Raw genomic sequence first — 57,671 nt, forward strand, 5'->3', positions numbered from 1 at the left:
CAGAAGCGAGTGCAAAGGTAAGAACTTTTTATTTTAACTTCCAAATCTTTTTTCAAAAATTTTTGAAGTTTTTTTTCGTTGATTTTCTCAGCTCTCAACACTCTATATTTACCACTTCAAAAAAGAAGTTTTAAAAGCCTTTCGTTAAAGGCGAGTGCAAAGGTAAGAAGAGAAATTTAATTTGCAATGCTTATTTTGTTTTATTTAGAAACTTAATTTGCATCGCTGATTTTCAACTGAATCAAATACCTTTTCATTATATCAAACACCCGAGTCGGGTTGTCACGCAGGACAACCCCTACGTTTATTTTTTCCTCAGCCGTTTGCTGAAGGGAGTGCAAAGGTAATAGGATGTTTTTTAAATGCAATAGGTTTATTCATTTTTTGATTTAAATAAAAATTAATATGAATTCAAACAACTAAATTTCAACACTTTAGAAAGTAAAAAAAAACTCTCATTAGATTGATTTTTCTAACAAGAGTTTAATATTTCATATTTTGAGAACCTTTTTCCAACTAAGAAAGATAAGGTTTTCGATTCAAATCACCTTTCTAAAGCTGTTTTTCCATTCTAACAAAAAGAATCCCTTTTCTAACAAAAGAGGTGTCTGTTTGATGAAGCCCTTCTCTTTCGTATAATATAGTAGCGGTTGCTCTTGCATTACACCATAAAAGGTTTCCTCCATTTTCTTTGACCACTTTCATCACATGTTTTAATAACATGCTTCCAAATCCTTTTCCTTGTTGTTCTTTTAATGTGGCAAATTTTCTAAACTGCACATTTTTGTCTGGATCCATAAATAAGGAAATCACAGACGTCAATTCATTATCTACAAACAACCCCAAATGTTGTCCTTTTTCATCATCTGGAATTTTTACATAGGATAGGGGCTCATTTGGCCACATTACCTTATGTCTTAACGCCCAAGTCTGCGGGGCGGTTATTTCTCTAATTTCAATTTCCATACTGCTAAAAAAAGCGACCCAAGAGCCGCTTATTCTCTTCTATTTTCTTTTGCTTAAAAAGCGAATTCAATTCTTATCACCCAAGGAGAATTAGAGTAAGAAGTTTTTTCATCATAAGAAAAGTCATAAAGTGCAATGAAATTCACACCGCCTTTACGGCCTATACCTTGCGACACGCCAGCTCCTAATAAAAACTGATCTCTCCAAATACTATCTTTTATTGTTTCTCCATTGGCTATTTTATATTCCCTGTTATTACTAAAACCGTAATATTCTGCTTGAGGGAATACTCTTAGTCCATCTTTTAATGGAATCATATATCTCATAAATGGACGGATACCATAGTTGTTCTCCTTATATGAAACATCTTTTCTCTCGAAATACTCATACACGAACCCCATACCCACTTGAAAGTTTGGCGTGACCATGTACCCTACCATTGGCAATATTGCTACTTGTGTATGCACATTCGAAAAACCAAATCCTAATCCACCTCCAAAGAAAATCTTATCTTTTAAAGGAAGATCACTATGCTTTTTATCCTTAAATGCATCAACATCTGAATCTGTTGGTTTTTTATATTCAGAAGATGGTTCCTTAGTCTTTGTTGTATCTTCTACATAATTATATACTTGAGCGGTTGCTGAAGTATAAACGAATATAGAGAGTAAAAGTGCAAGGGTAGTTATTATGTTTTTCATATCAAGTATTTCTATTTTTACTCAAATTAATTAAAATTTTATCCAATTTCATGAACTGATCGACCAATTTTGTTAGATTACTTAGATAAAATAAACGATCTCCATGATGAAGACAAATACAACTCCACAATATACTCAAGATCCTTCTTTTAAAACGTTAAAAAAAATCAGCACTGTGATGGATGAAGCGATTACAGTTCCAGGAACCAAATTTAAGATAGGACTTGATCCTTTTATTGGGATTATTCCAGGTGTTGGAGATACAATATCAATCATTATTTCAGGGATTTCTTTATACACAGTAGCTAGAAATGGTGTTCCTCCAAGACTGATTATGGCGATGACCTTTAACTTAATTGTGGACTATTTGATTGGTTTGATTCCTGGCGTTGGAGACTTCATTGATATCTTCTATAAAGCCAATAGAAATAATACTCAGATGTTGGTCAACTATTATGAGAAAAACCCTGATGCTATCAATCAGGTGCAGAAAGGATCTTCTGGGCTGATTATTTTTGCGGGGTTAATGTTCTTTCTCATTCTCGGTGTAGTGGGGTTATGTTTTTATTTTATACGATTGGTTATTTTCCAATCTATGGGTTGGGAATAAATATTACATTTCTAAGAGGTACTCTACTAATTGGTATACATTAGTGTAAGGTTCTCTTTCGTAAAACTTATAATGCATATTGACTCCGTGAACATACGTTTCCTCTAATTTCTTGGCCCGTTGAATGGCTACTGAGGTGAATTCCTTCAAGTTTTGATAATTCTTACCATTTTTATGATAGCGGGTCACGTGATTTTGTTGGATATGCTTGATCAACATGCCACATTTTGCAAAGTGCTGATTGGCATCTAGATCTTCAAAGTGAAGCAGGAACCATAATTCAAAACAGATATTTGAGATAATGATTTCAATATCATGTTCATTGGCTAACTTTATTACGTCTTCTATATGTTTATGAAAATCTCTGTCAAAAACCAGCCAAATGGTTTCGTAAGGATTTCCTTTTACTAAAGCTCTTTTTTTCTTGATAATTGCTTCTCTCACCAAACCCAATGGGCTGTGGCTTTTGGGCTGATATACTTCTACATCCACAGCGGTTAAAGCTCTTCTTTTTTGAGCATCGTGTTTTAGTCCATTAAAGTAATTAGGTTCTGTTTTGGCTCCCTCACATAATATGAGGACTCTTTTTCGAAGTGATCTTGTTTTATCTTTTCTCCTATTCCTCATCTTCTGTTGGTTTAAAGTCAAAATCCAGGGCCATTTGATTGATAGAAGGTGTACCACCAAACTTTCCTGTGAGATACCACTCTTCTAATGGCAACTCTCTTTTCAAATTAGGAATATCGGATACAGAGGAAATTTCTGTAATGCCTTCTTCTGACCTTTCGGAAATAAAAATCTGATCAAAACGGAAAAGTTGATCGTTTAAAAGTGACGCATCATGCGTTGAGAAAATGAGCTGTGCCCTATGTGGGTTTGTTTTAGGATTATGAAATAACTTGATTAATGCTCTTGTAAGATGAGGGTGCATACTCTGATCCAATTCATCAATTGCCAAAGTATCCCCTGCCTCTAGTACTCTTAATATTAACCCACCAAGAGCTACTAATTTTCGAGTGCCTATAGATTCTTCTTTTAGGTCAAAAGAAATAGGCGGATCGTCTGAATAGGGTAATTTATGTATGGTTTTTATTTGATACCTTCTCCTTCCTTCAAAAAGTCCCATCAATTCACTGTCTTCTTGAAAGACTTCAATGCCACTCACTCCAGTATCTGCGTGACTTACTAACTGACAGAGGTTTTTTAAAAACCTTTGAGAATCATCATTGACAATATGCTTAGCAATACCTTGTAATAAAGCATCGTCATACACTGAACGGTATAAAATATAAGCCCTCAAGTGATTTTTGAAGAATTGCCAAGGTGCTACTAATTGTTCTAATCCTAATTGTGCTCCTTTGGATAAAAATAACTGATAAGGTAAAACATGCCTTGCAATGGTTTGCTTATCTCCTTTTAATTTCTTTCCGAAACTTGTCAGCTGTCCTTCATTTCTTTCAAAAAACTTTACCCTTCTTGAGTTGGGGTAAGCGTATAATGCTTCATGCGTGACTTGATCCACATCTCTCGACATTTCATACTCGTATTGAATACCGTCATTGGCAATAAAACGAATATAAAAATCAGTAGGCAATTCTCTTGAAAGGCGATCCAATCGAAAAGGGACATAGGCTTTTGCTCCTTCTCCAATAGCACTGTCATGTCCTTCTTGTACCATCACTGTCAACGCTTCCAATGCTCTTAATAAATTACTTTTTCCCGAAGCATTGGCACCAAAAACTACTGCCGTGGCTAATGTTTCCGTCTGTTTGTAATTGGAATGAATCAGCAAACGATCTTCAGTCCCTGCCTTGCGCACTCTTCCCGAAGGCAATAAGGATAACACCTGTTCTTCTTTGATGGACCTGAAATTGGAAACAGAGAATTCTATAAGCATTGTTTTTGAATGAATAATTAAGGATTAAAAATGAACAATTAGGTTTTGTTCCCCCGTTAATTTACAAAAAAATAAGGTATAACGCCTCGAAACTGAAGCATTACACCTTATTTTTTGTGGTTCTGATTGTGGTTCGGTGGGCAGACACATAGGTCTGCCCCTACGTCGGGCTAATCTATGATTTCACCTAATAATGTACCACCTGTACAATCGTGAATTTTCACTGTTGCATACTCACCAAGTTTCGCGTTTCCTTTCGGGAATACTACTACTTTATTGTGTGAGTTTCTTCCTTGGAAATGTTCTTTTGAACGTTTTGAATAACCATCAATTAGCACTTTTTGTACTTCACCCACATTCAATGCGTTTCTTTCTGCTGAATGTTGTCTTTGTAAAGTAACAATTTCCTGAAGTCTACGTTTTTTCACATCCAATGGAATATCATCTTCGAATTTTTTCTCTGCTAAAGTTCCTGGTCTTTCAGAGTAGAAGAACATGTAACTGTAATCAAACTTCACATACTCCATCAATGATAGTGTATCTTGATGCTCTTCTTCTGTTTCAGTACAGAAACCAGCAATCATATCTGAAGAAATACCACAATCATTACCAAATACCTCACGGATTTTATCGATTCTATTGATATACCACTCACGGTCATATGTACGGTTCATGATATCCAATACTCTTGAGTTACCTGATTGTACTGGTAAGTGAATGAAGTTACAAATGTTTTCGTGCTTCTTCATTGTGTAAAGCACATCATCCGTAATATCTTTTGGATGTGATGTAGAGAAACGAATTCTTAACTCAGGAGAAACTCCCGCTACCATTTCTAATAGCTGTGCGAAGCTGACAATTTCAACGTCTTCTTCTTTCAGTTCTTTTTTCTCTAAACGAGCTTTATTGTTTTCCTCATCAGACCATTTGTATGAATCTACATTCTGACCTAATAAAGTCACTTCTTTGTATCCTTGATCGAATAATTCTTGTGCCTCTTTTACAATAGAGTGCGGATCTCTCGAACGCTCACGACCTCTAGTGAAAGGTACTACACAGAAAGAACACATGTTATCACAACCTCTCATAATTGAGATCATGGCTGAGATACCATTAGAATTCAATCTTACAGGAGCAATATCTGCGTACGTCTCATCTCTGGATAAGAATACGTTTACTCCTTTATCACCTTCATCAACATCACCTACTAATTTTGGAAGATCACGGTAAGAATCTGGACCAGCCACGATATCTACCATTTTTTCTTCCTCAAGAAGTTGGGTTTTCAAACGCTCTGCCATACAGCCAAGCACACCGATAATCATACCGGGCTTGCTCTTTTTGACTCTGTTGAAAACTCTCAAACGTTGACGAACTGTTTGCTCTGCTTTTTCACGGATTGAACAAGTATTTAAAAATACAAGGTCAGCTTCTTCTACGTTAGAAGTCGTTCCGAAATTGTTTTTCTGCATTACAGAAGCTACAATCTCAGAATCCGAGAAATTCATTTGACAACCATAGCTCTCAATGTACAGCTTACGTTGTCCTTCATTTGCCGTATTTTCTGTGACTTTTACCTCACACGACACTGATTTTTCATCAACCTGTTCACCGACAAGGTTGATATCTTTAATCAAATCGCTCATTCTTTAGGAATTTAAGACAGAAGGTTGAGGATTTTCAGTCCTCCTATATTCTGAGCTTAATCTAATTGTTATTAAAATGAATAGAAGAGATTGATTAACAAAACCTTAAAGGGCTCAAAAACCGACCTCTTTTTTCTTAATTTCTTTAGCTTTAAATAAAGCTGAATGCAAAATTACTATTTGAAATGAGAAGTATCAATTATGTTTACAAATGATTGACTTTCAGGGTTATTTAGAATTACTCTAAAGAAGAGTTAATTAGTAATATTCTAATACGTTTTACATATTGTTGTGAGATTGGTAATAAAACTTAATTATTTAAGAATCCTTAAAAAAGAAAAAGGTTATTAGTTAATATTATATAATTAGATTGTTTTAGGGTGTTAAATTTGCCAATTTTAAGGCATTAATAAATAATGAACTACTAGAGCACTAATACTAACGTGAAGACCTTTTTCAACCAACTTATCATTACCCTCTTTTTATGTATTTTCTATTCGACTTCATTACAAGCACAGCACTCTTTACATCGAATGAATATACACGCGTGGGCGGCAAGTGAATCACCAAAAATCGACGGCGTTTTGGACGACGAGATTTGGTCTGATCCTCTGCATATGAGCAACTTGACGGCTAGCTCAAATAATACTTTGTATAACGGAGATCCTGCAAAGTATATTTCTGAAGGTTATTTCACGCAAAATAGCCCACATAATAATCAAGCATCAGCATTTAAAACAAGAGTACAGATTGCATACGATGATTATGCAATTTATGTAGCTGCACAGTTATACGACCCGGCACCAGACTCTATCCGTACGAATATGGGAGCGAGAGATTCTGGAGGAAATGGAGCCGATGTTTTTGTTGCTTCTTTTGATACTTACAATACAAAGCAAGATGCGTTTGAATTTGTGGTGAGTGCTTCAGGGGTTCAAAGTGACCGAAAGCGAGGAACATCAGGTTGGGATGGAAACTGGAATGAGGTTTGGTCAAGTGCTGTAAAAATAAATGATGAAGGTTGGGCTGTAGAAATGGCTATTCCTTACAGAGCATTAAGAATGCCTAATTCAAAAGAACAAATCTGGGGGTTGAACTTCGCAAGAGGAATTTCTCGTAAAGGTGAAACTTCTTATTGGAACCCTGTAGATGCCAATAAATCAGGATATGTAAATCAGTTTGGTACGCTTAGAGGAATTTATGATGTAAAGCCTCCGCTTCGTTTAACGCTTTCACCTTATATCAGTAATGTGATGATCGGGAAACAAGGAAGCAGTAAAGTAGCTAATACTTTTTCTGGTGGTGCTGATTTGAAATTAGGTTTAGGGCAGAGTTTTACATTAGATGTTAGTTTGGTTCCTGATTTCTCACAGGTACAAGCCGACAATGATGTACTTAACTTATCTGCCTTTGAAGTACGATTTGGTGAGTTTAGAAATTTCTTTACTCAAGGGACAAATATTTTTAATAAATACGGGCAATTTTATTCTAGGAGGATCGGTCAAAGTCACCACTCTGTTAGTGATGATCACTTGGAAGAGCATGAAGAATTTGCTTATAAACCCACTGAAGCTCCATTGGTCAACTCTATTAAACTGACAGGTATTACTGAAAAAGGCTTGGGAGTTGGAGTTCTGAATTCAATTACGAATGAAAGTTTTGCGATTATTGAAGATACTCTTTCTGGCGATACTAGAGAAGTAAAAGTTGACCCTGTCACGAACTTCAATATGATTTCAATAGAACAAAGTTTACCAAACAACTCAAGAATCGGTATCATGAATACCAATGTGATGAGGGGTGCTGGTTATAAAAACTCTAATGTGACTTCAGGTGAGTTCAACTTATTTGACAGAACAAATACATTTAGAATCAGAGGTTTTGGTGGTCTGTCACAAGAGTACCACCCTTATGAGGATAATGGTTCTGCTGAGGATCAAAAATTGACAACGTTAGGTCATAGAATTGATGCAGGTGGTGGTAAAGTTAGTGGTAAATGGAGATTCTGGACTTCTACCAATATTGAAACTGATACTTACAACCCCAATGATTTAGGGTTTAATGGCTCAAATAACGCCATCAATACGCATGCTGATGTTTCTTATAATATCTTTGAACCAAATGCCTTTTACCAACGCTTCTGGCTGAAAGTGGGCATGAAAGAAAACTGGCTCTACAATCCGCGAACTTTTATTTCAAGAAGAATGTGGACGGATGGCTGGATGCAATTCAATAATTTATGGAGTGTTTATTATGATTTCTCTGTACAGCCTGGATTGTCATATGATTATTTCGGGCCAAGAGAAGATGGATATCGTTTTAAGCAATACTCTTCGAATTGGGGTGGCTTGACGATTAACACTGATGGTAGACAGAAATACTCTGTAAGTTTTAGAACAAGCTACTGGCAACGTCAAAAGTTCAATCAATTTGATACTTATTATAGGTATGGTCAGACCTTCAGAGCATCTGACAAATGGGATATCAATCATTCTATATCATGGAACAACAAGCAAAATGAAAAAGGATATGCCACTACTGTAAAAGATGAAAATGACGAAGTAGAAAATGTTATTTATGGCGATAGAAACGTTACTACGCTAGAGAATAACTTCTGGACTCAATATACTTTCTCTCCTAAAATGTTTGTAAAATTCCGTTTGAGACATTACTGGAGACAGGTCGCTTATTCTGATTTCTTCAATTTGACGAAAGAAGGAGATTTGACCGATTCTAATTATTCTGACATCAACGAGGATGGTGAAAAAGAACACGACGCCAATTTCAATACTTTCAATATGGAATTATCCTATAGTTGGGAATTCCTGCCGGGAAGTTTCTTTACGGCAATGTGGAGAAATCAGTTAGGGTCTTCTTCTCATAATTCGCATTATGGTTTCAATGAAAACATTAATGAAATGTGGAAAGAAGCACAAGTAAATACTGTTTCTGTGAGGTTGATGTACTTCCTGGATTATCAGCAAGTGAAAAAAGGATTTAGTAGAAATTAGCATTCGATTCCCCAATCATAGAAGAGTAAGCACTTTGTTCGTATGGACTTAGTGCTTTTTTCATTTTAAATATTACTGTCCTGAAACCAATTTTGAGATCCGATAAGGAACGGCTACACCTTCATCTTCAAATCGAAAGCTCTCAAACATTTCATTCAGTTGTTGTACAGAAACTGATTTTTTCATTTCATGAGGATAATAATATACTTCTCCTCCTGTTTTGATGATTAGATTACTTTGAAGCTCATCACTGTAATAGTTAATGAATGAATCTGTTTGCTCTTTTAAAATAAACTCTCCTTTATACCTTTCTAAATTATCCATACAACCATCTTCCTCCAGCTCCACACTAATTTGAGGAGGAAATAGTATTGTCTTTTGGTGTGGAATAGAAAATCTAACCATTGTTGTATAACAATCTGGAGCACCACAATCCATCTCATGCAAATCAAAAGGCAACTCAAAACTAATTTTATCATTTTGAATTGTGACAAATCCCACCTCTATCAGTTTAGATATGATATCTTCTGAGGTGAATTTTTCACGCTTCAGCGTATGAAATGCGGTATAATTAGTAAGACAAGCTTCATTAAAGGTAAAATGATGACTTGATGAGAGAGAAATACCTATGATGGTAAAAAGGATAATAATCGTATTCATAACATTGATTTGGAGTTCGCTTTTCCTAGTAACACATTCGTTTAACTTTTGAAGTATGATTATTTTAATTTTGCTCTAAAAGAAACTACTGTGATTTTCTAGTTTGCAGAATTTATATTTTAAGCTATATTTTTTTTATTCAAAGCACTTTCTATAACAATTTTTAATTAAACAACATTTAAAAAGTAGCTTTTATCATATTCTAGTACCCTTGCAATTTCTAAATTTCTCACCATAAACAGTACAAGTCCCCTTGTTTATAGAAAAAAAACTATAAATTGAGAGGCCTTTTAACGCACGCATAAAAAAAGCATGTCGTTTTTATCAGAATCGATTATACATTATCTCATAGAATAACAAATGGACGAACTCTCGAAAGTAGCTTTTGATGTAAGAAAGCGCTCTAAGAAATTACTATCCTTATTGGGAGAAGATCTTCATGAAAAAGAAGATGTTCTGTCACTCGCTTTGTTGAGTGCGATTGCCGGCGAAAGTATTTTTATGCTAGGCCCTCCCGGTGTTGGTAAAAGTATGATTGCTCGTCGTTTGAAATATGCTTTCAAAGGAGGTGATTCCTTTGAGTATCTGATGAATAGGTTCAGTACACCTGACGAAATCTTTGGTCCTATTTCCATTTCAAAATTAAGTAAAGAAGATAAGTACGAACGTCTGACAGACAACTATCTTCCGGGCTCTTCAGTCGTTTTCTTAGATGAAATTTGGAAAGCGGGTCCGTCCATTCAAAATGCGTTATTAACTGTTTTGAATGAGAAAGTATTTAGAAATGGTGAGCAGGAAATTGAGGTAAAAGTACACGCATTACTTTCTGCATCAAATGAGTTGCCTGCCAAGGGCGAAGGTCTGGAAGCGATATGGGACCGTTTTCTGGTTCGTGTATACGTGGATAGAATCATTGATGAGCAGAAATTCTTTGATATGATCACTTCTTCGAAACTAACGAATCCGGTAGTAAGAGAAGAATTGAAATTTGATGAAACAGAGGTCGACGGCTGGAGTCCGCTGATTGATTCTATCAAAGTTCCTTTAGAAGTGTTGAGCGTGATTTCTATTGTTAGAAAATACATCGAGAGATTTAATCAATCGACGGGTACTGAAGTAGAGAAAAACATCTATGTTTCTGACCGTAGATGGCACAAAATTGTTCGTCTGATCCGTACTTCTGCCTTTATGAATGGTAGAGAAAGAGTAGATCTTTCGGATTGTTTCCTAATAGCCAATTGTATCTGGCACTCTCCTGATCAAATCGACATGGTGAGACAATGGGTCACAAGAGCCGTACAGAAATATGGTTGGAGTGCAAAATACAGCATGGAGACAGTTCGCTCTCAATTAGAAACTTTTACAAGCGATGTAGAAGATCAAACGAAAGAAGAAAAAGAACTATACATGGAAGCCCCTACTGTTGTAGATGGGGAATACCATATTATTGAAGGGTTCTCAAGCATGAACAATAGAATCCTTGCCGATGATTTTGCTATGATGGGCAGAGGTTCTTCAGAAGTTAATTTATACACGAATACAGGTAGAAGTGAAAGTTTTACCATCGGAAAATTCTCTGATACTGAGATTGAAGTACGTTTAGGTCACGACTATCATAAGTATAAATTGAAGTCTTCAAAAGAACATAGAATTGGTAAAGTTTCTAAGTCGATTACAGAAGACGTAAGAATTCAATTGAATAAAGAAGCGGATCTATTATTAAAATACCTTGATAAGATTTCACACGAAATTGAAGAGGTAAGACATAGTAGAGAAGAAGGTGTAGGCAAGAATATTTTCCTTTCAGAAAACTGGAGATCATTGATTGACGAAAGTTTGAATGACTTATGGAAATTAGTCTTGAACTACAAACTACAAACCGAAAAATTAAAACGAAGCTATGGAGGCTAGAACATCCTTTGAAGAAATAGAAAAATTTAAAATGTTTTCTTCCCTGGGTGAATCTGAAGATCGTGAGATTTTAGCTACATACCTTTCAGAAATTGCCAAGGGTCATACGCCTGAGATTTTGAATTCCAATTTCTCAGATATGGCCCTTGGTTATAAAGATGTTATTGATGATATCCTTGACACTCCCGGTCTCAGGGATTCTATCCAAAGACATACTTCATTGCGTGAGCATGTGATCAAAGAGATTGTCACGCATATAGAAGAAATTGCAGAAAGTTCTTCAGAAGTTCCTCAGATCGAAAGACAGAAAAAGCGTTTGAGTTTACCTTTTGGTATGCGTTCTGGTAATGCAAAAGGAGACAAAGGGCATAATTCCAAAGGTGTCATGAACAAACTGATGGAAACGATGCGTAAAATCTTGAGTGGTAAAACACAAAAAAGACAAGATCAACTCCGTCAGAAGTTAAGTGAAAACGCCAATAAGTTTGATAAATCACAACACTTGGTAAGTCAGTTGATGGATCACCTTGGACTTGGTTTTGAAAAAGCCAAAGGACAATGGCAACATACCGGTTTTGAAGTTTTATCTCGTTATGACCGATTATTAGAGGACGAGGAAATGCTCAAAGAATTGGTAGATTTGTTGGGACGATACGCAAGTGCGGAATTGGAGGAAGAAAGAGAACAATTACAGGAAATCACTATCAAACCTTTCAGAAGAACCTTTACACATGGTAAAGAATCATTGATTGGCGTGCATGAAAGTGACGACCTTTCTCAAATTCTTCCTGCTGAAGCCGCTTTGCTGGGTAATGAAGACACTGAACTGCTTTTCTATAAAAAGTTTGTGGAACATAAACTGCAGACTTTTGAACTGAAAGCGGAAGATCGTCCACCTCAAAAAGACGAGAGCAAAGAAACGCAGAAGGCAAGCACAAAAGAAGACGTCATGGGACCTATGATTTTGTGTATTGATACCAGTGCTTCTATGCTTGGTAAACCTGAACAGATTGCTAAAACGCTGTGTTTTGCGGTAATGAAAATGGCCCTTGAGAACAAAAGGAAGTGTTTGCTTTTCTCTTTTGGTGCCACTGAAGATGAAATCAAAACCATCGACTTAAGCAACCTTCACAATGGTCTGGAACCGCTGATCGAATTCCTATCCATGTCATTTAGTGCAGGTACAAATGCTGGCCCTGCCCTGCAATCTGCCATTGAGTATATGCAATCAGATGATTATAGAAAGGCCGATTTAATGCTGATCACTGATGGTAAAATTCCACCTTTGGAAACACCAGTATTGCATAAATTAAGAAAAGCACAATCGAAAGACAGCCGATTCTTTGCGGTTACTTTTGGACCTGAAAACGCTCCAGAACTAAAACCTTTTGATGTGGTATGGAAATACAGAGCCAGTAGAAAGGATAGTTTGCTGGAATTTGCCAAGAAAATTAAAAAATTCAGACGTAAAAAATAAGGAGCTTTACATCAATCATTTAACACAAAGCACAAGTGATTGAAAAGGCAACTTAGAAATAATATTAAAAATTGTAATACTTTTGTAGTCTAGTGATTCCCCCTTATCACTAGACTTTTTTATTAACATTTTAAGTGAAGCATGTGAACTATGAATCACCTGCTTATATTACTGCACCACAATTTTATGACGGCATCTAAGAAGATGCTTTTGATATTAGCTTTATGTTCGATTGTAATTACTTCATACTCTAAAAATATAAAACTAAATCAACAGCAATATTTATTAAACGAACAACCTAACAAACTGTATACTTACCAAGAGTATGTAGTCTCTTACGGGTACTTAGCGGTTCAAACGATGAAAGAATTTAAGATCCCTGCCAGTGTTATCTTAGCACAGGCCATGCTTGAAACTTCTTTCGGTAACAGCTCACTTTCACAAAAATCAAATAATCACTTCGGCATCAAATGCGGTGACGATTGGCAAGGTCAACGCGTACAACACAGTGATGATGAACATCAGGAGTGTTTCCGTGCTTATCCTTCTGTAAAAGATTCATTTTGGGACTATGGCCAATTCATTACTTCAAGACCTTGGTATCTTCATTTGTTTAAAATCAACACAAATAATTATAGAAGATGGGCCGTTGGTTTACATGAAGCAGGCTACGCTACTGACCCACAATACAGCCAAAAAATCATCGATTTAATAGAAAGATATCAGCTATATCAATTAGACGAAATGTAAATCTGAAGTTGTTAAAGAGTGATAATATTAGTTTAATATGAAACTTATTTAAAATTTAACCGTTTGGTTAATTATCTCATTTAAATCAAAATAGTGACACGGATTAGGAAAGGTTACATTTCTAATATTCAGTCATTAAACTTAAAATTTAACCATTTGGTTAAAAGTAAATATTAAACAATCATTTATTGTCATACACTACGATCATGAAAAATAAATTCTTGCTACAACTAGTCATCTTAAGCATTAGCTTTATCCCATTTATCAATGCACAAGACGACCAAGGTCCAAATCAATATAAAGGTGATTACAAAGGAACCGGAACTAAAGCCGCTGGCTATGTTAACAATAAAGAAACCGTGGCTACCGAAGATATCAATGAATTCAAAAATCAAAATGATATTTTCCAAACAGATACCACACAATTAAAAGCTACTTTAACTTCAGGTGTACCTTTGGGAAGATGGAATGAAGGTTTAATGTTTGAAGGTATCGCTCCAATGAGTCATATGGTATCGGCCGCCAACTGGTACCCGAATACAGAAGATTTATTAGAAGATGAAATTAGGATCATCTTTATGGGATCTTCCCCACTTATCCGACCTGGACAAGCCAATACGTCAATTTTAATGCAATTCGGAAACGGGAAAAATCTTGTTTTCGATATTGGAGAAGGGTCTGTAGCCAACTTTATAGGAGCCGGATTAGCACTGAACGAAATCAATGATATTTTCTTAACCCACCTTCATGTAGATCATTACGGAGCATTGCCTTATGTGTATATGTTTGGTGCTTGGAACGGCCGTTGGAATGAACCATTAAGAGTCACTGGACCTTCAGGATCTGAACCGACCTATGGTACGGCACATATGGTAGAAGGCATGAAAATGATGACGGAATGGCACAGAGACGCCTTTGATGTCTTCCCTATTGGTAGAGGCTGGGAAATTGAAGTCAATGAGTTTGATTTCACAGATGACGGAGGTGTTGTATATGACCAAGACGGCATTAAAGTCATTCACTGGCAACAAGCACACTGTAAAGATGGTGCTTCAGCTTACAGAGTGGAATTCAAAGGAATGTCGGTTGTATTCTCAGGTGATGGCAGACCCAACAAATTAACGGCAAAATACGGTAAAGATGCGGATGTATTGATCACTGAAATGCAAGTTGAAGTTGCTTCTATCTCATCTCAAGTTTACGGTGTTCCTGCAGTATTGACAAGATATACCATCGATACTCACCACAACCCTGCTTATGCCGCTGGTAAACTATACAGTGATGCCAATCCTAGATTAGCCATGGCTACTCACACTTTTGATGATTTGTATGCCAACAACGAAATGGTAGCAGAAGTAAGAGAGCACTATAATGGACCTTTCCACTTTGGTTTTGATGGTGTGGTAGTCAATGTCACAAAAGATAAAATATGGGTAAGAGACGGTCAATTGCCTGACTATCCTAACGCCACTCCTCCTCAAGCTGGATCAGCGGTTGCCGAAAATGGCGGTTTGATTGTTCCTGTTCCTAGAAAGAAAAGAGAAGATATGCAGAATCAATATATCAGAGATATGCAGTACCAACCTGAAGAGTATTATCCAGAAGGATATCAACCTGAATTAACCTACATATGGCCTTCTGATAAACCCATATTTGTTCCTACAGAAAAAATTCCAGCATCAATGAAAAGAAGAAGAACTGATTTTGATGCAAACGGTAATTTTATCAAAAAGAGAGATTACAAACTCGACAATGTAGAATAAAAATTCTTGAATCAATTTATTAATCCATCAGGTCAGTCTGCAAAGGCTGGCCACTCCATACAATACCATGAAAAAAATCGTTTTTACTTTCGCCTTCTTCCTTTTCAATACCCTTTTATTCGCTCAAACAAAAGAACAAGCTATCATGGCTTTGAGAACTGAAGAACACACAAAGGTTTCCATAGAAGAAAATACAGTCATCTTCAATGATCACTTTGGAGCTTTAGAAAATATAGAAAGTTATGAATACCTCGCACTAGAACTGGCTGAAGGTTTATATCATCAAATGTCAGATCAAATGTTTACTCCTTATTTCAATGTTCTTTTTAGTGAAGGATATGTTTACCAAAATATTATTGACTGCAAAAACGGCATTACTCTCAATCTTAATGCAAGTCCTGAAGGAATTGGTGTAAAGATCACAAAGTATCCTGAAGGAGTAGTTGCGGATGAATATTATGAGTTTTGATAATTAGATATTAGGTAGTAGAAAATTAGTTTTTTAGCTGATGTATTATAAAAGACTTGGAAGATTTCCGAGTCTTTTTTTATGCTTCACTATCTGTGTACTGTTCTTTTAATCGATAAAGGACTGCTTTCATTTTTCTTTCAATAAAAGCATACGGTTCCTTTTTCCTAGAAACATACACAAAGGCAATACTCTCCACTCTCGCATTAGGGTTTTCGGCCATAAGAATGCTTTTATTCAAGCGGTAGCTCTCTCTTAGCTGTCTTTTGATCCTGTTGCGGTCAGTGGCATTTTTAAAGCCTCTCTTAGAGACTGAAAATAAAACTTGAGGGGGAACTGAAGCCTGCTCTACATCTTCTGATAAAGTATAGTACACCTTGCAAGGAAACACAAATACAGATTTCCCTTTCGCAAATATTTTGTCGATGCTGCTTTTACTTTTTAGATGTTCACACTTGGGGAAAGTGGCATTATCAAAAGTTGGTGTTGATGACGGCTTCATAAAATTTTGGATAAAAAAAAAGTGAAGGTTCGATGCAGTTGCTGCCGCCGAACCTTCAGCTTTTATTTCTTTGTGCGGGCTTCCGCGGGGTACTATCTGAGCACCCCGCAGAGACGCTTAGATAAAAGCTGCAAGACTTTGTTGTCAATTATGCGTTAGCGGCAGCTTTTTGTTTTTTAGCAACAAGGCGCTCAGCTTTTTGAACTTGGCCTTTGTTGTAACTCAATTTGTCTTGATTTTTCAAGATCTTTTTTGCGATACGAGTTTTCATCACATTAATTTTTTAGTGTTCTGAAACACACCCTACTTTAGGGTGCTATCTACGCCTTGTGTTTTCTAGAGTCAGAAACTGTAAGGCTTTTTCTTCCTTTTTTTCTTCTTGCTGCAAGAACGTTACGTCCGTTTGCTGTTAGCATACGTTGACGGAAACCATGCTTGTTTCTTCTCTTGCGGTTCGAAGGTTGAAATGTTCTTTTCATCGTACTATGTAAGATTAGAATTTTTCGGCTTGCAAAAGTAAGCATACTTCTGCTAAACTACAAGCCGAATTTAGCTGACTATCACTATATTTCCATGAATTACATCGAAATTTCAAAAGTATTAACAGCATTAACACTTAAATAGTGCCTCGGAAGGCGTTGAAAATCAAATTTTCAGACTATAAAAATGCGATGACTATCAATGATATACCTTTAAAAATCAACCCTATAACTAGTATAGTATTCTTTGTAAAAATGGATACATCAGTAAAATTCGCATGCAAAGATACGGTTTTTATTAATCTTTCCCTCTTTATTCTCTATTAATTCACAGAAAGAAGAAATTATTCACAATTAATCTACCTCATTTACAGGATTCTACCACTTATCAACATATGAAATAGTTTTTTCATTAAGATTTTAAACTCAATACCTATTTTACACATCTTATTCACATCAAAAGTCAGAAAATGAAAAAATTTATTCAGAATTACCTCAACAGGATCAGTTATTCACAAGAAACCACCCCAAATGTTGATACTTTAAAGAAATTACAAGAAAATCATCTTTTTCACGTTCCTTTTGAAAACTTAGATATTCACAACCACAAAAAATTAAGTCTGAATAAAGAAAACTTATACACAAAAATTATAGAACAACGCAGAGGTGGCTTCTGCTATGAGCTAAACGGATTATTTTTTCTGCTCCTAAAAGAGCTCGGATTCGACGCCAAAATGATTTCAGCTCGCGTTTACAATAGTACTAAAAAAGAATACGGCCCTGAGTTCGATCACTTGGCCATCCTTGTCAATCTTCCACAAGGAGAATATTTGGTGGATGTAGGATTTGGTGACTTTACTTTACATCCTCTAAAAATTACACTTGAGGAAAAGGTAAATGATCCGTTAGGAGATTTCATTTTTGAGGAAAACCATCAAGGAAGTTTTACTTTATACAAGATAGAAGGCACCACAAAAACACCACAGTACTCTTTTACAAAAATAGCTCGTCAATTGGAAGAGTTTGAAGGAATGTGTCACTACCATCAGACGAGTCCTGATTCACATTTTACACAAAAGCGATTAATTTCTATTCCTGTGAAAAATGGTAGAATAACGATTTCTGGTGATGTATTGATAAAAACGGAAAATGGGATAGTAAGCAAGAGCACATTGGAAAACGAGGAAGCCTTTCAAGATGTATTAATGCAATATTTTAAATAACGTAGTCCCATGAACCATATATTATTTCTTAGAAAATGCCACCTTCAATCCCATCAAAATAAAAACAACACCGGCACCTTTATTCATCCATTTTTTGACAGTGCTATTTCCTTGAATTTTTGATGAAAAGGTAGAGGCCAGAAAAGTCAATAATAAAAACCACAAAATGGCAATTCCGGCATATACAACTCCCAAAAGCAAGAAAGGCATTTTGTCTTCTACTGCTGAAGGAGCGATAAACTGAGGGAAAAATGAGAGAAAGAACAGGGCAACCTTAGGGTTGAATAATGTCGTCATGATACCGCTTGTAAAATGTTTTCTTCTCTTCATTTCAACATTCGACAATGCTACGTTATCATCCTCTGATCCTTTGGCTAGAATACTTTTAATGCCCAAATAAATAAGATATGCTGCTCCCAAGTACTTTACAATCATAAAAGCCATAGCAGACTGCGCCAAGACCCATGAAAGCCCTACAGCAGCAAAGAAGGTATGAATAAAAACGCCTACGTTAATTCCGAATGTAGAGAACACCCCTGCAATTTTACCTTGCGTGAGTGACTTATTGATAATAAACATGGTGTCTATACCTGGAGATGCTATAAAAAGAAATGCGGTAATGATAAATGCCTCAAAGTGCACGATTCCTGTATTCATCATTTTGGTTATTAGTCAAGTACCAGAACAAAAGAAAATGCACATTTTATATTATATTTTTTATCCTACTCTTCGTTAGATTTTTATCACGTAGCTATGGCTATGCTCTGCAAATCTGCCTTGATTAGAATAAAAAATAACAATCTAAAATTGTGGATTTCCTTTTGCCCTAGCACTTCGTTGAAAGTTTGATTGATTAACTAAATATAAATAAAAACTGGTTCAAGTCTTAAGCTGTAAGCGAGACTTAGACCTATTTTCTGTAAAAAGCCTGAAGACTTATAGATCTACCTTATCGTTTTTTTGTAACGAGAATAAAAAAAGGCCTTGATTTTATAATTAAAACCAAAGCCTTCTTCAAAAATATTTTCTAGATCTACTTTTCTACGCTCAACATATTGTCAATCTTATCCACAATGCTGTAGAAATCTGCATTCTCTTCTACAAAATCGTGTTCTGACATTTTGATTCTTAAAAGCGGTCCTTCATAAGCATCAATCCATTCGTTATAAAGCTTATTGAGGTTACTCAAATACTCTTCCGGAATAGTTTGTTCATAGCTTCTACCTCTTTTCTGAATCTGAGTTTTCAAGCGATCCAAGTCAGTATCTAAATAGATTAATAGATCAGGCTTTGGCAACTGGGAGGATAGGGAGGAAAATAATTTCCAATACGATTCAAAATCCCTGTCGTCCATTTGTCCTGACACATGCAAATTTTTAGCAAAGATATGAGCGTTTTCATCAAAAGAACGATCTTGAATAATAGGCTTACCTGAAGCATTAATATCCAACATCTGCTGAAAACTGTTATCTAAAAATCTCACCTGAGCATGAAAAGCCCAACGCTTCATGTCCTGATAAAAATCTTCTAGATAAGGATTATCTGCAGTACTCTCAAACTCCGCTTTCCATCCAAAATGTTCAGAAAGCATTTTTGTTAGAGTAGTTTTCCCTGACCCAATATTCCCTGCTATCGCTACGTATTGCATATTTTTTTGATACTAAATGGGGTAGTTTAATAGAATTGATTGATTTTTGGACAAACAAAAAGTGTCTGTTACTGAAATAACAAACACTTCTTATTTATTATCTCTTTAGATTAAACGCGCGCTTTTGCCGCTTGTAACTCCGCATCGATGTTGGCCACAATCTGATCAAAGTGCGCCTCATTTTCCACAAAGTCTAAATCTTCCATTTCAATGACAAGTAATTTGCCTTTGTCATAGTTTGAAATCCACTCTTCATAGAATTCATTCAAACCTGTCAAATAAGCTCTTGAAATACTTTGTTCGTACTCTCTACCACGCTTTCTGATATGATCCAGCAATTGCGGTACACTTGTTCTCAAGTAAATCAAAAGATCTGGAGCTGGAGCATGGTCCGCTACAGATGAAAATACATTTTGGAAGACTTCGTTATCACGGTCGGAAAGTTGTCCATCTTGATTTAATTGACGAGCGAAGATATGAGCATCCTCATAGATCGATCTGTCTTGAATGATAGGAGTATGTGTTTTAGATACTTCCATCACCTGACGAAAACGGCTGTTCAAGAAATAGATTTGTAAAGGGAACGCCCATCTAGACATATCACCATAAAAATCTTCTAAGTAAGGATTGTCGTCCGCACTTTCATATCTTGGTTCCCAACCAAAGTGTTCAGCAAGTTTACCTGTTAAAGTTGTTTTGCCACTACCGATGTTTCCGGCTATCGCTATATACATACGATAAAAATATTTTCAGATTAAGATTAATAACAAAAGAGGATTAGACTGTAGCGCCTACATTTTTACGGATACGCATAGCTGATTCAATAGCTGATGCGATTCTCTCGAAATCATTAGGGTTATTGACAATATCTACATCATTGACATCTACCACTAACAAACCGCCTTTCTCATAATTGGAAATCCACTCCTCGTACAACTCGTTCAAGTTTAACAAGTACTCGTCAGGAATAGTTTTTTCATAATCTCTACCTCTCTTCTCAATGTTTGATTTTAATTTTTCAAGATCGGCTCTTAAATAAATCAACAAATGTGGAGGTGTAGCTTTTGCTTCATATAGTTTCGATAAAGCAGAATAGTTTTCAAAATCGCGTTGATGCATCATTCCAGAACGGCGCAGGTTTTCTGTAAACACATACGTTCCTTCATATAAACTACGATCCTGAATTACCGGATTATCAACAGTAGCGTCTTGAACTTGCTCAAATCTATGGTTCAGGAAGTAGGTTTGTAAGTGAAATGCCCACTTCTCCATGTCCTCATAAAAATCCTCTAAGTAAGGATTGTTGCTTGTACTTTCAAACAAAGCTCTCCATCCAAAACGCTCTGATAGTAAACGTGTTAAAGTGGTTTTACCACATCCGATATTTCCGGCTATTGCAATATACATGAAAATTGATTTCTGAAGTAATTGAAGTTTAACTTGCCAATTGACATTAGCGAAGTCCTGCAAATATATAGTTTTTATAATCGCTTCTTTACTTAAAAGTAGAGAAAGACTGTTAATAAGCTTTTGAACAAATATTAACGGCTGATTATCAATATAATATTAAGTAATAATATAAATATTATCTAGTATTTTGAGTTTGAATCCACTGATTCCCTTTTAGTTATCATTATTTAAAAAGAGCGTACAACAGCACGAATATTCCCACCATCACTGCAGCTCTGATAATGATTGGTTTTCTTTCAGTAGATCGGCTTCTTTCTCTTGAAAACGAGATACTCCTTCTGACACCTTCGGCACTTTCTTCGCTTTTCTCCTCTGATTGACCGTATTTTTCATACAGCGCCTTTATTCTGGCATCTCTTTCTTCTTTTTCTGCATCATAGTAACGTGGTGTAAAATCAAACGTTCTGTGTTGCAACAACTTAAAAAATGCTCCTCTTTTCATTCTTATCTTTATTTATGGATAATTTACCACATTTTCGGCACCTTGACAAAAAAATCAGACAGCACCTATAAACAAAAATACATAATCTTATTCTTATTTAATTGATTGATTTTATTTTGTTTAGATAGAAATGTGCTCTGTTTTATTTTTTTATGAGGATGATACATGACTAAAATTTTATCATTCGCTCATTTTATAGAACTATTGATGACATTTTGACAATAATCCCTGCTATTCCCTCTTGATTTTTAATAGAAACACAATAAAATTCCATCAATTATTCACCTGATTATACTTTAATATAAAAAGTGTTCCCCTTATACGTTTTTATTTTATCCATGAACTTTTATTTTTGTGTGGGAATTTTTACGAAATTGCCGCTCAAACAGAAAACGAAAAATTATATTATAACATTTTAATTATGTCAGCAACAAAATTTGACCTGATCGTCATCGGTAGTGGACCCGGTGGATATGTGGCAGCAATCCGCGCTTCTCAACTAGGTAAGAAAGTAGCCGTAGTAGAGAAAGCAGAAGTAGGCGGTATCTGCTTGAACTGGGGATGTATCCCTACAAAAGCCCTTTTGAAAAGTGGTCAGGTATTCCAATACATTAACCATGCAAAAGACTATGGTATTAATGTAGCAGGTGAAGCTGAAGCTGATTTCTCAGCAATGGTACAAAGAAGCCGTGGCGTAGCCGCTGGTATGAGTAAAGGTGTTGAGTTCTTGATCAAGAAAAACAAAATTGAAAAACTTTTAGGTTTCGGTAAATTAGTGGGACCTAAACAAGTTGAAGTAACTGACGCTGATGGTAACGCTACAGTTTATGACGCTGAGAGCATCATCCTTGCTACTGGTGGTAGAGCGAAAGAACTTCCTCATATCAAAATTGATGGCGAAAAAGTAATCGGATACCGTCAAGCAATGACTTTACCTGAGCAACCTAAGAAAATGGTTGTAATGGGTTCTGGTGCTATCGGTGTTGAGTTTGCTTATTTCTATAACTCAATCGGTACTGAAGTAACTGTAGTTGAATACTTACCTCGTATCGTACCTAACGAAGATGCTGACGTTTCTAAAGAATTAGAGCGTAACTTCAAAAAGCAAGGCATCAACGTAATGACTAACGCTGCTGTTCAAACTGTGGACACTTCTGGCGATGGCTGTGTAGTTAAAATCACTGACAACAAAAAAGGTAAAGAAACTACTATCGAGTGTGACGTAGTTCTTTCAGCTGTCGGTGTAGAGACTAACCTTGAAGGTATCGGTTTAGAAGAAGTTGGTGTTGCTCATGACAAGGGTAAAGTTTTAGTAAACGATTACTACCAAACTAACATCCCTTCTGTATATGCAATTGGTGACATCGTGAAAGGACCTGCTTTAGCGCACGTTGCTTCTCACGAAGGTATTATCTGTGTTGAGAAAATCGCAGGTTTAACTCCAGAGCCAATGAACTACGGTAACATCCCAGGTTGTACTTACACTGTTCCTGAAGTAGCATCAGTTGGTATGACTGAAGAGCAAGCAAAAGAAGCTGGTTATGAAATCAAAGTGGGTAAATTCCCATTCTCTGCGTCAGGTAAAGCATCTGCAGCAGGTCATAAAGAAGGTTTCGTTAAAGTAATCTTTGATGCGAAATATGGTGAGTGGTTAGGTTGCCATATGATCGGTTCAAACGTAACTGAAATGATCGCTGAAGCGGTTGTTGCTCGTAAATTAGAAGTAACTGGTCACGAAATCATCACTGCGGTTCACCCTCACCCAACATTATCGGAAGCGGTAATGGAGGCTGCTGCCTTAGCGTATGATGAGTGTATCCACTTATAAGATATATTCTTGACCTCTGACGGTCAACCTTTTAAAGCCATCAGGAACGAAAGTTTTTGGTGGCTTTTCTTGTGTTTATAGAAAAAAACTTTCAACTTAGATGGAGCTGATGTTTTTTTATAGAAAATGATTATGGCTATAAATTTACCCTATAACCACCCAAAACCACATTTCAGATCACATTTGCTAGAAATAAAACCTTTAAGTTAAAACAGAATCTCACGGTATTTCTTACATAAAGCACGCTTAACCCCAATGAACTATTTGAGCTTTGAAACTCTTTATGAAGCATACCATTAATAATTGAACCGTATCATGAAAACACTATCACTATCTATTATCTTCATCACGTTTTTTTCAATCTTTAGTGCACAAGCACAAAATCACATTGCACAAGAGGCGTTTGATGTTTACTGGAACTCTCTAGCTGAAGATAACAACATTTACTCTCAAGAAAGAATTGAGAAGGAAAAACTGGAAGTTCAAAAAGTCAGAAAACTGATTCAGGAAAGTATTAAAAAGGAACTGCAAGAAGTAAAAGAATTAAGCGGAGACCTTGTGACTAATTTTGCTGTCATAGAAGATCATCTTCATCAGGAATTTGAAAAACTGGGACTTTCTTACACGCATTTTGAAAAAAGTGGGCATAAAAGTGCTATTGCCATGGAAAACTGGGTTGACAACCATACAACCGTGATCCTGAAGCATAAATTATCGCATGCAGAGCAGGAAATCAACACTTTTTATGATAGAAATCATTAGAATAAAAGCATAGATAGGGATTCTTCACCTTTTTTATCATTCTGCTGTGGAATATCTTTGCACGAATGTTTATGAACTCTATCTTAAAATGAAAAGAATTTTATCCACGCTATTGTTAACTTTTGTCTCATTATCAATATTTGCACAATCTGAACAAGAGGAAACTACAGCTCCAGCCGTTGAAAAAACGTCTTATGAAAAATCCGTTGATGTTTTCAAAAGAGGGCTGCGACTGGATCTTAACAAAGAAAAAACCTCTTATTTCAAAACAATAATTGGTATTCAGGCATGGTGGAGAGCTGGGGAAACAAACCCTGGTACTACAAATGCGTTGACTGGAGATGCAATCTCCAACTATAGTGACTTTTCAATGCGTCGTATCAGAACAATGTTCTATGCTAATATTGAAAATAAATATTTACTATTTGCCCACATTGGTGCAACTAGTAATGCTACCAATTCAAGCATTACAAACAATGTTTATGTACACGATTTCCAAGGTCAGCTGAAAATTGCTGAGAAAAATTATATTGGTGCTGGTATTCACTTCTGGCAAGGTTTAGCCCGTCTTTCACGTGTGGGATCTAACAACTATCTTACTGTAGATCACCCTTACTTCAACTATCCTGAAGTAAACCGTACAGATGCTATTGTAAGACAAATGGGTGTTTTTGCTAGAGGTAATGTTTTAGAAAAACTTGGTTATCAAGTATCCATCAACCAAGCTATTATGGGCACTGCTCCTGTTTCTGCTCCAACTGTAGGTGGACACCCTATGTCAAAAAGTGAGCTGGAAGCCGCTTACAATAACGGTGAAGCAGGTGCTACTATCGGCAGCACTTACTTATTAAAGCAAAATAATTACAATTATAACGGTTATTTATACTGGCAATTCTGGGATGTTGAAGCACAATCTGTTTCTGGTGCAAGCCAAATGAACTACTTTGGTCAGAAAAGAGTATTCAACATTGGCGCTGGTTTTCAATACCAGCCAGGTGGTACAGGTACTTACAAAGAAGATGTAAATGGCAACATGTACATTCAAGAAAATGATATCACTAAATTAGCTGTTGACGTTTTCTTAAGCACTCCTCTTGGACACAGCGGTGGTGGATTCACTGGTTATGCAGTGTATTATAACTACCAATATGGAAGCAACTATTTAAGAACTCTACATGTAATGGGTGGTTTTGCTGGAACGGATCCTAATGTTCCTTCATCACCTCAAGGTCCTGGTTTCTCTCAATACTCTCATGGTACAGGTCATATGTTCCATACAGAATTAGGTTATACATTACCAAAGACCATTTATAATTCAGAGAAAAAAATTCAGCCTTATGTTGCTGTTTCATACAAAAATCTTGAAGGTTTAGATGAAGCTTCGTTCCAAAGTGATTGTGGTGTAAACTGGGCTATTATTGGTCAAAACGTAAAAATGACAGCCGCTTACCAATTGCGTCCTGTTTATATGATCAATGATCTAGGAAAAAATGTTGTTGACCATCATGCTGGATTGTTCGTAGCACAACTACAACTTCGTATCTGATACGTTAGGGAAAAGAAATATTTTAGTACTAGGACAAAAGAAAACGGACATTTTATCTTACCTTTTCTTCTGTCCTAGTATTTAATTAGGAGTGAAGATGAATAACACTATTACATCTTCACTCCTTTTTTTGAGTCTATTTTTTTCTCGGCTTTTTATAAATCGGCACTGTACTGCATGGCTCACCAAACATAATTGTTTTGGCAATAGGGCGAAGCTTCTCCGTGATATCAACATAAGCTGTAACCGGCACCTCTTCTTTACTACATCCTTTCACCACTACAGGTTTATCTACAAATTGCTCTGTGTCTAATGCAGCAATCGCCTTTTCAAAAAGCTTCTCTTCCAAACGGGTTAAATCTCCAAAAACAATTGTTGTTGCATATTTTTCCAATCTTGTCGTCAAAAGCATATAAGCCCAAGTAGGAATTACAACGTCTTCTGAACAAGTGACTGCCACATGCTTGTCTTGGTACTGTGACCAATCATGCTCTTTTATGAAAGCTCTGAAATCTTTTTCTCTTAAGATTAAACCTTGAAAAAGTTGTTCTTTTATATCAATAAGCACACGCTCTCCTTCTGCTCGGATATCTTCCAAGTCAAAAGAAATCAATGCACTCTGTGCTACTCTGTTTACTATTTCGTCCATAATTACAAATTTCTATAGTTTCTATTAAGACTACAAATTTGCTGTGAGATCTTTCTCATAGAAATCACAGACTGATGCTTCACCATTAAAGTAAAACTTAAACTTACTCAAACCCCCATTGAGGTATTTGCCATCATTTTCTGATGAATGTCCAAAATCAATATAAGGCAATTGATTGTCATTGATAATGGACAAAAAAATGGCGTCTAATACTTTAAACTCTCTTCCTCTCAAAGAGTTTACAGAATATTGTATTTTACATACATTGGGTGTCAAAAATAACAACGCTCCACTAAGCATTTCTCCATCTTCAAAACCACCTATCAGTTTGATATTATCAGGAAACAGTTGCATTAAAAATTGGAGCTCTGCCAATGAATGTGTGGGTTTAACGCTATGTTTACTTTGCAAATTGCTATTCAGTAACTCCCAAAAGGTCGAAAGATCATTTGACGGTAAAATTTGCACTCCACTATTAAGGGCTATTGTATTGTTTTTTCGTCTAGATCTGTCAGGAATAAAAGGAGTGTCTTTCTTGATAATCGTACTGAAATCTCTTCTCACTAATTTCCATTCGTTCCTATACAAAGCATAAAGATCTTCCTCTCCTTGTTCTGATTTATAAATGTAAGGCATCACTTTATAGGTTATTTTTTCAATACCTAACTCTTGATAATACCTTTCAATCAAAGAAAGAATTGTAACAATCTTCTGAACAAAAGTCCTCTTTTTATACAGCAATCCTCCAAAAGTAAGTCCTGCATGAGATGAAACTGTATTATCTTTTACTGAAGCAGGAAAAAGAGCTACAATATTATCATTCATATCCTCTACAATAAGACTCGCATCTGTAAAGCGCTCTTTGTGGTATTCCATAAAAGAACGCTGAAAGAAAAAATGCTGTTGCATACACTGAGCGGCAAAGCTATCCCATAGTGTTTTATCAGATAATGAATATTTCCTTATTTTAAAATCCTGTTTCAAGTGTTAATTCTTTAATAGAGGTACGATTTTTTATATATAAAATATTATTTTCAATAAAGGTAAGTACTAAGAGCATATTTGAAACATCTATTTTAGAGAATTACCTTTGTGATTCATTTTTTCAGATCTGCATATAAATCAATTAATGAAAAAAATAGCTTTTATATTTTTAATAACATTTATCGTTTCCCCTCTTTTCGCTCAGAAGGACATTAAAACTGCAAAAGATAAAATTGCACAAACCAAGGCTATTTTAGATGATACTCAATATAAAAAAGAAGCTTCTTTAAGCGAACTCAATGATATTGAAGCACAGATTGAAGGGCGTGAACACTATCTTCATCAGATTCAAAATAGAATTACTGAGGCTCAGAATGAAGAAAAAGAAGCCATTATTGTCGCTGATTCTTTACAGAGGAAAATTGAGCTTCTGAAAGAGGAATATGCAGAACTTGTGTATGCCGCTTATAAAACGGGAGGTGATTTTCAACAGCTTGCTTATATTTTTTCCAGTGAGAATTTTACTCAGTTTGTGAGAAGAGCTAACTATCTTGAGCATTATAAAGATGTCAGGAAAAAACAGATCATAGAAATTGAAAGATCTCAAGAACTTCTCCTCAATAAAAAAGAAGAAATTAAGGCAAGAAATAAAGAGTCTTTTGCATTGCTTGAAGAAGAAAAAGTACAGCTACTACAACTAAAATCTTTAAAAGAAAGACAAACGACAGTAGTGAGTAATCTGAAACTTAAGGAAAGAGAATTGATTGCTCAGCTTGAAAAAGACCGAAAGGCTTTGGCAGAACTACAAAGGCAAGTACTGGTGCTGACTTCCAACGTTTCTAAAGAAGGAAATGTTTTTGAAGATGAAATAGAGGTAACGGCTGCTACTGAAAATAAAATCAATAACAAGAACGTCACTACTACAAACTTTCTGGAAACAAAAGGAAGCTTGAAATGGCCTGTGGAAGGTGGAGTAATTACGAATCACTTTGGCGTACGTCCCCACCCTATTCTTTCAGGAGTAACAATCGAAAACCACGGCATTGATCTGAGAGTAAAACCCAATGCTATTGTAAAAAGTGTTTTCAGTGGAGTGGTCACTGCCGTTACTAAAGTGCCCAATTTGCAAAATGTCATCATGCTCAGACATGATAACTTCTTTACAGTATACTCCAAATTGAATAAAGTAAATGTGAAAGTGGGCGACATTGTTTCTATCAATTCCAGATTAGGAAATGCAGGACAAAACGAAGATGGCTCTTATGAGATTCAGTTTCAGATATGGAATATGGATGGAGAAAAGTTGGATCCTGAAGAATGGCTGAGCAAGAAAAAATAATAATATAAGTCTGCATTTATTGAAGTTCGCATACACTTGGCTATGCTTTTATTTATTTTTTACCATTCTTTTTAAGATATTTAATCACTATTTACCTTTATTAATACTCATTTAGGAACATAGCTCATTTTCTAACGTTGATAAACTCTGAAATATAAGATAACAAGATATTATGAAAACACTTATTGGTACTATCGTCACTCTATTATTAAGCTTAAACCTTCTTTATGCTCAAACCCCTTCATATACTAGCAAGGTTCAAGGTCAGAACATGGATTTTGAAACGATAAAAACATTAATCAAAGCCGAAAAAAGAGGTGTATTGAAAGAAAATATGAATTTATCAGAAGCAGAAGCGGAAGAGTTCTGGCCTGTTTATGATAAATATGAATATGAACAAAGTCAGCTATTGAATGAACAATATGCATTGTTGAAAGAATATGCTGAAAGCTTTGAAACTTTAGATGAAAAGAGAACGGAAGAGTTGATGAACGCTAGTTTTAAACTCAATAAAAAAGAAATTTCTTTAAACCAGAAATACTTTAAGGCAATGAAAAAAGTGGTTTCCACTCAAACTGCCGCCCGTTTTGTACAAATCATGGGACAACTAAATACAGTGATCGACTTGAGTATGACACAAGAGTTACCTTTAGTCAATAATCTGTAATAAAGAAGATAATACATAAAAAAACCGGTCATTTCTGTATTCAAGAAATGACCGGTTTTTTATGTGCTGATCAATTTTATTGCTTATCAAACGCAGCGACAAAGTTCACATCAAATCCATCAGGTGTGTTTGAAGCATTATCTTCAATCTTCACCCAAGTGAATTCACCTGAATAAGAACCTAAATCAAATTCATTATTGGCAATTGATGCATGACCTAATGAAACCCAATTTGCATCATTCAATAATTCTTCGCTGTAATATCTCGAATTGTTACCGATCAGAATTGATACTTCTGCTTTTTCGCCATACGCTTTGAAGGCATCCTCAATTGTAGCATATTCAGCTGATTTATTCCAAGAAGTTTCAACTACTTGCAATACAGTATTGGCATTGATTGCTACTGCAGATGGGAAACGCATCAAGATAGAGCCACCACCAAGAGAAACAAACTTACTACCATTTTTGCTGTAATCCGCAATGTCAGCATTTGCTGAATTTCTTCTTGACTGCTGTGAAACGTTATGATTATCTTCAGATAGATCTAATACCTCGTACTGTTCTACACTTAATCCCGGACGGTAGACTTTTACTTCAGCATATTGATGGTTTGGCTGATCTCCATTGTACCAAGCACCATAATACTCACCATCTATTTCTTTATTGCTCAAGCTTGAAGCATTAGAAGTATTTTTATCAAATGCTTGAGTAGAAGCCATATCACCCCAGTTATGAACTAAACCTGGGCTACCATCGCTCATTTGCATCGCAATTTCAGCATCAACAATCTCACCATCAAGCGTTCTCAACTGAAGATTATTACTCTTATGGTGTGATGTCATGACTAAGTTATCACCTGTAAGTGCGGCACCTGTTACCCTGCCTGCTCTTTTACTTCTGCTTTTTGTTTCTGGATCCCTGGCTTTATTCAATCCGCCAAATATTTTACCTGCATCAAAAGAAATCTCCATGGTTTCATAATTCCACTCCAGCTCCAAGTAAATGGCTGTTCCACCTTTCCACTGTGAGAAAGAAATCAATCGCTGTTGCTCAAAACCATCTGTTTCTGAAGCATTTTGAGTGAATAAAATATCACCACCTTGGAAACGAACTTTTTTAGGATTAAAAGGAGTTACGTCTTCGAAATAATCTTCACCATCTTCCGTAGATTCTACAGCAAGATTTTTTGAGAATTTATACTCCAAAGCGTGTACCCAGTTCTCACCATTGCTCAATGACGGGTCTTGTCTGTTCCAGATTTCAGTCCAGATATCTTTACCTGTATTGATTCCTGAAGGATCTGTCGCACCATTTCCTCTATCCGATACAACTCTGAAGAAACCAGCTTTACCCGCAATAAACAAGTAGCCTTCCTGGTCTACATCCACTTGTGTGATACCACCAATTTTCTTCATGTAGAACGCTTCAGGATTTGCTCTCACTTCATCCACAGGTGTATTTAATTTGTTATGTTTATAACCCATCAAAATAGAAGATTTCACTTCACCTGTAGCAATGTCGATCAAATAGATTCTACTCTTTTTCGCCACTACCACTGTAAGGTATTTGTTATCTGGCGAAATACACATGTGACCTCCCGCAGGAAGTTGTTCTGAAGTTTCCAGTTTTGTTAAGGTTGCTTCACCTTGTAATCCCTGAAAGTCATAATCCACTTCATAGATTATAGATTTCCCATTGGCAGAGTTTAAAAGAAAAACTCTTTGGTTGAACGGCATTCTTAGTGCTGAAGACTGTTCATTATTTAAATTAGACGGTTCCTCATTTTTGTTCTGGCATGAGAAACCAATAAGTGCAAGCAATAGCAATAAGCTTGCTTTCGTTAGCTTTTTCTTCATAAAATAATATTTAAAAAATGTGATAAAGTACTCGATAGTAAAAATTAAAGAGTTGTTAGCCGGCTTACATTAATTTCCACATCATAAAGTTAATAATTTTTAACGGTAATAACATTGCGAAAACTGCTATATAACATTATTCAAAATGACAAAAAGTTACAATTCCCCCTGTTTAACTAAAAAACTATCAGACTTTTATAAAATACCTTTATTTTCATGGAGTCTTTACAATGTCTATTTTCCGAAAAAGATCTAACGTTGTAAGTCTACTTTTTCACCGATCGGCACAGTAGTGTGCAGAATATTATATAAATGACTCAATTTTGTATCAGAAATTTCTTGCTCTACTTCTTATCTTTGTTTATTAAATTAATTATATTAATGATTAATTTAAACCTGATCGCTATGAGAACATTTTGGTTTACAACCTACCTTAATACTCTAAACTTTAGGTATACAAGTTGATAACTACTTAACTGTAACTTCTTATTCTATGCTTTTAAAAACTATCACTATCGCTGGGTCTGACACTTTAGGTGCAGAAATCTCATGGTACATAGCCTTCCATGGTTATACTGTTACGCTATATGACCGTTCTGATATCGGGCTGGAAATAGGTAAAGTACTTCACGATAAGTTTGCTACTATATTTATTGAAAAATATCAATATAAAGAAAGTAAAATAGAAGAAACTTTTAAGAGAATTAATTATACAAGCAACTTAGATGAAGCTGTTCACGATTGTGACCTTTTCATTGAAAATACTCCAGAAAAGATGGAGAATAAAATACAGTTGTTCAAAGATGTTTCTCAATACGCCTCACCAAAAACTATTATCGCTTCTAACAGCGATTCGTTTCTCCCTAGTAGTTTAGCAACGCATTATAAATACCCCCAACAATTTATAGGAGCTCATTTTACGAATCTAATTTGGGAAAACAGTTTAGTGGAAATAATGGGGCATCCTGATTCTGATCTACTCGTAGTAGAATCAATGATCGACTTTGTCAAATCAATTGATATACTTCCTATTGTATTACAAAAAGAAAACAGCGGCTATGTTTTAAATTCTCTCCTGATTCCGATGTTGTCATCTGCATTGACGATGTTTCAAAAAGGGATTGCTACTTTTGAGGATATTGACAGGTCATGGATGTCTATTGGCAATAAATATGGCCCCTTTATTATTATGGACGGTGTGGGTTTAGATACTGTTTATAATATTGAAAAGTATTTGGGTGAAAAAGATAATGATGCACAACGTATTTCTAATGCTAATTTTATACATGACGAATACATCAAAAAGGGAAAGTTGGGTATTATTTCTGGAGAAGGTTTTTATAAATATCCCAACCCAACACACAGCAGAGAGTCATTTCTCAAGGTTTTATAAGTAATAAAGCCGAAAATAAATGATAATTAATTCTTAATAATTTTTTGTCTTAGTACTTAGGTTATTTCAATGCACAAAAAAACTCCTGAAGCTTTTTACCTCAAGAGTTTTTTGGTTTGAAATATCGTCTTAGTCTAGCACTTTAGGTACTCTGAAAAAGTCTTCATCCTTTTTAGGAGCATTTTTCAAAGCATCTTCGTGACTAAGCGTATATTCAGCTTTATCTTCTCTCCAAACACTTTGTTCTTGCGTCATATGAGTTAGAGGTGCTACACCTTCAGTATCAACCTCTTCCAATTTCGCTACCCATTCCACAATTTCATTCATGCTTTTCAGCATTTTCTCCTCACTTTTCTCGTCCATTTCCAAACGAGCCAAATGAGCGATTTTCTCTATAGCTTCTTTATCAATAATCATAAAATAAATAGCTTAATTTTTCACTCTAAAACACTAAGTACGGCATTTTTTGATAATTCTATAAAATTTACATCGATATTTTACAAATTATATTCTTTAGGGAAACGTGTTTTCATTTCTGATTCAATGACTTCCTTCACTTGAGCACTCAATGCAGGCACATCTTTAAGCGTCATCCCCTCTGTAGAAATTGGTTCATGTTGGACCAGAATCAGAGGTGACCAGGAGAGTCTTGGGGCTAATGCCGGCCAAATCTTCCAGTTACTTACAATCGTGATGGGAACAATAGGCTTTTGTGAACGGATGGCAATAATAAAAGCTCCATCCTTAAACTTATTCAAAGTAGGCGGAGTTCTATTCTGTGTTCCTTCCGGGAAAACACCAATACTAAATCCTTGATCCAGTTTAGCAAGACACTTTCTAAACATTTCTTCCGTTTTTTCAGGATTTCCCCTGTCTACACAGATATGCAAATTTCTAAACATCCACCCAAATAATGGTGCTGTAGCCAAACTTCTTTTCCCAAGAAAAATAACAAATTGATTGACAATTAACTGAATTGCCGGAATATCTAAAAAAGAGGTATGATTGGATACAAAAACATAAGCCGCTGAATTATCAAGTTTTGATTTTCTGATACGTTTTACGGGCACAAAGATCATGATGTATGTAAACACAGCCCACAATCTATTAAAGTAGTAAGTGGCTTTTAATAGCTTATCGTTGGAAGACCAGATAATAATCGCAAAAAAGGGATAAAGCAGTATCAACCCTAATGCAAATATACTGACTCCCCAAATCAAATATAGTTTTAGAATAAATGCCATTATAAAAAATTATAACATAAAGTCCATTTGAGCACATTCCAGTTCTGCTCTGAGACTAACTAAAAAATCGGAAGAAAATTTCTTGCCTGAGTGTGTATAGTATCCTAAACATTTTATACCTCCTCAAAATTGATTACCGTAATTAAATTACCTTATAGATACCTAATAAGGGCGCTATTCGGCGTGTTTACAAGTAACAATCGTAGAAAAACAATAAAAATTGAATGTAGTATTACTTTGATGAGGTAGCTGACTTGTCAAATAAACAATCGTATTCTTATCTCAGATACTCAATTGTAGAAACAACCGTTCAAAAATCATGAAAACAATTAGTATTTAAAAAAAACTGACATGATTTTTATTACTTTTTTTTAGTGGTGAAAGAATTCAAGCCCTTTTTCAAAAAATGATAGAGATATTTCTTATTTCATAGTCCAAAATAGAGAGAGATCGCTTAATTTTATACTCTGTAGTTCAGTTAATATCCATTCTTATATGCAGTCGGTAGATCAATTCAATCCTAAAGATTTTATTATTGTAAAAGGGGCAAAAGTAAACAACTTGAAAAGTGTTGATGTTGCCATCCCAAGAAACAGTTTTGTGGTAGTCACAGGTGTTTCAGGATCCGGTAAATCATCCTTGGCATTTGATACACTTTTTGCTGAAGGGCAAAGAATGTACGTGGAAAGCTTAAGTTCTTATGCCAGACAATTTTTAGGTAGAATGGAAAAGCCGGAAGTAGAATACATTAGAGGTATTTGCCCTGCCATTGCTGTAGAGCAGAAGGTTTCTACTAAAAACCCTAGATCAACGGTGGGTACTACCACTGAAATCTATGATTATTTAAAACTGCTATTTGCTAGAATTGGTAAAACCATCTCTCCCATCTCAGGACAAGAGGTAGCCAAATCATCAGTAACGGATATCGTCAATTATATCTACTCTTTTGATGAGGGAAGCCGATTTATCGTTTCCTGCCCTCTAGGTCTTCAGGAAGGTAGAGCCATTGATGTGGTGCTTAAATTATTACTGCAACAAGGTTTTACAAGAGTGATTCTTAAAGGTGAAATCGTGTATATCGAAGAGCTTTTGAATCAAATAGAAAAAGGTGAAAAGGTTGTTTTAGATGACCTTGAGATGTTGATTGATAGAAATGCAGTTAAGAAAGGGGATGAAGAAAATCAGTTCAGAATTGCAGACTCCGTTCAAACGGCATTATTTGAAGGTAGAGGAGAGTGTAAAATCGAATTTGTAAAAAGAGGTGAAAAGAGCATTATCAAAACATTCTCTGATAAATTTGAAGCCGATGGAATGCTTTTCGAAGAACCAAGTGTCAATTTATTCAGCTTTAACAACCCTTATGGAGCATGTAAAAGATGTGAAGGTTTTGGTAAAGTATTGGGTATTGATGAAGATTTGGTGATTCCTGATAAATCACTTTCTATTGTTGATGATGCTATTATTCCTTGGAGAACGGAAACGATGAAAAAGTGGCTGAAACCACTTCTGGATACTGCACACGAAACCAACTTCCCTATTTTCAGATCATACAGTGAACTTTCTGTGGATGAAAAAGATATTCTCTGGAATGGAAAAGGAAAGTTCAAAGGCATCAATGCTTTCTTTAATCACTTGGAATCCAAAAAACATAAGATTCAGTATAGAGTAATGCTTTCTAGATATAGAGGCAGAACTACTTGTCCTGATTGTCATGGATCAAGATTGAGAAAAGATGCTTCTTATGTAAAAGTAGATGGCAAATCTATTGTTGATGTAGTATTAATGCCAATTGCAGAAAGTGAAGTCTTTTTCAATAACATACAACTCAGCGAACACGATCATACTATTGCGGACCGCTTATTGGCGGAAATTAAAAACCGCTTAAAATATATGAATAAGGTAGGTTTGGGATATCTTACACTCAACCGACTTACTTCTACGCTTTCGGGCGGTGAATATCAGCGTATCAAGTTGGCCACTTCTTTAGGTAGTGCTTTGGTAGGCTCTATGTATATTCTGGATGAGCCTAGTATTGGTCTTCACCCTAGAGATACTCAAAACTTGATTTCTGTTCTCTTAGAATTAAAGAAACTCGGCAATACAGTAATTGTAGTCGAGCATGAAGAAGAAGTAATGAAGGCCGCTGATCAGATCATTGATATTGGACCTGACGCGGGTACTTATGGTGGTGAATTACGTTTCCAAGGAACAATCCAAGAAGCAATTGATAATCCTGACATCTCTCATACTACACGTTATTTGAGTGGAAAAGCAACAATTCCAACTCCTGAAAAACGTAGAGAGTGGAAGGAATTTATACAGATAAAAGGAGCTAGAGAAAACAATCTTAAAAATGTTGATGTGAAGTTTCCATTGGGAACTGTGACTTGTATTACGGGTGTTTCTGGTTCAGGAAAATCAACATTAGTCAAAAAATGTCTTACTCCTGCTTTACTTAGAGCCTTGGGGCAACATACAGATGAAAAACCTAAGATTGATCAAATCGACGGTAATATTTCATCCATCAACAGAGTGGAATTTGTAGATCAAAACCCTATCGGTAAATCTTCAAGATCCAATCCTGTCACTTATGTGAAAGCCTATGATGCTATTCGAGAATTGTTTTCAAAACAAGAATTATCCACTCAAAGAGGTTATAAACCGGCCTTTTTCTCTTTCAATGTAGATGGAGGAAGATGCGAGGCATGTCAAGGAGAGGGAACTACGAAAATAGAAATGCAGTTTATGGCTGACATTTACCTTCCTTGTGAAAGCTGTAATAGCGACCGTTTCAAAAAGGAGATTCTTGATGTAAAATACAAAGAGAAAAGTATCTCTGATATTCTTCATATGAGTGTTGATGAAGCAGTAGCATTTTTCAGTGACCAGAAAAAAATCATCCAACGTCTTCAACCTTTATTAGATGTTGGTTTAGGATATGTACAACTAGGACAATCTTCAAATACATTGAGTGGTGGTGAAGCACAAAGAGTAAAACTTGCTTCTTTCCTTGCAAAAGGAACATTAAAAGAGAGCGAGAAAGTTTTATTCATCTTTGATGAACCTACTACAGGTCTTCATTTCCATGATATAGATAAACTAATGAAATCCATCAATGCCTTGATCAATAAAGGGCATTCTGCAATTATCATTGAACATAATGTGGAAGTGATCAAAACAGCAGACTGGGTAATTGATATTGGACCTGAAGGTGGTAAAAATGGCGGTACTATTGTTTTTGAAGGTAAACCTGATGATTTAATCAAAAGCAAAGACGGTTATACTGCTCAATACTTACAATCGGCAATGCAAAACGCTTAGAGAAGACTATTATGAGTATGAAAATTTATCTTATCAGGCATACAACTCCTGATATTGATGCTAACACAACACTTTACGGACAAACAGACTTGGATGTAGTGCACTCTTTTCATGATGAGGTGGCGACTATAAAAGAAACAATTGAAGATGTACGCTTCAATTCTGTGTATTACAGTCCTCTCAAAAGATGTCAGAAACTAGCGGCATGCTTAAAGTCTGATATGAAAGTCAGTGAACCTAGGCTCAAAGAAATCTCTTATGGAGATTGGGAGATGAAAAAGTTTGCAGCTATTAAAACTGAACTGTCCACATGGTCTAAAGAGTTTGATACAGTAGCAGCACCCAATGGTGAATCACTGGAAATGGTACAAGAGCGTTTGATTTCTTTCTGGAATGAAATCAATAACTATAAAGAAGGAGAGAAAATTGCCATTGTGGCACATGGTGTTGTTATGCGTGTTTTTCTAGCTCACTTTTTAGAAATGCCTTTGAAAAACATTTTCAGACTGCAATTTAACTTTGGAAAAGTCATCCAGCTTTCATTAAACGAATCAGGTCGTATTCACCTACATTTATAATTTTTCATGAGTTTCGAAATCAACCTCCCCATTTTTGAAGGTCCGTTTGACCTTTTACTTTTCTTTATTCAAAGAGATGAATTAGACATTCATGATATTCCGATTTATAGTATCACAAATGATTTTATGGAATACATGGAGGAAATGGAGCGGTTGAACATTGAACTTGCCAGTGATTTCATTGTTGTAGCGGCTACTTTGATGAGAATTAAAGCTAAAATGTTGCTCCCTAGAGTGGAAAAAGATGAAGAGGGAAATGATATTGATCCAAGGGATGAATTAGTGAAGCATCTCTTAGAATACATGAAGTATAAATCTGTTTTAAATACCTTAGAAGAATGGGAAGCGGATATGCTTGACCGTGAAAAGAGAGGGAACATTGAAACAGAAGTAAAACAACATGAAGAAGAAATCGGTGTTGAACAAGAACTGCAGGACATCGACCTTTTTAAACTCCTCAAATTTTATCAAACAGCATTAAAAAGGGCCGAAGACAGAGATAACACTCCCCGACATCAGGTTATTCCTTATCCTTACTCACAAGAAGAACGTCAGGAGACTATTGTCAAAAGACTGGAAACACGAGAGGAGTTTTCATTTATGGAACTCATTCAGGAAGACTTTAATAATGTGGCCATCGTTTTCAACTTTTTAGCCGTCCTTGAGTTACTTTCTCAAAATAGAATCACAATTGTTGTGCATGAAGGATTCAATAATTTTGATATCAAAAGATTGGATGATCAGGCGGCTTAATAACTGACTAACTAATTCTAGTATTTATCTTAAGTAGCAATAGAATAAAAAGTTTTTTTGAAAATGTGAACTTCTTCACACCTTATTGGTTGATAAAGAAGTATATTTGTTTCAACAAAAATTTAAATTGCTCTAAGAATAAATTATGAAAAACCTACACACTATTTCACTGTTACTCATTGGTATTCTGTTTAGTTGTTCCAGTAGTGATGATACTATGTTGCCTCCTGCAGGAGATGATCCAATTACAGCCACTTATAAAGTTACATATCAAGGTACATGGACCGCTAGTTCCCACCCTACAGATTATCCAAGCAACTCCCATTTTTCTGGAGTGATTGGAATGGCTCATAATGCCGATACTAGTTTATTTAAAGAAAATACATTGGCTACTGAAGGCATTAAAGTTATGGCTGAAACAGGTGGAAAATCGCCACTTACTACAGAAATACTAGATGTTATTTCTTCTGGAAGTGCCAACCTGCTCATTAGTGAAGGAGGTCTTTCGTCTGGTACTTCAAAAATTGAATTTGAAATCACAGTAAGCAGTGACCATAGTTATGTAAGTTTAGTTTCCATGATTGCTCCAAGTCCAGATTGGTTTGTGGCGGTAGAAAGTTTAAACCTTTATGCAAACAACGAATGGATTGATGATATCACAATCAACCCAACTCATTATGATTCCGGCACTGATGATGGTACAACATTCGCATCACCTAATGCTCCATCAAACCCTAGAGTCAATATATTCAAAATTACTTCAGCTCCTTTAGGAAACGGTACAGAAGTTACTCCAGCAGTGGCTACCTTCAGATTCCAGAAAATATAAAAAATGAGGGAAGAATGCATTAAACTCTGCACTCTTCCCTCCTTATTTTTATTTTACCAGCTACCTTATTGAACAGTATATCCTTTACCACTCATACAAGCCGTAAATGCTTTATTGAAATTTTCTTTTAATGCCTTTTCCTGTTGAGCCGCCGCCTCATTATTATGAGCTTGTTCTGCTGCGTCGCCATACACTTTAGCCCTTCTTCCTTTCAGACCTCCAACAACAGAACCAATAGCAGCTCCTTTTCCTGCATCACCTGCAATGGCTCCAATAGCCGCTCCTGCCGCCGCACCACCTGCTGCTCCAACAACCATTGAACCATCAGCAGAAGTATCAGCCTGTTTTGCCTCTACCTTTGTAGGATTCATTGGGTCATACCCAGTTTGTTCGATCGCCCATTTATAGCAAGCCATTTCATCAGCATCTAAAGTTGCTTGATCTTGCCCGTCTGATGGAAAAACGAATAACCCTAAGCTTTTTGCAATGGATGTAGTACTTGCTGTTTGAGCATAAATATTGAAAGATGAGAATACGATCAAATTGATAAATAGAAGTATCTTTTTCATATTAGAATTGATTGCTTTTTTTAAATTACTTTACTTTGTTGAACGGCAAACAATTTTCAAAGACTATCAAAATATGATTAAAGACTATCAGATAATTATTATTTTTGTATAACCTCTAACTTTTACTTGATTCTAATTTATCCCATCCACCTCTAAGGTTCAAGTCCCTTTGAGGGAAAGGAATCTCAATATTCTCCGCATTGAAGCGTTTGAATAATGCATAGTACACTTTACTTTTCAATAAATCTGGTTGTGAGTAATAATGTACTGTCCATATATTAAGTGTGAAATTGATGGAACTATCTCCCCATTCTGTAAAAATCAGTTCCGGTTTTGGATGTTTTAGAATACCATGAACTTCCAATGCCTCTTCTTCTGCAATTTTAGCGATTCTTTCCGGATCTTCTTTATAAGAAACCCCAATCGGAATTCTCAATCTTACTTTTTTCTCATTATAACTCCAGTTGATCACATTGTTAGAAATAAAGTGTGAATTAGGTACAATCACTGTAATATTATCATTCGTAGTGATGGTCGAAGACCTTGAAGAGATTTCAACTATCCTTCCTCTAACATCACCCACTTCTACCATATCTCCTACTTTGATTGGTTGTTCAAAAAGAATAATAATACCAGATAAAAAGTTATCCGCAATAGTTTGTAAACCAAAGCCAATACCCACGCCCAGAGAAGCTATTAATACATGCAAGGAACTTAAATCAATACCCGTACTCTGAATAATTATAGCACTACCAATAATAGTAGAGGCATATCTCACAAGTTTTCCAATATTATAACTTAAAGACTCACTAACATGGTATTTCAACAAAATTTTGTCTACAAGAATATCTCTTATCTTTTTTGAAAGGTAAAAAACCAGTACAAAAAGTATAAAAATTTCAAAAATAGAAATTGGCGTAAAGCTTTTACCTCCAATAATAAAGGAGTAACTAAATAACTCAATGATACTGTCAATAATATGATTGTTTGCGAACATAGCTATTTGTATTAAAGTACTAATGCAATATCAGCACTGAGCAAGAGTATAGTTTTTATCAAAAAATAATAATCAAATCGAATATAAGCAGGTATTCAAAAACTTTAAAGCTATGAGCATAAAAAAAGGCTATCATTTCTGATAACCTTTCTTTCAATATGAATATTTTTTTAGTTCGATGTCAAAATCTTCTGATATCTCTCCGTATCATTCAGTACTTTCACTGCCTCTATCACATCTACATCAGCATTGAAAGTAGATTCAATCTCACCAGCCTCTAAATAATATCTTTTACAGATTTCAGCTTGTAAAACATCTTTAATTTCTGACTTGAACTTAATCACATCAGATTCTTTATTGTGATAGATTTTCTTTTTCAGTGTTTCAATTTCCTCTTGAATATCATCATAATATTTATCGGCCTTCGCACTTTCTTCAAGCTCTTCCACAGAAACTTCCACTTTTGTTTGATAACCGTAATCTTTGTCTTTCAACCAAGCAACAAATGCATCAAACTCTTCATCAGAAATCTTAAAATCTCTCGCCGTAGCAATCGACTCATGCTCATGATGATATTTTGTAGCATAATCGAAAATCAATCCTTTTAATATTAAGCTAATTGAAATCTGTGCAAAGTTGAATGGCTTCACTTTAATATCTGGAGCTACTCCACCTCCGTCTAACACCTCTCTTCCATTGGCTGTAGTGAATTTTTCTCTCAAAGAATCTGCTACTACAATCGCTTCACCATCTTCATTTCTGTGGCTGTAATCAATAGCCTGAATACATCTTCCGCTTGGAATGTAGTACTTCGCTACCGTTACCTTCAATCTTGAATTATAATCCAACGGACGAGTAGCTTGCACCAAACCTTTACCGAATGATCTTGAGCCTAATAAAACTCCTCTGTCATAATCTTGAATTGAACCAGAAACAATCTCTGCCGCTGAAGCACTTCCTCCATTAATTAAAACAGCCATTGGAATTTCAGTATCCAAAGGTGCGTTCATGGCTTTATAAGTCTTATTCCAATCCTCAATTCGTCCTTTTGTATACACTACATCAGAACCTTTAGGAACAAACAAATTGACAATATTCACTGCCTCATTCAATAGACCACCTGGGTTGCCTCTCAAATCAAGAATTACTTTTGCAGCCCCTCTGTCTTTCAGTTCTGATAAAGCATCACCCACTTCCTGACTTGCATTTCTAGTAAAGTCTGTCAATTGAATTAATCCAATATCATCTGTTACCATTCCATAATAAGGAACGTTGTTAATTTGAATCTTCTCTCTCTTTACAGGAACATCGAAAGGCTCCTCTTTTCCATATCTTTTGATGGTCAATACCACCTGACTTCCTGCCTGACCTTTCAAGTATTTGCTGATTTCTTCCGTTCCTTTCCCCTTCATATCTTCCCCGTCTACTTTTTCTATGATATCACCAATCTGTAAACCGGCTTCATAGGCAGGATATCCTTCATTAGGAAGTAAAACAGTAATATTTCCATTTCTATTTCCCACTACAACACCCAAACCGCCATATTCACCGGTGGTCATTGTACGGTAATCTTCAATTTTATCTTCAGGAATATAATTAGTGTATGGATCTAGTGTAGCCAGCATTGCTTCAATACCAGTAGTCATCATCTCTGATGGGTTCACATCATCCACATAATAGGTATTAACTTCTTGATATAATTGGGCGAATATTTTCATATTCTTTGCTATTTCAAAGTAATGGTTGCTGACCTTGTTACTTGAAAAAGAAAAGAAAAAAAGCGTTAGAAAACTAAGGCTAATAAAAACAACAAACTTTTTTCTTTTATTCATATTAGATGATTCTTTTTAATATAGATACGGGAAGATAGCAATAGCAGTAATCTTAGAATTTACTCTATCTTTCAAAAGTAAAACTTTATTACCAAAAATTTCACCATATTCGGCAACTAATTTAAGTTAAGAAATCTAGACTTATTTTCATATTTCTTTAAAAATTATTGCTCGATTACTTATATTTACGTTTCTTAACACTACTGTTCGCAGTCATCTTGGTACTTTCTATTATTAAATAGGCCAAAAAACTATCTTCAGACTTTTATGAAAGCTTATAATAAACGTATATTTTCATCGCTTACTCTCGGTGTATTACTGCTGTTTTCCAATCATCTCTTTGCTCAAGGTGAAGGAAGTGTTTACTCTGTAACAGGACGTGGCGGTGTAGGGACAACTTTCGTGTCAGACTACCAAGCTATCGGTATTAACCCTGCCAATATTGCTATCAGAAAAAATTACAGAGACCCTAAATTTACTTTTGGTTTACTAGAAGGAAATGTGGCCTTTAGTTCTGAAGCTATTAATACAAATGAGCTTTTGGGAGCGATGACTGATTTCAGAACAGATCGTTTTAACCTGGCACAAAGAGAAGAAGCCATCAATAAATTTACAGATAAAGCTACTTCTGTAAATGCCAACTTAATGTTGTTTGGCTTCAGCTGGACGATGCCTAAGAAATTGGGTGGTATAGCTTTTAGTGTTAGAGACCGAGTAAGCAATTATACAACGACAAACCGTTTTACGGCCGAACTTCTTTTTATGGGGTCTGCAAGTAGCTACTTCCCAAAACTTATTATGGCTAATGGGGATATCATTGACAACCCTAGACACAACGGAACTGGCAACTTATCAGAGGATCAACTGAATCAGGTGGTAAGTGGTACGTTTGAAAACATGGATGATGCACAGCCTTTTTCAACTTTGCTGGACGGTACAAAAATGAAATCCACTTGGATTCGTGAATTCAATATATCATACGGTGTGCAACTGCTAGAAACTTATGATTTGTCTATCTATGGTGGTGTAGGAGCAAGATATTTACAAGGTTTATTGATTATGGATTTCGACGTGAATCAAAATGGAGAATTCCAAAGTCCTGTATTCTCATCTTCTTTTGTGAATCCAATTGACGTTTTAGTAGATGGATTAAGCGACCCTTCATTTGATGACCGTCCTTTATCACAAAAGCTAGTCACTCCAAAACCAGCAGGTAGTGGTTTCGGTTTTGATTTGGGATTTACATTTGTCATCAAGAGAAATCTTAAAATCGGTATTGCGCTCAATGATTATGGAGAAATGAATTGGACAGGTCAAGTATACTCTGTAGATGACGTGACTTTAGGTGCTGTGAAAGGACAAGGCGTTGATAACTACAATATCTTTGTACAAAACGAAGGTACTGTGCAGTTAGCCGGAAGTAATAACCCATTACAATGGGAAATCTTAGATGGTAGTCAAAGAGTAGAACTTCCTACAACAATTAGAATTGGTGCTAGTTATGAGTTCTTCAGATTAGTACATGTAGGTGTAGACGTTATAATGCCTCAAAATGATGCTCCTGGTAACTTACAGAAACCACTTTATGCTATAGGTGGCGACTTCAAACCATTCAAGACATTATCTTTCTCTACTGGATTTAATGTCGGAGGTAATAACGACACCTTCAAATTTCCAATTGGAATTACCTACTCAGCTAGAAAAGGTTTCTACGAAGTAGGTGTATCCACACATGATGTGCTTTCTTACTTCTCACTTTCTGGAAACTCAAGTACAATTTCTATAGCAGCTGCAGCGTTAAGATTTAAGCTATAGAGCAGTTTGAGACTTCACGTTAAATAACCGTACTGGAAAAACACGTTCTTTTTTAGTACTTAAGCTATTGCATCATTAAATGATCTGAAGTTTTGGATTTTCTTTTTAGCCTACTTTGCGTGAAGCAGGAATCATTTCTTCATAGACGTTGTCTTTTTTTAAAGAGAATACAGTAAAAATGTGTAGTTAGAAGTTACAAAAACTGTCATCTCAGAACTATAATCAAGAAGTACCCCAAGTTAATTTTACCTTGGTGTTAAGGTGATTTGGAAGAAAAGAAAAGTTCTTGCCCAATATTTGCAGTAGGCCTTATTAAATTTTACAGATTGTCATGAAGTTTCAACTTAAATATATTTTTTCTTTTCTATTCCTCTCGCTGTTCTTTCAGTACAACTCCCTTGCACAGGTAGGTGTAAACATTGAAGAAGGCGAACTAACAAACAAAAGAGAGATTCAACTCAATATCAATATCCCTGAAGCTTACAAAATGAAAATCAGTGAAAACTTCGATTTCAGTGATTGTGAGTGGATTGGTTATCAAAATACTTATTTCTGGACGCTTTCAGAAGGTGATGGAGCAAAAGAAGTCTTCTTAAAATTCAGATTAAAAACTGGAGTTACTACAGATACTTTTGTTGGTTTTATTCATTTAGATACAAAACCACCTTACAGAGGAAGAGTCAATTTCTCAAGAGGTAATTATACTAAATATAGAAGCGTTGAGATTGACTTCAAGTGCGAGGAAGCAACGTGGATGAACATCAGTAATACAGGCATTTTTAATAAAGCAGACTGGAGACCTTTCCGAAAACACTTGAATTCGTGGTTGCTTCCTTCTGGTGATGGCATCAAAAAAATCTATGTGAAATTTAAAGATGATGCTGGAAATGAAACAAAAGTATATGTTGACCACATCAAACTAGATACAAAAGCACCAATCCCACAATCTATTGATATTGTTGCCGATTATGCTGTTGTAGATGAAGAAACAGGAATTATGTATGTCAATTCTCATAACAGACAGGTGGCCCTTGAAATGAGAGCAAAAGGTGCTGAGTATATGAAAGTCAGTAATAGCCTTAACTTTTATGGTCAGAAATGGAGAAGATACAGAGATTACATGGAAGACTGGTTGATGGAAGATGATGTGTATGAAGGTTATAAAAGAGTATACATCCGATTCAGGGATAAAGCAGGTAATGAATCTGGTTTAATTAATACAGCAATCTACATTGATACAAAGCCTCCTATTAATCCAAGAATAGCGATTAACAATGGCGATGAATATACAAAATCAACCAACGTAAGTTTGCAATTGCATGCTACTGATGCTGTTGAAATGCGACTTTCTAATGACAAGGCGTTTCATACAGCAGGCGAATGGGAACCTTTTTCTAAAGTGAAAATGTGGACTTTAGCTGAAGGAGAAACCGGAGATCGTGAAGTGTGGGTAAAATATAGAGATAGAGCAAAAAACCAGTCTCGACCTATTATGACAAAAATCCGCTACGATAAAGATTCTCCCACCAATGGAATGGTTCAGGTATTTGGAGACGGAAAAACAACTGACAATAAAATAAGAGCTAGAGTTAAAGCGAAAGATGCTTTAATGATGAAGGTAGCACTTGCCGAAAACTTTGAAAATGCACACTGGAGAGAATTTTCGACAGTTCCTTTTGATGTTTTTATTGGTAATCAAGCGGGGTATAGAGTATTGAAAGCACAGTTTAGAGACCGTGCAAGAAATGTATCTGAAATCTATGCTGACTCTATTTTCAAAGAAGTAAGGCCTTTGAGCCCTAGAATTTCAATAGATAATAATAAAGAATATAATACAAGACTAGATGGCAAAGTAGAATTAAGCCTGTTCTGTCTCAATGCTACTCACATGAAAATTGGTGATGATGAACTTCTGGAGAATTCAGAATGGCAAGAATATACCAATAAAGTAATTTATCATCTCAAAGAGCCAGATGGAATAAAAACACTTTATGCAAAATTTAAATCTGAAACAGAAACCATCAGCCAAACTGTAAGTGATAAAATCAATTGGGATAAAACACCTCCGTTCAACTCCTCCATTGAATTAAAAGTATTACCTACAGAATCTCGTATTTACTATACAAAGGATTACATTGCTCAGGTAAAATCAGAAACAGCAGTGGCCATGCAAATCACAGAAGATTCTACCTTCTACACTGCTTCTTGGATGCCTTATACAGAACTGCCATTCTTTTATGGTATGAGTGTGAAAGGCGGACCAATTGGCTACAGAACTTTATATGTTCGTTTTAAAGATTTTGCCGGCAACATTTCGGAGCCATTGGTAGAAAAGCTTTATTTTGACGCCACTTCTCCTCAGGATCTTCATGTCAACATCAATGTACCTGATTTACCAGAACAAATTGCGGTACCTAGTCAGTTTACATTTATCAGAGATGTAGCACTGGACATGGAGTTTAAAGCAGATTCAGCTTATTATATGAGAATTTCTGACCACCCTTACTGGATAGGCGCAGAATGGCTTCCTTATGATGAAGAATATAACTACCCTCTAATGGGTGACGAAGGCAAGAAGAGAATTTTTATTCAGTTTAAAGATGACCATGACAACGTCACTCGTATTATCAAAAAAGATATTGTTTGGGATAGAGATCCTCCTTCTCAGCCTCAATTGATTATAGATAAAGGACAGCACTATACAAGAGCTAGCAATAGAGAAGTCATTTTGAACCCTATTTGTATGGGAGCTGACTTTATGGTGATTTCTAACAATCCTGATTTTTCTGACGGTTATTGGACGCATTACCGCTCAAGAGTAAGGTGGTTACTCACTGAAGGAGATGGAGAAAAAACAATTTATGCCAAGTTCTATGATTACGCAGGTAATGAATCCTTTGAAACAAGAGGACAAATTATTTTGGACAGAACAGTTCCAATGGCTACTGAAATCAGCATCAATGATAATGAGGTATCTACCAATAGCCTTGAAGTAAATCTGAAACTCAATGCTGAAAACGCTACAGAAATGATTATCTGTAATGATTACAGCTTTGCATCTCCTTCTACATGGGAGCCATTCAGACGTACAAAAAAATGGAAAATCAATAACCAAGATGGAGAGGCCAAAGTCTATTTTAAAGTAAAAAATCAAGCAGGTACAGTTTCAGAACCTATTTCTGCATCTATCATATTAGATACCAGCCACCCTATTTTACATCATATGGAATTCAATGACCGCGCAACAGGTACAGAGTCCTTGACAGTTACTGTAAAAACGAAAGTGACGGATGATACTGTTGAAATGCAATTATCTAATTCAAATGATTTTTCTTCTGCACAATGGATTAATTATAAACCTGAAGTTGAATGGACTTTAGCAGGAAGAGGAAGACAATATGTTTGGGTGAGGTTTAAAGATGAAAATGGCAACATTAGTCAAGCTTTAAGTAAGGATATCGTTGTATTTGAGAATGTAAAATAAGATAGATAAAACAGCTAAACCCATGTAATCTTTGTTATGTGGATTTAGTTATTTTTAGGTTTCACATTCATTATATAAATTAACAACAACCACAATCACAATGATTTAACAGATTAACATTAACATCATACACAATTTTTTCAATTCATAAAAGCTTCATTTTTGGTATAAATCGGAGAGATCTATTTCGTCTACTTTTGCAGACGTAAATAAAACCGATTAACAAATGAAGAAATTTTTATTCCTGATTTTTTTAACTTCAATTGGACTGACATCTTGGGCACAAAAAGGTACAATCTCTGGTACTGTGCTTGATGCTGATACAGGTGAAGAAATTATTGGAGCAAGTGTGATTATAAAAGGAACAAACACTGGTGCTTCTACTGACATTTATGGACAGTTCTCTTTTCTTGCTGAAGCTGGACAAAAAGAAATTCTTGCAACTTTTATTGGTTATAAAACCATCTCTCAATCTCTCAATGTAGTTGCAGGCCAAAACCATCAATTAAAATTTACTTTAGAAGTAGATGCACAAGAACTTGACGCTGTTGAGATTGTTGCAAAAGCCAATACTGAAAGTGCTGAGGCTTTGATGGTACAACGTAAAAACGCAGATGTCATGATTGAGTCTATTGGTGCTGAAGAAATGTCTGTCAAGGGTGTTTCTGATGTAGAAGGTGCTATGACAAAAATGACTGGTGTTGCTAAAGTGAGAGGCAAAGGACTTTATGTAAGAGGTTTAGGAGACCGTTATAATATCGCCACTATGAATGGACTGCCTGTTCCATCTACCAATCCTGATTTAAAAGTTATCCCATTATCAATCTTCCCTACTGATTTAGTAAAAAATATTGGTGTATCAAAAACAGCAACTCCAGAATTGTACGGAGACTTTGCTGGAGCAAACATTGATATCACTTTAAAAGATTACCCTGATGACGCTTTCTTTACAATTGGCATCTCAGGAGCTTACAATACTTTGGCTACATTCAATGAATTTAAAACGCATAATGATGGACAATATGAAGCTTTAGGTTTTAATGGAAATGCTAGACAAAGACCTGAAGGAGGCGTACCGACTATCACTCCAAACGGTGAACCTGGCGCTTATAATACATCATGGTCCCCAACTACGAGCAATGCTCCTTTGAATATTGGATTGAATGCTTCTGGCGGGAAATCTTGGGATATTGGTGATGAAAGCGTATTTGGTATTATTGGGTCGTTAGCTCACAGTAACAAATATGAATATAGAGACGGTCGTTTTGCTGCATATAATGCACAAGCTACTCCTTATGTAGATTATGACCGTGAAGAATGGATCTACTCTACCAATACTTCTGCATTACTGAACCTAACCTTCGAGGTGAATAATAAGCATAAGTTTAAACTGAATAATATTGTTGTCAATGAATCTTTTAACTCTGTTGATGAGAACTATGGTTACAATAACGACTTAGATACAGAAACATTATTTGCTAGAAGAAACACTTACCTACAAAATACAATCTTCGTAAATCAGTTCTCAGGTGATCACAAGTTCATGGAAAATGACCGATTACACTTTACATGGGGTGTTTCAAGAACGGCAACTGTCTCACAAGAACCTGACCGAAGACAATTATTATTCTCTGATAAATCTGTTGATGGTAAAGAGGTGAACTTATTCTCAAGAAATGCATTTGACAATCACCGTTACTGGGGTGAAATGAACGAGGTAGAATACGCTGCTAGAACAGACGTATCCATTGGTCTTGGCGCTTTTGATAATGCAAACGATGGCTTTAGAAGCACTTTGAGGTTTGGATATCAGATGAAATCAAAAAATAGAGAGTTCGAATGGTTCCAGACGAACATTAGATCAAGCAGTGCTGTGGTGAGAGGAATTAATTCTGAAGACCCAAATGCAAGAATCAATGAGTGGATTCAAAACGAAACGATCTTCTACTCTCCTTTTACGATCCCTAATAATTATTTCCAAGCTAAAATGGATGTTCACTCCTTCTACACTGGATATGATTATGATATCATGCCAAACAAATTAAAAATGAATGTGGGTGTGAGAACTGAAATTGGTGAGCAGTATGTAAAATACAAAATGCAAGGTGATTTGATTGCTGATCCATACAGAGAGGACGCTTATGAATCAGTAGAATTCTTACCTTCTTTCAACTTGAAATATTCTTTGGATGAAAGATCAAATATGAGGTTCGCTGCAAGTAAAACAATTACAAGACCTGGTATGAGAGAGCTGATTCCTTTTGAATATCAGACTGTAGTTGGTGGAGAAGCCATTATTGGTAACCCTAACTTGAAAAATGCTCAGAATTACAACGTGGATTTGAAATACGAGATCTTCCCTAATTCAGGAGAATTATTCTCAGTAGGTTTATTTGGTAAATACTTGGATAATCCAATTGAGAAAGTAGCTAGACCATCTGCCGGTAACGTTTATTCTTTCGACAATATCGGTACTGCAACAGTAGCAGGTATTGAAATTGAATTTGAAAAATCATTAGGTTCTATCATCAACAACGGTTCTGAAGCTTTAAGAAATACCACAATTGGTATGAACGGTACTTTTATGTACTCTCAAATGACAATTGCTGATGATATCAACACGATTGTGACCAACAGACAAAGAGCTTTACAAGGGGCATCTCCTTACATTGTCAATGCCAACGTAGGTTATCAACAAGACTGGAATAATGGAAATATCAACTCCATCTTCACCTTAACTTATACCACATTTGGTGACAGAATATTTGCTGCTGGAGCAATGGGAGCTGGTGATATTTATGAGAAATCATTCGGTACATTAGACCTTATCGTAAGAAATAAAATCAAGGATGCATTAAGCTTTAATGTATCAGCTAAAAACTTATTAAATCCATCTATCGAACGTTATCAAAAATTCGAAGGTGGTACAACAAAGCAAGTTTCATCCTATAAACTGGGTATGGAGCTGGGTGTAGGTATTTCTTGCACATTCTAATTAAAATCAATTTTCAATTCATTTTTTCTAAAACCTTTCAATCAAATGAAAAACTTAGTACAAAAATTCGCAGCTATCTCAATGTTAGCTTCTGTTCTTGTCGCTTGTAACAACAACGACGAAACTACTGAAGGACCTTCACAAAGTGATGGAGAAATCCTTGCAGCGAAATTAACAGAGCAACAGCCAATCGCTATCGATGGTACAGCTACAGGATGGACTCCAGGTGATTGGGCCGTAGATGTGAATTACCCAGGTACTGACGTTTCTGATGTAACTGCAGACAATGCAGACGGAACTCTTCCAAGAAACATCAATTATGATCTAACACTAGAAGAAAACTCTACTTGGATTTTAGCAGGTGGCGTTCACGTAAGAGAGGGAGCTACTTTGACTATCGAGCCAGGTGTAAAAGTTGTTGACCTTGAAGGTGAGGATGTAGCTTACTTAATGGTTGAACAAGGTAGTAAAATTGAAGCAAACGGTACTGCTGAGAATATGATTGTATTCACTTCTCAAGATAAAACTCCTGGTTCATGGGGTGGTATTATCATCAATGGATATGCTCCTATCAACGTAGAAGGTGGTAAAGCACATCCAGAAGTTGGTACTGGTATCAATGGTGAAGATTTATGGTACGGTGGTGACCAACCAAATGATGACTCTGGTTCATTATCATACATCCGTTTAGAGTTTGGTGGTAATGAGATCACTACAGACAAAGAGCACAACGGCTTCACATTTAATGGTGTTGGTAACCAAACTGAGTGCCACCACTTACAAGCTCACAAAGGTGATGACGACGGATTTGAATGGTTCGGTGGAACTATGAATGCTTCTTTCTTAGTTTCTACAGACAACAAAGATGATCAATTTGACTGGACTGAAGGTTGGACTGGTACTTTAGAAAATGCTTATGCTCACGTAGCAGAAGGTTGTGACCGTGGTTTCGAAGGTGACAATAACTCACAAAACCATGAGGCAACTCCTTACTCTCACCCTACTCTGAAGAACATCACAGTGATTGCTGAAGAGAATGGTTCTGATTCACAAGGTTTCAAAATCCGTGTAGGTTCTAAAGTAACTATGGAAAACGTTATCGTGAAAGGTTTCCCTACAGGTGTTTCTATCGAGCATGATGTAACATTAGAGCACGTGGACAACACTTACAACGGTGATGCTGATGATTTCAAAGTTACAAACTTAAACGTATCTGAATCATTAGAGAATGATATCGAATACAAAGCTTCAAGACAATAATCAGCTTTGATCCAAACATAAATCCCAAGAGCCTTTACTTCATAATCAGTAAGGGCTCTTAATAAAACTCACATCAATATTTTGGAACTTACTAACCTCATAAAACCTACTTTCTAATATAAAAGATAGTTAAGTGTACGGCTTTATTTATTTACAATTCTTCATTTGTGTAATAAGTCGTACAATTAGATAGAGTAGAGAGATCTATCTACTATTAACTGTTCCAAAATCACATTATCAATAAAACCCCTTCTTGTAGCATTTTCTGCAGTAAGAAGGGGCTTTTTTTCTTATATATTTCTAAGTCGAAAAAATAACACTCCCTTAATGGGGTTTTCACTGTTTATTATCACATCTAATAAAAAAATCACATAGTATTTTCATCTTTACCTCGTCTTATATAATAATTGTTAAAATAGCTTTATATACTATGAGCTTTTTGAATTACTTATTTTATTTGATAGCGTAAACTATGTGATTACTAAGATTTTTTTTCTAAAAAAAACATTTAAATACAGTATCTGAATTACAAAAATTTCAACACTGATTAATTAAATATCAACAAACACAAATATGGCAGTCAATTTAAGAAAAGGTCAAAGAGTAGAAGTTTCATTAGAGAAAGTGAAAATTGGGCTCGGCTGGGACCCGAATGAATCTATTGGAGATGATTTTGATCTAGATGTATCATGTTTTATGCTTGACGAAACAGGAAAAACGCCAAACGCAGACTGGATGATCTTTTATGGAAATAAATATTCTCCTGACGGTGCTGTGGAAGGTGCTGATGATGATCTAACAGGCGGTGCTACAGATGGTGATGATGATGAAATTATCACTGTAGATTTAAATCGTGTTGATCCAAAAATCAATCAGATTGTATTTGTAGCCACTATTTACGAAGCTAAAACAAGAAGTCAGAATTTCGGTCAGGTCACTGATGCAAGGATTAGATTACTCAACGGAAACAACGAAGATCCTGTTTATATTTTTGACTTGAGCGAAGATTGCTCTATCGCTACAGGGGTAGAATTTGCAAGATTATACAGACATAACGGCAAATGGAAATACCAAGCCATTGGCAACGGATATGATGTATATTCTCCATTAAAAGTATTGGGTGAAAAGTATACAAACGAAGAATTCGACGCTGAAGAATAGTGACATAAATCACCATCCAGTCAACCTTTAATTATATTATATTTGTTAAGTATCGTGTTTTTAGTAAGCTATTAATTTTAACAACTTAAACTTCATATAAAATGCCAGTAAATTTAAGAAAAGGCCAACGAGTAGAAGTAGGCCTTACCCATGTCAAAATCGGATTAGGATGGGACCCAAATATTGCAATTGGTGCTGAGTTCGACTTAGACGCATCATGTTTTATGCTAGACGAAACCGAAAAAGCTCCAAGTGCAGATTGGATGATTTTTTATGGAAATAAATTTTCTCCAGATGGTGCCGTAGAAGGTGCTGATGATGATCAGTCAGGTGGTGCTACAGATGGTGATGATGATGAAATTATTTCTATAGATTTAACCAAAGTGAGCCCTCAAATCCAATCCATAGTTTTTGTGGCAACGATCTATGAAGCTAAAACAAGAAATCAAAACTTCGGACAAGTAAACGACGCCCGTATTCGTTTGATCAATGCAAAAACGGACGAGGTAATGTATGTTTTCGACTTAAGTGAGGACTGTTCTACTGCTACAGGAGTTGAATTTGCCAAGCTTTACAGACATGGTGGAGTTTGGAAATATCAAGCTATTGGAAACGGGTATGACGTTTCATCTTCTCTTAAAGTATTAGGAGAAAAGTATACTAATGAAATTTTTGAAGCTGAAGAATAAAAATCAAGATGGCAGTAAAACTAGTAAAAGGGCAAAAAATCAGCCTTAGAAAACAATCAGGTGAGACACTAACAAGCTTTTGTGTAGGTGCAAACTGGGGTGCAATTGAAGCATACGTTAAAGTAATGGAAGGTGGCTTCTTAGGCTTCGGACAAAAAGAAGTCGAAAGAAAAAAAGTCATCAATGTTGATCTTGACTTAAGTGTATTGATGCTTAATGGCAACGGAGATGTTGTAGATCATATTTATTCTCCTGAGTACAATTCTCGCTTCTTAAATCAAGTAGGTTTACCAAAAGGTAAATTAGCTTCTCGCGACTATGCTCTAAAGCACAGTGGTGATGATATGGAAGGTGACATCGGTGGTGATGATGGATTGGACAATGAAGTAATCACTGTGGACTTATCTAAAGTATCTTCAGAAATTCAACAAATTTTCTTCTTCTTGAACAATGTAGGAAAAGAAGATTTTGCTCAAATTCCTTTTGCAAAAATCAGAATGTACGAAGGTACTCCTACAAGAGTAAAGCAAATTCAAGCTACTTATGATGTTGTATCGGATGGCCGTTATTCACATCATAGAGCTATGGTTATGGGCAAACTATATAGACATAACGCAGAGTGGAAATTCCAAGCAATCGGTGATCCTACTACTGATGCGCATATCGGTGAAACGATTGGAAGAATTCTAACTCAATATGCAAAATAGTTGAGTGATTCAACAACCTATTAAGTACTAAGACAAAAGTAATCGAGTGTTTCGTAGACCCATAATTGAAATTATGGTGCACGTAATTATAGTTCCATTTCTTTTGTCCTAGTACTTAAAATACCAAATCAAGATTAGTCATTATTAATTTTGATTTGGTATTTATAAGAACATGCTTGAAACATGCTCTAAGTACTAGGTGATAAAGAATGCTATTAACCAATATAAGTATCACTGCCTCCTATTTGTACCGCAAATGTGAAAAAGAAAAATAAACCCCTCAAGGTAAAGTGTGAATGTCTAAAACTGTGTAATTAGAGTATTTTCTCCAAACTGTATTTTACGCTAGACCTTTAAATAGTTCTACGTTATTGTAAAGCACATCAAAAGATTCATACACAACAGTTATTGCTCACTTTAAATTTTCCATAGATTTTTTTGATAGGCTTAGTACTATCAAATAGATGCCATAAATGAGGAATTATTGATAAGACAGCATTCCATAAAACCAGTAACACTATAAACAACTAAATCTAATACAGAAGTTGACTTTATAGCAATGCCACAACTTCAGTACCCAAAAAGAAAAGAATTTAAGAAAGAATTATGAGAAGATTACCAGTATATATTTTAGTAGATGTATCCTACTCAATGCAAGGAGGCCCTATACAAGGCGTTCAAAGTGGAGTAGAATTCTTAGTGAGCGAATTAAGAAAAAATCCACATGCATTAGAGACTGTATACTTATCACTGGTCACTTTCAGCACCAATGCGGAAACATTGGTTCCTTTGACAGAACTAATGGATTTTCAAACTCCCCAATTAGCAGTATCTGGAATGACTTCTTTAGGTGAAGGATTAGAGCTTGTGGCTGTTAAGTCTGAACTGGAAGTCACTAAATCATCTCCTACTCAAAAAGGGGACTGGAAACCGCTTGTTTTTATCATGACAGATGGTGAACCTACGGACAACTGGAGAAACGGACTGTCTATTTTCGAATCTAAAAAATGGGGTGTAGTTGTAGCTTGTGCCGCTGGTGACGGTGCCAATACTTCTGTCTTACAGGAAATCACGCCCAATGTTGTAAAACTCAATACGGCTGATGAAGCATCGATTGTAGAATTTTTCAAATGGGTTTCTTCTTCAATTGGAGTGAGCAGTACAAAAGTAGAAACTTCAGGAGTTGAGGCAAGCGGCATTGATGATTTACCGAAACCTCCATCTTGTATCAATCTAGTAAAATAGGTTTCACTTATGAGGAAATTGCCAGTATACCTGCTCTTGGATGTTTCAACATCAATGATGGGAGACCCGATTGAAGCTGTGAAAAATGGTTTGAAAACGCTAGTCACAGGTTTGAGACAGGACCCTTATGCGTTGGAAACGGCTTACTTGAGTATCATTACTTTCAATCATCAAGCACAGCAAGTGGTTCCTCTTACCGAACTGACTGATTTTCAAGAGCCCGTTCTTGAAGCAAGAGGTCAGACGGCATTAGGTGCGGCGTTGGATTTAGTGTCTGAAAAAATTGATGAAGAAGTAATCAGGTCATCCCCTACTCAAAAGGGAGACTGGAAGCCATTGGTCTTTATTATGACCGACGGACTTCCTACGGATGACATTACGATGAGCCTTTCAAAATTCAAATCCAAAAAATGTGGTATTGTAATAGGCTGTGCCGCTGGTCCTCATGCTGATGTCAACAGTCTGAAACAAATTACTGATTATGTTGTAAAATTAGACACTTTAGACTCTGGAAGTGTGCAGTCATTTTTCAAATGGGTGTCAGCATCTATATCAGTTTCAAGTACTAAAATAGAAACTTCGGGGTTAGAGCTTGGAGGGGTTTCAGAACTACCTCCGCCTCCTGCTGAAGTGAATATTGTGATGTAAATAAAAAAATATGATTAGAAGATTACCGGTTTACCTTTTACTTGACACCTCTGGATCGATGAAAGGTGAACCTATCCAAGCAGTGAATGTTGGCATTCAAGCATTAGTTTCCTCATTAAGACAAGATCCTAATGCACTTGAATCTGTATATATCAGCATCATTACATTTGATAGAGAAGTAAAGGAAATTTTACCGCTTACAGAACTGTCAATGTTGCAAGTGCCACATATTGATACTCCTGATTCAGGGCCTACTCATTTAGGTGAAGCTTTGGCTTTTCTGAATAAAAGATTCAATACGGATATTATTAAATCAACACCTTCTCAAAAAGGTGACTGGGCCCCTTTGTTGTTTATTATGACAGATGGAAAGCCTTCTGATTTGATGGTATTCAGAGAAGAGGTGCCTAAGATTAAGGCGAAAAGTTTTGGCAATATCGTAGCCTGTGGTGCCGGTCCTAAAGCAAAAGCAGAGTTCCTGCAAGAGATCACAGATAATGTGGCCATGCTGGAAAACACAGACAGTTCTACCTTCCAGCAATATTTCAAATGGGTTTCTTCTACAGTACAGCAAGGAAGCAGAAGTGCTGGCGTGACATCTAATGAAATGGAGCTACCTCCACCGCCTAGTGAAGTGAATATAGTAATCTAGACAAATAACTAATGAGGAAATTACCAATCTATTTTTTGCTGGATGTTTCTGAATCAATGATCGGTTCTCCAATTGAAAGCGTTCAGTCGGGTTTAGCAAGCATCGTTAAATCATTAAAAAGTGACCCTTATGCTTTAGAGACAGTTTACCTTGAAGTGATTGTCTTTGCTGGAAAAGCGAAGGTCCTAGTTCCTTTAGAAGAACTTGCCGTTTATTATCCTCCAGTATTGCCTATTGGCTCTGG

Annotated in this window: 51 protein-coding genes (1 of these 51 running past the window's edge); 29 read left to right on the plus strand and 22 right to left on the minus strand. The window is 35.9% G+C overall.

What is annotated here, in order from left to right:
* Positions 1 to 552: 552 nt before the first annotated feature.
* Positions 553 to 966, minus strand: a complete 414-nt coding sequence (locus HHU12_RS19015) for a GNAT family N-acetyltransferase (protein ID WP_169658323.1) — start codon at positions 964 to 966, stop codon at positions 553 to 555.
* Between the two features lie 53 nt (positions 967 to 1,019).
* A complete protein-coding gene (locus HHU12_RS19020) occupies positions 1,020 to 1,667 on the minus strand; it encodes a hypothetical protein (protein WP_169658324.1) in 648 nt (215 codons plus the stop codon).
* A gap of 103 nt (positions 1,668 to 1,770) precedes the next feature.
* Here HHU12_RS19020 and HHU12_RS19025 point away from each other — a divergent pair, with 103 nt between their 5' ends.
* Positions 1,771 to 2,277 (plus strand): DUF4112 domain-containing protein, encoded by a 507-nt coding sequence (locus HHU12_RS19025; protein WP_169658325.1) that lies wholly within the window; start codon positions 1,771 to 1,773, stop codon positions 2,275 to 2,277.
* Positions 2,278 to 2,280: 3 nt separating this feature from the next.
* Here HHU12_RS19025 and HHU12_RS19030 read toward each other — a convergent pair whose 3' ends face one another.
* The 3 genes from HHU12_RS19030 to miaB form a co-directional block, all read right to left on the minus strand.
* A complete protein-coding gene (locus tag HHU12_RS19030; protein WP_169658326.1) occupies positions 2,281 to 2,904 on the minus strand; it encodes an RloB family protein in 624 nt (207 codons plus the stop codon).
* Positions 2,894 to 4,174: an AAA family ATPase gene (locus tag HHU12_RS19035; protein WP_169658327.1), complete on the minus strand. Its 1,281-nt coding sequence runs from the start codon at positions 4,172 to 4,174 to the stop codon at positions 2,894 to 2,896. The genes HHU12_RS19030 and HHU12_RS19035 overlap by 11 nt, the downstream gene beginning before the upstream one ends.
* A 170-nt stretch (positions 4,175 to 4,344) precedes the next feature.
* Positions 4,345 to 5,820 carry a tRNA (N6-isopentenyl adenosine(37)-C2)-methylthiotransferase MiaB gene (gene miaB, locus HHU12_RS19040; protein ID WP_169658328.1) on the minus strand — a complete coding sequence of 492 codons (1,476 nt, stop codon included), beginning with the start codon at positions 5,818 to 5,820 and terminating at the stop codon, positions 4,345 to 4,347.
* A gap of 533 nt (positions 5,821 to 6,353) precedes the next feature.
* Here miaB and HHU12_RS19045 point away from each other — a divergent pair.
* Positions 6,354 to 8,831 carry a DUF5916 domain-containing protein gene (locus tag HHU12_RS19045; protein WP_169658329.1) on the plus strand — a complete coding sequence of 826 codons (2,478 nt, stop codon included), beginning with the start codon at positions 6,354 to 6,356 and terminating at the stop codon, positions 8,829 to 8,831.
* A 72-nt stretch (positions 8,832 to 8,903) separates the two neighbouring features.
* Here the strand turns inward: HHU12_RS19045 and HHU12_RS19050 are convergent, their stop codons facing one another.
* Entirely contained in the window at positions 8,904 to 9,491 is a 588-nt protein-coding gene (locus HHU12_RS19050; RefSeq protein ID WP_169658330.1) for a hypothetical protein, read from the minus strand.
* A 360-nt stretch (positions 9,492 to 9,851) separates the two neighbouring features.
* Here HHU12_RS19050 and HHU12_RS19055 point away from each other — a divergent pair, with 360 nt between their 5' ends.
* The 5 genes from HHU12_RS19055 to HHU12_RS19075 all read left to right on the plus strand — a co-directional run bounded on the left by HHU12_RS19055 (position 9,852) and on the right by HHU12_RS19075 (position 15,861).
* The gene (locus tag HHU12_RS19055; protein ID WP_169658331.1) at positions 9,852 to 11,402 is read left to right on the plus strand and encodes an AAA family ATPase; all 1,551 of its coding nucleotides are present in this window, start codon (positions 9,852 to 9,854) and stop codon (positions 11,400 to 11,402) included.
* The gene (locus tag HHU12_RS19060; RefSeq protein WP_062619997.1) at positions 11,392 to 12,879 is read left to right on the plus strand and encodes a VWA domain-containing protein; all 1,488 of its coding nucleotides are present in this window, start codon (positions 11,392 to 11,394) and stop codon (positions 12,877 to 12,879) included. The genes HHU12_RS19055 and HHU12_RS19060 overlap by 11 nt, the downstream gene beginning before the upstream one ends.
* A 204-nt stretch (positions 12,880 to 13,083) precedes the next feature.
* Positions 13,084 to 13,629 (plus strand): glycoside hydrolase family 73 protein, encoded by a 546-nt coding sequence (locus HHU12_RS19065; protein WP_169658332.1) that lies wholly within the window; start codon positions 13,084 to 13,086, stop codon positions 13,627 to 13,629.
* 206 nt (positions 13,630 to 13,835) lie between these two features.
* On the plus strand, positions 13,836 to 15,392 hold the full coding sequence (gene gntH / locus HHU12_RS19070; RefSeq protein ID WP_205959928.1) for a guanitoxin biosynthesis MBL fold metallo-hydrolase GntH: 1,557 nt from the start codon (positions 13,836 to 13,838) through the stop codon (positions 15,390 to 15,392).
* 67 nt (positions 15,393 to 15,459) lie between these two features.
* Positions 15,460 to 15,861: a hypothetical protein gene (locus HHU12_RS19075; RefSeq protein WP_169658333.1), complete on the plus strand. Its 402-nt coding sequence runs from the start codon at positions 15,460 to 15,462 to the stop codon at positions 15,859 to 15,861.
* Positions 15,862 to 15,940: 79 nt separating this feature from the next.
* On the opposite strand, the gene rnpA is transcribed toward HHU12_RS19075, so the two are convergent.
* The 3 genes from rnpA to rpmH all read right to left on the minus strand — a co-directional run bounded on the left by rnpA (position 15,941) and on the right by rpmH (position 16,842).
* Positions 15,941 to 16,363, minus strand: coding sequence for a ribonuclease P protein component (gene rnpA / locus HHU12_RS19080; RefSeq protein ID WP_169658334.1), 423 nt, complete (start codon positions 16,361 to 16,363; stop codon positions 15,941 to 15,943).
* 148 nt (positions 16,364 to 16,511) lie between these two features.
* Positions 16,512 to 16,634: a hypothetical protein gene (locus HHU12_RS35670; protein ID WP_255515979.1), complete on the minus strand. Its 123-nt coding sequence runs from the start codon at positions 16,632 to 16,634 to the stop codon at positions 16,512 to 16,514.
* Positions 16,635 to 16,683: 49 nt separating this feature from the next.
* Positions 16,684 to 16,842, minus strand: coding sequence for a 50S ribosomal protein L34 (gene rpmH / locus HHU12_RS19085; RefSeq protein WP_062619986.1), 159 nt, complete (start codon positions 16,840 to 16,842; stop codon positions 16,684 to 16,686).
* Between the two features lie 470 nt (positions 16,843 to 17,312).
* On the opposite strand from rpmH, the gene HHU12_RS19090 reads away from it, so the two are divergent.
* Positions 17,313 to 18,065: an arylamine N-acetyltransferase family protein gene (locus HHU12_RS19090; protein ID WP_169658335.1), complete on the plus strand. Its 753-nt coding sequence runs from the start codon at positions 17,313 to 17,315 to the stop codon at positions 18,063 to 18,065.
* A gap of 21 nt (positions 18,066 to 18,086) precedes the next feature.
* Here the strand turns inward: HHU12_RS19090 and HHU12_RS19095 are convergent, their stop codons facing one another.
* The 5 genes from HHU12_RS19095 to HHU12_RS19115 form a co-directional block, all read right to left on the minus strand.
* Complete coding sequence (locus HHU12_RS19095; RefSeq protein WP_205959929.1) at positions 18,087 to 18,725, minus strand: LysE family translocator; 639 nt, start codon at positions 18,723 to 18,725, stop codon at positions 18,087 to 18,089.
* A 373-nt stretch (positions 18,726 to 19,098) separates the two neighbouring features.
* Positions 19,099 to 19,713 carry a deoxynucleoside kinase gene (locus tag HHU12_RS19100; RefSeq protein WP_062619983.1) on the minus strand — a complete coding sequence of 205 codons (615 nt, stop codon included), beginning with the start codon at positions 19,711 to 19,713 and terminating at the stop codon, positions 19,099 to 19,101.
* A gap of 110 nt (positions 19,714 to 19,823) precedes the next feature.
* Positions 19,824 to 20,447, minus strand: a complete 624-nt coding sequence (locus tag HHU12_RS19105) for a deoxynucleoside kinase (protein ID WP_169658336.1) — start codon at positions 20,445 to 20,447, stop codon at positions 19,824 to 19,826.
* Between the two features lie 43 nt (positions 20,448 to 20,490).
* On the minus strand, positions 20,491 to 21,120 hold the full coding sequence (locus HHU12_RS19110) for a deoxynucleoside kinase (protein WP_169658337.1): 630 nt from the start codon (positions 21,118 to 21,120) through the stop codon (positions 20,491 to 20,493).
* A gap of 226 nt (positions 21,121 to 21,346) precedes the next feature.
* The gene (locus HHU12_RS19115; RefSeq protein WP_169658338.1) at positions 21,347 to 21,625 is read right to left on the minus strand and encodes a hypothetical protein; all 279 of its coding nucleotides are present in this window, start codon (positions 21,623 to 21,625) and stop codon (positions 21,347 to 21,349) included.
* A gap of 421 nt (positions 21,626 to 22,046) precedes the next feature.
* Here HHU12_RS19115 and lpdA point away from each other — a divergent pair, with 421 nt between their 5' ends.
* From lpdA to HHU12_RS19130, 3 genes are all read left to right on the plus strand, one after another.
* Complete coding sequence (gene lpdA, locus HHU12_RS19120; protein WP_169658339.1) at positions 22,047 to 23,453, plus strand: dihydrolipoyl dehydrogenase; 1,407 nt, start codon at positions 22,047 to 22,049, stop codon at positions 23,451 to 23,453.
* A gap of 315 nt (positions 23,454 to 23,768) precedes the next feature.
* Positions 23,769 to 24,215 (plus strand): hypothetical protein, encoded by a 447-nt coding sequence (locus HHU12_RS19125; protein WP_169658340.1) that lies wholly within the window; start codon positions 23,769 to 23,771, stop codon positions 24,213 to 24,215.
* Positions 24,216 to 24,303: 88 nt separating this feature from the next.
* Positions 24,304 to 25,761, plus strand: a complete 1,458-nt coding sequence (locus HHU12_RS19130) for a hypothetical protein (protein ID WP_169658341.1) — start codon at positions 24,304 to 24,306, stop codon at positions 25,759 to 25,761.
* A 136-nt stretch (positions 25,762 to 25,897) separates the two neighbouring features.
* Here the strand turns inward: HHU12_RS19130 and HHU12_RS19135 are convergent, their stop codons facing one another.
* Together HHU12_RS19135 and HHU12_RS19140 are read right to left on the minus strand one after the other, a co-directional pair.
* A complete protein-coding gene (locus HHU12_RS19135) occupies positions 25,898 to 26,410 on the minus strand; it encodes a DUF2480 family protein (RefSeq protein ID WP_205959930.1) in 513 nt (170 codons plus the stop codon).
* A gap of 30 nt (positions 26,411 to 26,440) precedes the next feature.
* The gene (locus HHU12_RS19140; RefSeq protein ID WP_169658342.1) at positions 26,441 to 27,394 is read right to left on the minus strand and encodes a GNAT family N-acetyltransferase; all 954 of its coding nucleotides are present in this window, start codon (positions 27,392 to 27,394) and stop codon (positions 26,441 to 26,443) included.
* Positions 27,395 to 27,539: 145 nt separating this feature from the next.
* Here HHU12_RS19140 and HHU12_RS19145 point away from each other — a divergent pair, with 145 nt between their 5' ends.
* Together HHU12_RS19145 and HHU12_RS19150 are read left to right on the plus strand one after the other, a co-directional pair.
* Positions 27,540 to 28,733, plus strand: coding sequence for a murein hydrolase activator EnvC family protein (locus HHU12_RS19145; protein ID WP_169658343.1), 1,194 nt, complete (start codon positions 27,540 to 27,542; stop codon positions 28,731 to 28,733).
* A 172-nt stretch (positions 28,734 to 28,905) separates the two neighbouring features.
* Complete coding sequence (locus HHU12_RS19150; RefSeq protein WP_169658344.1) at positions 28,906 to 29,400, plus strand: hypothetical protein; 495 nt, start codon at positions 28,906 to 28,908, stop codon at positions 29,398 to 29,400.
* A gap of 76 nt (positions 29,401 to 29,476) precedes the next feature.
* Here HHU12_RS19150 and HHU12_RS19155 read toward each other — a convergent pair whose 3' ends face one another.
* The gene (locus HHU12_RS19155) at positions 29,477 to 31,255 is read right to left on the minus strand and encodes a hypothetical protein (RefSeq protein ID WP_169658345.1); all 1,779 of its coding nucleotides are present in this window, start codon (positions 31,253 to 31,255) and stop codon (positions 29,477 to 29,479) included.
* 493 nt (positions 31,256 to 31,748) lie between these two features.
* Here HHU12_RS19155 and HHU12_RS19160 point away from each other — a divergent pair, with 493 nt between their 5' ends.
* Positions 31,749 to 32,648, plus strand: a complete 900-nt coding sequence (locus HHU12_RS19160; protein ID WP_169658346.1) for a 3-hydroxyacyl-CoA dehydrogenase NAD-binding domain-containing protein — start codon at positions 31,749 to 31,751, stop codon at positions 32,646 to 32,648.
* Between the two features lie 129 nt (positions 32,649 to 32,777).
* Here HHU12_RS19160 and gatC read toward each other — a convergent pair whose 3' ends face one another.
* Together gatC and HHU12_RS19170 are read right to left on the minus strand one after the other, a co-directional pair.
* A complete protein-coding gene (gene gatC, locus HHU12_RS19165) occupies positions 32,778 to 33,065 on the minus strand; it encodes an Asp-tRNA(Asn)/Glu-tRNA(Gln) amidotransferase subunit GatC (RefSeq protein WP_169658347.1) in 288 nt (95 codons plus the stop codon).
* A gap of 80 nt (positions 33,066 to 33,145) precedes the next feature.
* On the minus strand, positions 33,146 to 33,892 hold the full coding sequence (locus tag HHU12_RS19170) for a lysophospholipid acyltransferase family protein (protein WP_169658348.1): 747 nt from the start codon (positions 33,890 to 33,892) through the stop codon (positions 33,146 to 33,148).
* 495 nt (positions 33,893 to 34,387) lie between these two features.
* On the opposite strand from HHU12_RS19170, the gene uvrA reads away from it, so the two are divergent.
* From uvrA to HHU12_RS19190, 4 genes are all read left to right on the plus strand, one after another.
* Positions 34,388 to 37,213 carry an excinuclease ABC subunit UvrA gene (uvrA, locus tag HHU12_RS19175; protein WP_169658349.1) on the plus strand — a complete coding sequence of 942 codons (2,826 nt, stop codon included), beginning with the start codon at positions 34,388 to 34,390 and terminating at the stop codon, positions 37,211 to 37,213.
* A gap of 17 nt (positions 37,214 to 37,230) precedes the next feature.
* Positions 37,231 to 37,791, plus strand: coding sequence for an alpha-ribazole phosphatase family protein (gene cobC / locus HHU12_RS19180; protein ID WP_169658350.1), 561 nt, complete (start codon positions 37,231 to 37,233; stop codon positions 37,789 to 37,791).
* A gap of 6 nt (positions 37,792 to 37,797) precedes the next feature.
* A complete protein-coding gene (locus HHU12_RS19185; RefSeq protein ID WP_205959931.1) occupies positions 37,798 to 38,544 on the plus strand; it encodes a segregation and condensation protein A in 747 nt (248 codons plus the stop codon).
* Positions 38,545 to 38,689: 145 nt separating this feature from the next.
* Positions 38,690 to 39,373 (plus strand): spondin domain-containing protein, encoded by a 684-nt coding sequence (locus HHU12_RS19190; protein WP_169658351.1) that lies wholly within the window; start codon positions 38,690 to 38,692, stop codon positions 39,371 to 39,373.
* Positions 39,374 to 39,438: 65 nt separating this feature from the next.
* Here the strand turns inward: HHU12_RS19190 and HHU12_RS19195 are convergent, their stop codons facing one another.
* From HHU12_RS19195 to HHU12_RS19205, 3 genes are all read right to left on the minus strand, one after another.
* Entirely contained in the window at positions 39,439 to 39,942 is a 504-nt protein-coding gene (locus tag HHU12_RS19195; protein ID WP_169658352.1) for a glycine zipper family protein, read from the minus strand.
* Between the two features lie 115 nt (positions 39,943 to 40,057).
* Positions 40,058 to 40,939, minus strand: coding sequence for a mechanosensitive ion channel family protein (locus HHU12_RS19200; RefSeq protein ID WP_169658353.1), 882 nt, complete (start codon positions 40,937 to 40,939; stop codon positions 40,058 to 40,060).
* A 170-nt stretch (positions 40,940 to 41,109) separates the two neighbouring features.
* Complete coding sequence (locus HHU12_RS19205) at positions 41,110 to 42,657, minus strand: S41 family peptidase (protein ID WP_317170510.1); 1,548 nt, start codon at positions 42,655 to 42,657, stop codon at positions 41,110 to 41,112.
* A 381-nt stretch (positions 42,658 to 43,038) separates the two neighbouring features.
* Here HHU12_RS19205 and HHU12_RS19210 point away from each other — a divergent pair, with 381 nt between their 5' ends.
* From HHU12_RS19210 to HHU12_RS19260, 11 genes are all read left to right on the plus strand, one after another.
* Positions 43,039 to 44,586, plus strand: coding sequence for a DUF5723 family protein (locus HHU12_RS19210; protein ID WP_169658355.1), 1,548 nt, complete (start codon positions 43,039 to 43,041; stop codon positions 44,584 to 44,586).
* 331 nt (positions 44,587 to 44,917) lie between these two features.
* Positions 44,918 to 48,070, plus strand: a complete 3,153-nt coding sequence (locus HHU12_RS19215; RefSeq protein ID WP_169658356.1) for a hypothetical protein — start codon at positions 44,918 to 44,920, stop codon at positions 48,068 to 48,070.
* A gap of 226 nt (positions 48,071 to 48,296) precedes the next feature.
* The gene (locus HHU12_RS19220; RefSeq protein WP_169658357.1) at positions 48,297 to 51,065 is read left to right on the plus strand and encodes a TonB-dependent receptor; all 2,769 of its coding nucleotides are present in this window, start codon (positions 48,297 to 48,299) and stop codon (positions 51,063 to 51,065) included.
* A 45-nt stretch (positions 51,066 to 51,110) separates the two neighbouring features.
* Positions 51,111 to 52,325 (plus strand): hypothetical protein, encoded by a 1,215-nt coding sequence (locus HHU12_RS19225; RefSeq protein WP_169658358.1) that lies wholly within the window; start codon positions 51,111 to 51,113, stop codon positions 52,323 to 52,325.
* A 573-nt stretch (positions 52,326 to 52,898) separates the two neighbouring features.
* Positions 52,899 to 53,486: a TerD family protein gene (locus HHU12_RS19230; RefSeq protein WP_169658359.1), complete on the plus strand. Its 588-nt coding sequence runs from the start codon at positions 52,899 to 52,901 to the stop codon at positions 53,484 to 53,486.
* A 101-nt stretch (positions 53,487 to 53,587) separates the two neighbouring features.
* Positions 53,588 to 54,175, plus strand: a complete 588-nt coding sequence (locus HHU12_RS19235; RefSeq protein WP_169658360.1) for a TerD family protein — start codon at positions 53,588 to 53,590, stop codon at positions 54,173 to 54,175.
* 8 nt (positions 54,176 to 54,183) lie between these two features.
* Positions 54,184 to 54,882 (plus strand): TerD family protein, encoded by a 699-nt coding sequence (locus HHU12_RS19240; RefSeq protein WP_169658361.1) that lies wholly within the window; start codon positions 54,184 to 54,186, stop codon positions 54,880 to 54,882.
* 606 nt (positions 54,883 to 55,488) lie between these two features.
* Positions 55,489 to 56,127, plus strand: coding sequence for a vWA domain-containing protein (locus tag HHU12_RS19245; RefSeq protein ID WP_169658362.1), 639 nt, complete (start codon positions 55,489 to 55,491; stop codon positions 56,125 to 56,127).
* A gap of 9 nt (positions 56,128 to 56,136) precedes the next feature.
* Complete coding sequence (locus HHU12_RS19250) at positions 56,137 to 56,775, plus strand: vWA domain-containing protein (protein ID WP_169658363.1); 639 nt, start codon at positions 56,137 to 56,139, stop codon at positions 56,773 to 56,775.
* Between the two features lie 10 nt (positions 56,776 to 56,785).
* On the plus strand, positions 56,786 to 57,427 hold the full coding sequence (locus tag HHU12_RS19255; protein WP_205959932.1) for a vWA domain-containing protein: 642 nt from the start codon (positions 56,786 to 56,788) through the stop codon (positions 57,425 to 57,427).
* An 11-nt stretch (positions 57,428 to 57,438) separates the two neighbouring features.
* On the plus strand, positions 57,439 to 57,671 hold the 5' end (the start) of the coding sequence (locus HHU12_RS19260; RefSeq protein WP_169658364.1) for a TerY-C metal binding domain-containing protein. The gene runs 829 nt beyond the window's last position; the window shows 233 of its 1,062 coding nt (coding positions 1-233); it begins with the start codon at positions 57,439 to 57,441; its stop codon lies beyond the right edge, outside the window.

This window comes from Flammeovirga aprica JL-4, assembly GCF_012844305.1.
In the GTDB taxonomy this organism is placed as follows: Bacteria; Bacteroidota; Bacteroidia; order Cytophagales; family Flammeovirgaceae; genus Flammeovirga; species Flammeovirga aprica.

Coding starts and splice junctions, on each gene's coding strand:
- HHU12_RS19015 (WP_169658323.1), bottom strand. CDS start 966: ATGGAAATTGAAATTAGAGAAATAACCGCCCCGCAGACTTGGGCGTTA.
- HHU12_RS19020 (WP_169658324.1), bottom strand. CDS start 1,667: ATGAAAAACATAATAACTACCCTTGCACTTTTACTCTCTATATTCGTT.
- HHU12_RS19025 (WP_169658325.1), top strand. CDS start 1,771: ATGATGAAGACAAATACAACTCCACAATATACTCAAGATCCTTCTTTT.
- HHU12_RS19030 (WP_169658326.1), bottom strand. CDS start 2,904: ATGAGGAATAGGAGAAAAGATAAAACAAGATCACTTCGAAAAAGAGTC.
- HHU12_RS19035 (WP_169658327.1), bottom strand. CDS start 4,174: ATGCTTATAGAATTCTCTGTTTCCAATTTCAGGTCCATCAAAGAAGAA.
- miaB (WP_169658328.1), bottom strand. CDS start 5,820: ATGAGCGATTTGATTAAAGATATCAACCTTGTCGGTGAACAGGTTGAT.
- HHU12_RS19045 (WP_169658329.1), top strand. CDS start 6,354: ATGAATATACACGCGTGGGCGGCAAGTGAATCACCAAAAATCGACGGC.
- HHU12_RS19050 (WP_169658330.1), bottom strand. CDS start 9,491: ATGAATACGATTATTATCCTTTTTACCATCATAGGTATTTCTCTCTCA.
- HHU12_RS19055 (WP_169658331.1), top strand. CDS start 9,852: ATGGACGAACTCTCGAAAGTAGCTTTTGATGTAAGAAAGCGCTCTAAG.
- HHU12_RS19060 (WP_062619997.1), top strand. CDS start 11,392: ATGGAGGCTAGAACATCCTTTGAAGAAATAGAAAAATTTAAAATGTTT.
- HHU12_RS19065 (WP_169658332.1), top strand. CDS start 13,084: ATGCTTTTGATATTAGCTTTATGTTCGATTGTAATTACTTCATACTCT.
- gntH (WP_205959928.1), top strand. CDS start 13,836: ATGAAAAATAAATTCTTGCTACAACTAGTCATCTTAAGCATTAGCTTT.
- HHU12_RS19075 (WP_169658333.1), top strand. CDS start 15,460: ATGAAAAAAATCGTTTTTACTTTCGCCTTCTTCCTTTTCAATACCCTT.
- rnpA (WP_169658334.1), bottom strand. CDS start 16,363: ATGAAGCCGTCATCAACACCAACTTTTGATAATGCCACTTTCCCCAAG.
- HHU12_RS35670 (WP_255515979.1), bottom strand. CDS start 16,634: ATGAAAACTCGTATCGCAAAAAAGATCTTGAAAAATCAAGACAAATTG.
- rpmH (WP_062619986.1), bottom strand. CDS start 16,842: ATGAAAAGAACATTTCAACCTTCGAACCGCAAGAGAAGAAACAAGCAT.
- HHU12_RS19090 (WP_169658335.1), top strand. CDS start 17,313: ATGAAAAAATTTATTCAGAATTACCTCAACAGGATCAGTTATTCACAA.
- HHU12_RS19095 (WP_205959929.1), bottom strand. CDS start 18,725: ATGATGAATACAGGAATCGTGCACTTTGAGGCATTTATCATTACCGCA.
- HHU12_RS19100 (WP_062619983.1), bottom strand. CDS start 19,713: ATGCAATACGTAGCGATAGCAGGGAATATTGGGTCAGGGAAAACTACT.
- HHU12_RS19105 (WP_169658336.1), bottom strand. CDS start 20,447: ATGTATATAGCGATAGCCGGAAACATCGGTAGTGGCAAAACAACTTTA.
- HHU12_RS19110 (WP_169658337.1), bottom strand. CDS start 21,120: ATGTATATTGCAATAGCCGGAAATATCGGATGTGGTAAAACCACTTTA.
- HHU12_RS19115 (WP_169658338.1), bottom strand. CDS start 21,625: ATGAAAAGAGGAGCATTTTTTAAGTTGTTGCAACACAGAACGTTTGAT.
- lpdA (WP_169658339.1), top strand. CDS start 22,047: ATGTCAGCAACAAAATTTGACCTGATCGTCATCGGTAGTGGACCCGGT.
- HHU12_RS19125 (WP_169658340.1), top strand. CDS start 23,769: ATGAAAACACTATCACTATCTATTATCTTCATCACGTTTTTTTCAATC.
- HHU12_RS19130 (WP_169658341.1), top strand. CDS start 24,304: ATGAAAAGAATTTTATCCACGCTATTGTTAACTTTTGTCTCATTATCA.
- HHU12_RS19135 (WP_205959930.1), bottom strand. CDS start 26,410: ATGGACGAAATAGTAAACAGAGTAGCACAGAGTGCATTGATTTCTTTT.
- HHU12_RS19145 (WP_169658343.1), top strand. CDS start 27,540: ATGAAAAAAATAGCTTTTATATTTTTAATAACATTTATCGTTTCCCCT.
- HHU12_RS19150 (WP_169658344.1), top strand. CDS start 28,906: ATGAAAACACTTATTGGTACTATCGTCACTCTATTATTAAGCTTAAAC.
- HHU12_RS19155 (WP_169658345.1), bottom strand. CDS start 31,255: ATGAAGAAAAAGCTAACGAAAGCAAGCTTATTGCTATTGCTTGCACTT.
- HHU12_RS19160 (WP_169658346.1), top strand. CDS start 31,749: ATGCTTTTAAAAACTATCACTATCGCTGGGTCTGACACTTTAGGTGCA.
- gatC (WP_169658347.1), bottom strand. CDS start 33,065: ATGATTATTGATAAAGAAGCTATAGAGAAAATCGCTCATTTGGCTCGT.
- HHU12_RS19170 (WP_169658348.1), bottom strand. CDS start 33,892: ATGGCATTTATTCTAAAACTATATTTGATTTGGGGAGTCAGTATATTT.
- uvrA (WP_169658349.1), top strand. CDS start 34,388: ATGCAGTCGGTAGATCAATTCAATCCTAAAGATTTTATTATTGTAAAA.
- cobC (WP_169658350.1), top strand. CDS start 37,231: ATGAAAATTTATCTTATCAGGCATACAACTCCTGATATTGATGCTAAC.
- HHU12_RS19185 (WP_205959931.1), top strand. CDS start 37,798: ATGAGTTTCGAAATCAACCTCCCCATTTTTGAAGGTCCGTTTGACCTT.
- HHU12_RS19190 (WP_169658351.1), top strand. CDS start 38,690: ATGAAAAACCTACACACTATTTCACTGTTACTCATTGGTATTCTGTTT.
- HHU12_RS19195 (WP_169658352.1), bottom strand. CDS start 39,942: ATGAAAAAGATACTTCTATTTATCAATTTGATCGTATTCTCATCTTTC.
- HHU12_RS19200 (WP_169658353.1), bottom strand. CDS start 40,939: ATGTTCGCAAACAATCATATTATTGACAGTATCATTGAGTTATTTAGT.
- HHU12_RS19205 (WP_317170510.1), bottom strand. CDS start 42,657: ATGAAAATATTCGCCCAATTATATCAAGAAGTTAATACCTATTATGTG.
- HHU12_RS19210 (WP_169658355.1), top strand. CDS start 43,039: ATGAAAGCTTATAATAAACGTATATTTTCATCGCTTACTCTCGGTGTA.
- HHU12_RS19215 (WP_169658356.1), top strand. CDS start 44,918: ATGAAGTTTCAACTTAAATATATTTTTTCTTTTCTATTCCTCTCGCTG.
- HHU12_RS19220 (WP_169658357.1), top strand. CDS start 48,297: ATGAAGAAATTTTTATTCCTGATTTTTTTAACTTCAATTGGACTGACA.
- HHU12_RS19225 (WP_169658358.1), top strand. CDS start 51,111: ATGAAAAACTTAGTACAAAAATTCGCAGCTATCTCAATGTTAGCTTCT.
- HHU12_RS19230 (WP_169658359.1), top strand. CDS start 52,899: ATGGCAGTCAATTTAAGAAAAGGTCAAAGAGTAGAAGTTTCATTAGAG.
- HHU12_RS19235 (WP_169658360.1), top strand. CDS start 53,588: ATGCCAGTAAATTTAAGAAAAGGCCAACGAGTAGAAGTAGGCCTTACC.
- HHU12_RS19240 (WP_169658361.1), top strand. CDS start 54,184: ATGGCAGTAAAACTAGTAAAAGGGCAAAAAATCAGCCTTAGAAAACAA.
- HHU12_RS19245 (WP_169658362.1), top strand. CDS start 55,489: ATGAGAAGATTACCAGTATATATTTTAGTAGATGTATCCTACTCAATG.
- HHU12_RS19250 (WP_169658363.1), top strand. CDS start 56,137: ATGAGGAAATTGCCAGTATACCTGCTCTTGGATGTTTCAACATCAATG.
- HHU12_RS19255 (WP_205959932.1), top strand. CDS start 56,786: ATGATTAGAAGATTACCGGTTTACCTTTTACTTGACACCTCTGGATCG.